General features: G+C 39.7%; 51 protein-coding genes and 2 tRNA genes. 22 read left to right on the forward strand and 31 right to left on the reverse strand.

Annotated elements, in window-relative coordinates; all coding sequences use genetic code 11:
- Nucleotides 1–260 precede the first annotated feature (260 nt).
- The 4 genes from WD048_10805 to WD048_10820 all read right to left on the reverse strand — a co-directional run bounded on the left by WD048_10805 (nucleotide 261) and on the right by WD048_10820 (nucleotide 2,419).
- Nucleotides 261–334 (reverse strand) — tRNA-Arg (locus WD048_10805).
- Between the two features lie 141 nt (nucleotides 335–475).
- Nucleotides 476–1,489, reverse strand: a complete 1,014-nt coding sequence (gene floA, locus WD048_10810) for a flotillin-like protein FloA (GenBank protein ID MEX0812695.1) — start codon at nucleotides 1,487–1,489, stop codon at nucleotides 476–478.
- A gap of 3 nt (nucleotides 1,490–1,492) precedes the next feature.
- Entirely contained in the window at nucleotides 1,493–1,969 is a 477-nt protein-coding gene (locus WD048_10815; GenBank protein ID MEX0812696.1) for an NfeD family protein, read from the reverse strand.
- A 3-nt stretch (nucleotides 1,970–1,972) separates the two neighbouring features.
- On the reverse strand, nucleotides 1,973–2,419 hold the full coding sequence (locus WD048_10820) for a hypothetical protein (protein MEX0812697.1): 447 nt from the start codon (nucleotides 2,417–2,419) through the stop codon (nucleotides 1,973–1,975).
- A 197-nt stretch (nucleotides 2,420–2,616) separates the two neighbouring features.
- Here WD048_10820 and WD048_10825 point away from each other — a divergent pair, with 197 nt between their 5' ends.
- From WD048_10825 to WD048_10850, 6 genes are all read left to right on the forward strand, one after another.
- The gene (locus WD048_10825; GenBank protein MEX0812698.1) at nucleotides 2,617–3,087 is read left to right on the forward strand and encodes a 23S rRNA (pseudouridine(1915)-N(3))-methyltransferase RlmH; all 471 of its coding nucleotides are present in this window, start codon (nucleotides 2,617–2,619) and stop codon (nucleotides 3,085–3,087) included.
- A 1-nt stretch (nucleotide 3,088) separates the two neighbouring features.
- On the forward strand, nucleotides 3,089–3,721 hold the full coding sequence (locus WD048_10830; protein MEX0812699.1) for a rhomboid family intramembrane serine protease: 633 nt from the start codon (nucleotides 3,089–3,091) through the stop codon (nucleotides 3,719–3,721).
- Nucleotides 3,718–4,749, forward strand: coding sequence for a GntG family PLP-dependent aldolase (locus WD048_10835; protein MEX0812700.1), 1,032 nt, complete (start codon nucleotides 3,718–3,720; stop codon nucleotides 4,747–4,749). Before WD048_10830 ends, WD048_10835 begins: the two co-directional genes overlap by 4 nt.
- 39 nt (nucleotides 4,750–4,788) lie before the next feature.
- The gene (locus tag WD048_10840) at nucleotides 4,789–5,688 is read left to right on the forward strand and encodes a cation diffusion facilitator family transporter (GenBank protein ID MEX0812701.1); all 900 of its coding nucleotides are present in this window, start codon (nucleotides 4,789–4,791) and stop codon (nucleotides 5,686–5,688) included.
- 134 nt (nucleotides 5,689–5,822) lie between these two features.
- Complete coding sequence (locus tag WD048_10845; protein MEX0812702.1) at nucleotides 5,823–6,068, forward strand: AbrB/MazE/SpoVT family DNA-binding domain-containing protein; 246 nt, start codon at nucleotides 5,823–5,825, stop codon at nucleotides 6,066–6,068.
- Between the two features lie 310 nt (nucleotides 6,069–6,378).
- The gene (locus WD048_10850) at nucleotides 6,379–8,487 is read left to right on the forward strand and encodes a T9SS type A sorting domain-containing protein (GenBank protein ID MEX0812703.1); all 2,109 of its coding nucleotides are present in this window, start codon (nucleotides 6,379–6,381) and stop codon (nucleotides 8,485–8,487) included.
- 12 nt (nucleotides 8,488–8,499) lie between these two features.
- Here the strand turns inward: WD048_10850 and WD048_10855 are convergent, their stop codons facing one another.
- The 3 genes from WD048_10855 to WD048_10865 form a co-directional block, all read right to left on the reverse strand.
- Complete coding sequence (locus WD048_10855; protein ID MEX0812704.1) at nucleotides 8,500–9,081, reverse strand: tRNA-(ms[2]io[6]A)-hydroxylase; 582 nt, start codon at nucleotides 9,079–9,081, stop codon at nucleotides 8,500–8,502.
- A gap of 86 nt (nucleotides 9,082–9,167) precedes the next feature.
- On the reverse strand, nucleotides 9,168–10,337 hold the full coding sequence (locus tag WD048_10860; GenBank protein MEX0812705.1) for a galactokinase: 1,170 nt from the start codon (nucleotides 10,335–10,337) through the stop codon (nucleotides 9,168–9,170).
- A 96-nt stretch (nucleotides 10,338–10,433) separates the two neighbouring features.
- Complete coding sequence (locus WD048_10865) at nucleotides 10,434–10,802, reverse strand: hypothetical protein (GenBank protein ID MEX0812706.1); 369 nt, start codon at nucleotides 10,800–10,802, stop codon at nucleotides 10,434–10,436.
- Nucleotides 10,803–10,902: 100 nt separating this feature from the next.
- Here WD048_10865 and WD048_10870 point away from each other — a divergent pair, with 100 nt between their 5' ends.
- Genes WD048_10870 through WD048_10880 form a run of 3 tightly spaced genes read left to right on the forward strand, consistent with a single transcriptional unit; the run spans nucleotide 10,903 to nucleotide 13,520 of the window.
- Nucleotides 10,903–12,039, forward strand: coding sequence for a PQQ-dependent sugar dehydrogenase (locus tag WD048_10870; protein ID MEX0812707.1), 1,137 nt, complete (start codon nucleotides 10,903–10,905; stop codon nucleotides 12,037–12,039).
- Entirely contained in the window at nucleotides 12,029–12,541 is a 513-nt protein-coding gene (locus tag WD048_10875) for a gamma carbonic anhydrase family protein (protein MEX0812708.1), read from the forward strand. Before WD048_10870 ends, WD048_10875 begins: the two co-directional genes overlap by 11 nt.
- Nucleotides 12,542–12,551: 10 nt before the next feature.
- A complete protein-coding gene (locus WD048_10880; protein MEX0812709.1) occupies nucleotides 12,552–13,520 on the forward strand; it encodes a glycosyltransferase family 9 protein in 969 nt (322 codons plus the stop codon).
- Nucleotides 13,521–13,685: 165 nt separating this feature from the next.
- Here the strand turns inward: WD048_10880 and WD048_10885 are convergent, their stop codons facing one another.
- The 14 genes from WD048_10885 to WD048_10950 form a co-directional block, all read right to left on the reverse strand.
- Nucleotides 13,686–14,648 carry an HmuY family protein gene (locus WD048_10885; GenBank protein ID MEX0812710.1) on the reverse strand — a complete coding sequence of 321 codons (963 nt, stop codon included), beginning with the start codon at nucleotides 14,646–14,648 and terminating at the stop codon, nucleotides 13,686–13,688.
- 5 nt (nucleotides 14,649–14,653) lie between these two features.
- A complete protein-coding gene (locus WD048_10890) occupies nucleotides 14,654–16,936 on the reverse strand; it encodes a TonB-dependent receptor (GenBank protein ID MEX0812711.1) in 2,283 nt (760 codons plus the stop codon).
- A complete protein-coding gene (locus WD048_10895) occupies nucleotides 16,923–17,249 on the reverse strand; it encodes a DUF6686 family protein (GenBank protein MEX0812712.1) in 327 nt (108 codons plus the stop codon). Before WD048_10895 ends, WD048_10890 begins: the two co-directional genes overlap by 14 nt.
- A 5-nt stretch (nucleotides 17,250–17,254) precedes the next feature.
- The gene (locus WD048_10900) at nucleotides 17,255–18,313 is read right to left on the reverse strand and encodes a ChuX/HutX family heme-like substrate-binding protein (protein ID MEX0812713.1); all 1,059 of its coding nucleotides are present in this window, start codon (nucleotides 18,311–18,313) and stop codon (nucleotides 17,255–17,257) included.
- A 12-nt stretch (nucleotides 18,314–18,325) separates the two neighbouring features.
- A complete protein-coding gene (locus WD048_10905) occupies nucleotides 18,326–19,189 on the reverse strand; it encodes a heme ABC transporter ATP-binding protein (GenBank protein MEX0812714.1) in 864 nt (287 codons plus the stop codon).
- Nucleotides 19,186–20,232, reverse strand: coding sequence for an iron ABC transporter permease (locus WD048_10910; protein ID MEX0812715.1), 1,047 nt, complete (start codon nucleotides 20,230–20,232; stop codon nucleotides 19,186–19,188). Before WD048_10910 ends, WD048_10905 begins: the two co-directional genes overlap by 4 nt.
- Nucleotides 20,232–21,134, reverse strand: a complete 903-nt coding sequence (locus tag WD048_10915) for an ABC transporter substrate-binding protein (GenBank protein MEX0812716.1) — start codon at nucleotides 21,132–21,134, stop codon at nucleotides 20,232–20,234. The genes WD048_10910 and WD048_10915 overlap by 1 nt, the downstream gene beginning before the upstream one ends.
- A 15-nt stretch (nucleotides 21,135–21,149) precedes the next feature.
- Nucleotides 21,150–22,439: a T9SS type A sorting domain-containing protein gene (locus WD048_10920; protein MEX0812717.1), complete on the reverse strand. Its 1,290-nt coding sequence runs from the start codon at nucleotides 22,437–22,439 to the stop codon at nucleotides 21,150–21,152.
- A gap of 187 nt (nucleotides 22,440–22,626) precedes the next feature.
- Entirely contained in the window at nucleotides 22,627–23,400 is a 774-nt protein-coding gene (locus tag WD048_10925) for a hypothetical protein (GenBank protein MEX0812718.1), read from the reverse strand.
- Between the two features lie 110 nt (nucleotides 23,401–23,510).
- The gene (gene lepB, locus WD048_10930; protein ID MEX0812719.1) at nucleotides 23,511–24,950 is read right to left on the reverse strand and encodes a signal peptidase I; all 1,440 of its coding nucleotides are present in this window, start codon (nucleotides 24,948–24,950) and stop codon (nucleotides 23,511–23,513) included.
- Nucleotides 24,951–24,960: 10 nt separating this feature from the next.
- A complete protein-coding gene (dapB, locus tag WD048_10935) occupies nucleotides 24,961–25,689 on the reverse strand; it encodes a 4-hydroxy-tetrahydrodipicolinate reductase (GenBank protein MEX0812720.1) in 729 nt (242 codons plus the stop codon).
- Nucleotides 25,686–26,279: a DUF5683 domain-containing protein gene (locus tag WD048_10940; GenBank protein ID MEX0812721.1), complete on the reverse strand. Its 594-nt coding sequence runs from the start codon at nucleotides 26,277–26,279 to the stop codon at nucleotides 25,686–25,688. Before WD048_10940 ends, dapB begins: the two co-directional genes overlap by 4 nt.
- A 10-nt stretch (nucleotides 26,280–26,289) precedes the next feature.
- Nucleotides 26,290–27,186 (reverse strand): ParB/RepB/Spo0J family partition protein, encoded by an 897-nt coding sequence (locus WD048_10945; GenBank protein ID MEX0812722.1) that lies wholly within the window; start codon nucleotides 27,184–27,186, stop codon nucleotides 26,290–26,292.
- A complete protein-coding gene (locus WD048_10950; GenBank protein MEX0812723.1) occupies nucleotides 27,183–27,992 on the reverse strand; it encodes an AAA family ATPase in 810 nt (269 codons plus the stop codon). Before WD048_10950 ends, WD048_10945 begins: the two co-directional genes overlap by 4 nt.
- A 303-nt stretch (nucleotides 27,993–28,295) precedes the next feature.
- Here WD048_10950 and WD048_10955 point away from each other — a divergent pair, with 303 nt between their 5' ends.
- The 4 genes from WD048_10955 to WD048_10970 are packed head-to-tail and all read left to right on the forward strand — an operon-like array spanning nucleotide 28,296 to nucleotide 30,959.
- Entirely contained in the window at nucleotides 28,296–28,820 is a 525-nt protein-coding gene (locus tag WD048_10955; protein MEX0812724.1) for an NAD(P)H-dependent oxidoreductase, read from the forward strand.
- Nucleotides 28,796–30,397, forward strand: coding sequence for an ABC transporter substrate-binding protein (locus tag WD048_10960; GenBank protein ID MEX0812725.1), 1,602 nt, complete (start codon nucleotides 28,796–28,798; stop codon nucleotides 30,395–30,397). The genes WD048_10955 and WD048_10960 overlap by 25 nt, the downstream gene beginning before the upstream one ends.
- The gene (locus WD048_10965; protein MEX0812726.1) at nucleotides 30,394–30,711 is read left to right on the forward strand and encodes a thioredoxin family protein; all 318 of its coding nucleotides are present in this window, start codon (nucleotides 30,394–30,396) and stop codon (nucleotides 30,709–30,711) included. The genes WD048_10960 and WD048_10965 overlap by 4 nt, the downstream gene beginning before the upstream one ends.
- 5 nt (nucleotides 30,712–30,716) lie before the next feature.
- Complete coding sequence (locus WD048_10970; GenBank protein MEX0812727.1) at nucleotides 30,717–30,959, forward strand: hypothetical protein; 243 nt, start codon at nucleotides 30,717–30,719, stop codon at nucleotides 30,957–30,959.
- A gap of 259 nt (nucleotides 30,960–31,218) precedes the next feature.
- Here WD048_10970 and WD048_10975 read toward each other — a convergent pair whose 3' ends face one another.
- The 4 genes from WD048_10975 to WD048_10990 form a co-directional block, all read right to left on the reverse strand.
- A complete protein-coding gene (locus WD048_10975) occupies nucleotides 31,219–31,608 on the reverse strand; it encodes a hypothetical protein (protein ID MEX0812728.1) in 390 nt (129 codons plus the stop codon).
- A gap of 19 nt (nucleotides 31,609–31,627) precedes the next feature.
- Complete coding sequence (locus tag WD048_10980) at nucleotides 31,628–33,271, reverse strand: ELWxxDGT repeat protein (protein ID MEX0812729.1); 1,644 nt, start codon at nucleotides 33,269–33,271, stop codon at nucleotides 31,628–31,630.
- Between the two features lie 302 nt (nucleotides 33,272–33,573).
- A complete protein-coding gene (locus WD048_10985) occupies nucleotides 33,574–33,891 on the reverse strand; it encodes a helix-turn-helix transcriptional regulator (protein ID MEX0812730.1) in 318 nt (105 codons plus the stop codon).
- A 349-nt stretch (nucleotides 33,892–34,240) separates the two neighbouring features.
- Nucleotides 34,241–34,315, reverse strand: a tRNA-Val gene (locus tag WD048_10990).
- A 219-nt stretch (nucleotides 34,316–34,534) separates the two neighbouring features.
- Here WD048_10990 and WD048_10995 point away from each other — a divergent pair.
- The 3 genes from WD048_10995 (at nucleotide 34,535) to WD048_11005 (ending at nucleotide 39,142) form a co-directional block, all read left to right on the forward strand.
- Nucleotides 34,535–36,931, forward strand: coding sequence for an AsmA-like C-terminal region-containing protein (locus WD048_10995; protein ID MEX0812731.1), 2,397 nt, complete (start codon nucleotides 34,535–34,537; stop codon nucleotides 36,929–36,931).
- A gap of 169 nt (nucleotides 36,932–37,100) precedes the next feature.
- On the forward strand, nucleotides 37,101–38,288 hold the full coding sequence (locus WD048_11000; GenBank protein MEX0812732.1) for a HAMP domain-containing sensor histidine kinase: 1,188 nt from the start codon (nucleotides 37,101–37,103) through the stop codon (nucleotides 38,286–38,288).
- Nucleotides 38,289–38,437: 149 nt separating this feature from the next.
- A complete protein-coding gene (locus WD048_11005) occupies nucleotides 38,438–39,142 on the forward strand; it encodes an SDR family oxidoreductase (GenBank protein ID MEX0812733.1) in 705 nt (234 codons plus the stop codon).
- Between the two features lie 133 nt (nucleotides 39,143–39,275).
- On the opposite strand, the gene WD048_11010 is transcribed toward WD048_11005, so the two are convergent.
- From WD048_11010 to WD048_11030, 5 genes are all read right to left on the reverse strand, one after another.
- Complete coding sequence (locus WD048_11010; GenBank protein ID MEX0812734.1) at nucleotides 39,276–39,794, reverse strand: hypothetical protein; 519 nt, start codon at nucleotides 39,792–39,794, stop codon at nucleotides 39,276–39,278.
- A 52-nt stretch (nucleotides 39,795–39,846) separates the two neighbouring features.
- A complete protein-coding gene (locus tag WD048_11015; GenBank protein MEX0812735.1) occupies nucleotides 39,847–40,605 on the reverse strand; it encodes a hypothetical protein in 759 nt (252 codons plus the stop codon).
- A gap of 25 nt (nucleotides 40,606–40,630) precedes the next feature.
- Nucleotides 40,631–41,773: a 4-hydroxyphenylpyruvate dioxygenase gene (hppD, locus tag WD048_11020; GenBank protein ID MEX0812736.1), complete on the reverse strand. Its 1,143-nt coding sequence runs from the start codon at nucleotides 41,771–41,773 to the stop codon at nucleotides 40,631–40,633.
- A 12-nt stretch (nucleotides 41,774–41,785) separates the two neighbouring features.
- A complete protein-coding gene (locus tag WD048_11025; GenBank protein MEX0812737.1) occupies nucleotides 41,786–42,370 on the reverse strand; it encodes a hypothetical protein in 585 nt (194 codons plus the stop codon).
- A gap of 244 nt (nucleotides 42,371–42,614) precedes the next feature.
- Nucleotides 42,615–43,772 (reverse strand): homogentisate 1,2-dioxygenase, encoded by a 1,158-nt coding sequence (locus WD048_11030; GenBank protein ID MEX0812738.1) that lies wholly within the window; start codon nucleotides 43,770–43,772, stop codon nucleotides 42,615–42,617.
- Here WD048_11030 and WD048_11035 point away from each other — a divergent pair.
- Nucleotides 43,767–44,726, forward strand: coding sequence for a hypothetical protein (locus tag WD048_11035; GenBank protein ID MEX0812739.1), 960 nt, complete (start codon nucleotides 43,767–43,769; stop codon nucleotides 44,724–44,726). The two genes, WD048_11030 and WD048_11035, sit on opposite strands and share 6 nt — an antisense overlap.
- Nucleotides 44,727–44,804: 78 nt before the next feature.
- Here the strand turns inward: WD048_11035 and WD048_11040 are convergent, their stop codons facing one another.
- Nucleotides 44,805–45,932 carry a Fic family protein gene (locus WD048_11040; GenBank protein ID MEX0812740.1) on the reverse strand — a complete coding sequence of 376 codons (1,128 nt, stop codon included), beginning with the start codon at nucleotides 45,930–45,932 and terminating at the stop codon, nucleotides 44,805–44,807.
- Between the two features lie 482 nt (nucleotides 45,933–46,414).
- Between WD048_11040 and WD048_11045 the strand changes: the two genes are divergently transcribed.
- The 5 genes from WD048_11045 to WD048_11065 form a co-directional block, all read left to right on the forward strand.
- The gene (locus tag WD048_11045) at nucleotides 46,415–47,335 is read left to right on the forward strand and encodes a hypothetical protein (protein MEX0812741.1); all 921 of its coding nucleotides are present in this window, start codon (nucleotides 46,415–46,417) and stop codon (nucleotides 47,333–47,335) included.
- 282 nt (nucleotides 47,336–47,617) lie between these two features.
- Nucleotides 47,618–48,205 (forward strand): hypothetical protein, encoded by a 588-nt coding sequence (locus WD048_11050; GenBank protein MEX0812742.1) that lies wholly within the window; start codon nucleotides 47,618–47,620, stop codon nucleotides 48,203–48,205.
- A 45-nt stretch (nucleotides 48,206–48,250) separates the two neighbouring features.
- Nucleotides 48,251–48,838: a hypothetical protein gene (locus WD048_11055; GenBank protein MEX0812743.1), complete on the forward strand. Its 588-nt coding sequence runs from the start codon at nucleotides 48,251–48,253 to the stop codon at nucleotides 48,836–48,838.
- 262 nt (nucleotides 48,839–49,100) lie between these two features.
- Nucleotides 49,101–49,661 (forward strand): hypothetical protein, encoded by a 561-nt coding sequence (locus tag WD048_11060; protein ID MEX0812744.1) that lies wholly within the window; start codon nucleotides 49,101–49,103, stop codon nucleotides 49,659–49,661.
- Nucleotides 49,661–49,865: hypothetical protein (locus WD048_11065; GenBank protein ID MEX0812745.1), on the forward strand; the 205-nt coding region annotated here is incomplete at its 3' end. The genes WD048_11060 and WD048_11065, both read left to right, overlap by 1 nt.

The raw sequence follows: 49,865 nt of genomic DNA on the forward strand, positions 1-49,865 counted from the left end.
ATTTCATGATCCCTTTGACTCCATTGTCAAAGCAAAAGTCCAATCTGCTGGCGCACATTCACTTTTTCATTTTAAATACACTTTATAAACAAGTTTAGCAGGGATTATTTCATGATCCCTTTGACTCCATTGTCAAAGCAAAAGTCCAATCTGCTGGCGCAGATTAATTTTTTCATTTTAAATACACTTTATAAACAAGTTTATAGTGTATTTTAAATGAAAAAAGTCCAGACCTTTCGATCTGGACTTTTGCTCATCTGTGACTCTGCAGGGATTCGAACCCCGAACCTTCGCATCCGTAGTGCGATGCTCTATCCAGTTAAGCTACAGAGCCAAAGCGGCTGCAAATTTATGAAATTAAATTGAAAACACACCTCTATACTCTTATTAAAAGCGATCCATAAAATCAGATCAAAAAAATAAAGGTGGCTGAGCATAAGCCCAGCCACCTTTGAATATTTAAAATCAGAAAGGACTATTTATCCTCGTCCTCATCGATATTATCCCTGTCCTGCTGTTTTCTTTCGCTGTCTTCACCTTTGGCAAAAGAATCCCTCATTCCAGTATCTGCTTCTACATTCTTCATTTTATAATAATCCATTACACCGAGATTACCGCTTCTAAAAGCTTCTGCCATTGCTTTAGGCACTTCGGCTTCGGCCTGAATTACATTGGCACGTGCTTCCTGTGCTTTGGCTTTCATTTCCTGTTCTTCGGCTACGGCCATTGCCCTGCGCTCTTCAGCTTTGGCTTGTGCAATCTTCTTATCGGCCTGTGCCTGATCTGTTTGCAGCACGGCTCCAATATTTTTCCCTATGTCCACATCCGCAATATCAATGGAGAGGATTTCAAATGCAGTTCCTGAATCCAAACCTTTGGCCAATACCACCTTGGAAATGGAATCGGGGTTTTCCAACACCGCCTTGTGCGAGGCAGCAGAACCAATAGAGGAAACTACGCCCTCTCCTACCCTGGCAAGCACCGTTTCTTCACCGGCACCACCTACCAATTGGCGGATATTGGCGCGAACCGTTACCCTGGCCTTGGCAATCAACTGAATACCATCCTTGGCTACAGCCGTTACGGGCGGAGTATCTATCACTTTGGGATTCACCGACATTTGCACCGCCTCAAACACATCACGTCCTGCCAAATCAATTGCTGTGGCCGCTTTAAAGTCCAAATCAATATTGGCCTTATCGGCAGAAACCAATGCATTTACGACAGGAACAATGCGTCCTCCAGCAAGATAATGCGCCTCCAGATCATCGCGGGAAAGATCTAGCCCTGCTTTTTTGGATGTGATCATTGCATTTACAATCACAGAAGGCGGAACACGTCTCCAACGCATTAAAATCAATTGAATAAGCGATACACTTACTCCCGACAAAGTGGCTGAAAACCACAATCCAAGCGGCACCAGCCAGAAAAAGGCCAAAACCCCTATTATTACACCCACAATTGTGAGAATCAATACCAAAGCTTCCATAATTTAACTTGTTTTACTTTTTACAAAAATTTTATGATCATAGACGGAGTCCACTTCTACAGCAGTTCCCGCCTTTATATATTCTCCCAAGGAATAAACTTGCAGCTTTTCCTTGTCAAATCGTGCCTTGCCATTTGGCCGCAGATCGGTAACAGTTACTCCCTCAGTTCCGGGCTTTATTGTTTCCTCCTGCAAATAGCTTTTACTGTCAATCGCTGAATTTACCGATAATTTATTAGAAGTATAAACTTTAAACCCACTGTAAACACTAATACCTGAAGCAATAAATGCAACAACTAAAAACAAAAGACCGATACGGGTACCCTGACTGTAAAATGCCAGTACCACTGCTGCAATCATTATCAGGCTGCCTATTATCCCTACGACTGTAGTTCCGGGGATCAGGAAAAATTCAATTAGAATCAACAGCAGCCCCAGCAGTAATAATGCCCCTAAAATACTGATACTCAATTCATCCATTGCTTATTTTTCTTCTTCAAGGGAACGCATTGTTAAAATAAGATCCTTTCCATTGGACTCTCCCTGTAACACGACCAATGAATCAGTCAGGCTTTTAATAGTCAAATATTCCTCTTCACCGGGATTGGAAAAAGTAGTAGTGACTAATGTATCTCCAATGAAATACCATTTGCCGGAATCCGCCATATTTTGAAAAGTCATTTTGTAAGTGCTGTCTTCTGAAAAGATCATTCTCGGACTGCCCATTTGCTCACCGGGAAAAACGGTGCCTTCTATATCAACCTTATCATAAACCCAGGCACGGCTCATTTGCTGCACTCGCGGGTCTGTCACTTTTTTCTTAGTGTTTTCACAAGCAACAAGAATCATGAAAATTCCAAATGCAAAAAACAGTAGTTTAATTTGATTGCTTATCATTTGATTAATTGCTCCGTTTAATTTTTTTTTCAAAATTGATATTGTATTGACTTTTTGAAGAAAGAATACAGTTCCTGAAACCACATTGTACAGAATTCGTGCTGCAAAGAATAGTATTCTTAAATTCGCGCTTTAAGTTAGCATTATTTCGCCAAAAAATGGCCAAATGCTTCCGTTTGCTGCAAAATCAAATTGCTGCATTTCTGTTTAAATTTTTCAATTCCGCTATCATGAAATTTTCACTTTGGGTGATTGGTAAAAGTGACAAAAACATTGAGTCGCTGCTGCAAAAATATGAGCAACGGATTGGGCATTATATTAATTTCAGCAGGGAAGAAAAAGAATTGAAAAAATCCAACAGCAAAATTCCTGCTGCACAATTGAAGCGTCTCGAAGCAGAAATAATATTGAGCAAACTCGAGCCTCAGGATCTTTTGGTTTTACTGGATGAATCGGGCAAAAATTACGATTCAAGAGCTTTTGCCACTCAAGTAGAAAAATGGATGCAAAGCAGTAAAAAACAAGTGGTCTTTCTGGTAGGCGGGGCATTTGGCTTTGCTCCGGAAATATATCAGCGGGCAGATGCCAGGCTTTCCCTTTCTAAAATGACCTTCTCGCATCAAATCATTAGAATACTTTTTTTAGAACAACTTTACCGCGCATTTAGCATTATAAACAAAGAACCTTACCACAACGATTGATATGAATATTAACCTTACGACTATTATTATTGCATTGACTGTAATCAGCTCTATTAGTGCCTTCAACAACAGAGGCACAATGCAAAAAATGATCTTTTCTCCCTACACCATAAAAAGGCGCGGAGAATACAGCCGTTTTCTCACCTCGGGATTGATACATGGCAACTGGATGCACCTGATATTCAATATGTTTGTACTCTATTCCTTTGGCACATCTACAGAGTATTATTTCGGGGAAATTTTTGGGATGGCCGGAAAATGGCTTTATCTCGCTATGTATATTATTGGCATTGCATTGTCAGAGGTATATTCCTATTTTCTGCATCAGGACAATCCGCATTACGCCAGTCTGGGTGCATCGGGAGCAGTATCCGCAGTGGTATTTGCCTCTATACTGATCAATCCCTGGGCAGGTATTGTTTTTATATTTTTCCCATTCTTCCCCATTCCCGGTTTTGTAATCGGTATTTTATATTTGGCCTATTCGGCCTATATGGCTAAAAAAGGCAGCGATAATATCGGGCACTATGCACATTTTTTTGGAGCTGTCTTTGGGTTTATATTTCCGGTACTGTTTAAACCGGCCTTGATCATTCATTTTTTTAATGAAATTCTTACAGGATTAACGCAATGAACCAAACAATTGACCTCAGAAGCGACACGGTAACCCGTCCAACGCCCGGGATGCTGAAAGCCATGCACAATGCAGAAGTAGGCGATGATGTTTTTGGCGAGGATCCTACCGTAAACAAGCTGGAAGCAAAAGCGGCTGAAATGTTTGGCGTTGAAGCAGGTTTATTCTGTCCCTCCGGCACCATGACCAATCAAATTGCGGTGAAAACCCATACCGAAGCACTCACTGAAGTAATCATCCACGAGTTGTCGCATATTTATGTGTATGAAGCCGGAGGTATGATGTTCAATTCGGGAGTATCGGTAAAATTGGTCAGGAACAACAGGGGAAAGATTTTCCCGCAGGATATTGCCAATCGCGTAAGCCCTGAGAATGTACATTTCCCCAGGACAAAATTAGTCTGTGTAGAAAACACGGTAAACAAGGCCGGTGGTGTAGTATATCATATTGATGAAATAAGGGAAATACGCAAAGCCTGTGGAAAAAATGGATTGAAACTACATATGGATGGTGCACGGCTCTTCAATGCCATAGTGGCCAATCATGAAAGACCTGAAGATTATGGCACTGCCGTGGATTCCATTTCCATTTGCCTTTCTAAGGGGCTTGGCGCTCCGGTAGGTTCATTGCTGTTGGGCAATAAGGATTTTATTCACGAAGCGCGCAGGTTCAGAAAAGTATTTGGTGGAGGAATGCGACAAGCCGGATACCTTGCTGCTGCTGGAATATATGCTTTAGACCACCATGTAAATCGTTTGGAAGAAGACCACCTGAAAGCCAAAGCTATTGAACGGGAATTGTTGCAAAAGGAATTTATCAAAGAAGTGATCCCGGTGGAGAGCAATATTGTGATTTTCAAAACCGAAACTGAAGCAGAAGGGACATTATTCCTTGAAAAAATGAAAGCCAAAAATATCTTGGGCATTCCTATGGGCGAGGGTTTTTTCCGCTTTGTGACACATTTGGATTTCACGGATGAGATGCTAATCCACTTTAAAAAGGCCATTAAAGAAGTGGACTTGAGTTAATTCAGGCTTTTGACTAAAAGATATTTATTTTAGATGCTTATGGGGCACCATCACCAGCATGATCTTAAGGAAGCATCCGGAAAGAATCTGAAAATCGCCTTTTTCCTCAATTTCGGATTTACTATCCTTGAAATAGTTGGCGGACTGTATGTCAATAGTATCGCCATTATCTCCGATGCGATTCACGACCTGGGCGATAGCCTTTCATTAGGAATAGCTTGGTATCTCAACAAAAAGTCAAAAAAAGGAGCCAGTGAAAAATTTTCATTTGGCTATGCGCGCTTTTCCCTTCTGGGAGCTGTGATCAACAGTTTGGTTTTAATCCTCGGTTCGGTGTTTGTCATCAATGAAGCCATCAGTCGCATACTTGAACCTGAGGCGAGCAATGCACAAGGCATGATCTTGTTTGCCATTTTTGGTATAGCTGTAAATGGCTATGCCGCCTGGAAACTCAGCGGTGGAAAATCCATGAATGAAAAAGTAGTATCCCTGCACCTGTTGGAAGATGTGTTGGGCTGGGTGGCTGTTTTGATTGTGGGTATTGTATTGTTGTTTAAAGAAATCAATTACCTGGATCCTGCACTTTCACTTTTGATCACTATTTATATTCTGTGGAATGTGATCAAACGACTGAAAGAAAGCGTGTATATATTTCTGCAGAAAAAGCCTGAGGACATCAATCAACAGGAAATAGAGGCTGAAATCATGAAAATTGAGAACATAGATTCGCTACACCACACCCATATTTGGTCCTTGGAAGGCGAAAACCATGTTTTTACTACCCATGTAAAACTCAAAAACATTTCCGATCCCAATCAAATCATCGATATTAAAAAGCAATTGAAAGAAATCCTGGGCAAATACCCTTTTCAGCATTATACCATTGAAACAGAGTTGGACAAAGAAACCTGTGATATGTTGGATGCCAATTCAAACTGAATTTGAACAGATTTTTTAGAAAAATTGTATTAAACTTGATTCTTGCAGACTATTCACCCCGGAAATTGCACAAGAAAATTAATGATAGCTAAAAAAATGTAATAACTTTGTAATTACACCTTAATTTATAATCAATGGAAATTTCAATCATACAAATTGGCAATTCAAAAGGGATCAGGTTCACAAAATCAATCCTTGAAAAATACAATATCAAGGATCAGGTTGAAATCATTTTTGAAAAAGGTCAAATAATTCTCAAACCTATTGATGAACCCCGTAAAGGATGGGATAAAGCTTTCAAGGAACAACATGAAAACAAGGACGATAAATTACTAATGGAGGATGTTTTTGATGATGAAGATTTTGAAGAATGGAATTGAAACAATACGATATTGTTTTGGTGAATCTAAACCCAACCAAGGGTAGTGAAATCAAGAAAACCAGGCCTTGATTAATAATAAAATGATAACTTGAGAACGATTACAATTGCACCAATGATCACCAGAGGCAGAAATTACCCAACAAGAGTTAGGGTTTTGCATAACAATCAGATTGGGTGGGTAGTTTTAGATCAAATAAGAAGTATTGACAAGACTCGGGTGATCAAAAAATTAGGAAAAATATCAAGCAAAGAAATCAGGATGTGCAAATCAATTATTAAGGAAACATTTGTTGATTAAGAGCCATGCTATGAACAAGACATTTATACTTATTTTTTTTCTATTAATTCCTCTACTACTTACTTCAAAACACCAGCCTGAAGCACACGCAACCGGTCTGCCATTTTTTTATAAGCGCATTGTAAAACTGGAGTTTCCAAAAAATGAAAAGTTACCCAATCCTGAAAACGACAAATTTGTACTACAATATATCAGTGATGAATTAATCAATTTAGCTGAGGGTGAAACACTGACAATGCTTGCCAAAAGAAGCAATGCACACAGCATTCACATACTCACACAGCAAAGCTACAAGGGATATCCTGTTTACGGGGCGCAATTCAAAATCAATTATCAGAAAAACGGCAAAATACTTTCCTACAGCAACGGTTTTTTTTCAATCCCGAATGAACTAAAAGCAATAGCCACAGAACCCGGAAACCTGGATGAAAGAGCAATTGTGCAACAATGGCTTTCCGATAAAAACTGGACAATTGAACAATTGGATATTACTCCAACCTGGCTTTTTTGGAATGGACAATTACAGGCTGTACTAAAGATCAATGTTAATGATCCTGAAGAAGCATACTTCAGTGAATGGCTTGTTAATGCCCAGGGTCAAAGCATCTCAGAAAAAGACCTCAACAGTTATCAAGGCAGCAGGGCTACGGCAAATGCCACTGTATTTTTTCCCGACCCAGTTAGCTCGGCAGAAACCTATTATGGTGGAGATTATATAGATAGCAACGATTGGGACAACCCTGCATTGACGAATGAACTTAAAAATGTCACAATAGATGTATTTCATAACAGCTTAACCGGGACTTATCACTTACAAAGTAATTTTCTTAAAATAGAAGACTTGGGCTCACCAAACATTGCCCCTCCTGCTCCTAACAATCCAAATTTCAATTTTACCAGGGGACAAAATTCATTTGAAGCAGTAAATACTTATTATCATATTCAGCGATTTGCAAAGCATATTGAATCTCTTGGTTTTAATAACTTGCTCATTGATCAAGTTGAAGTAGATGCCAATGGAAAAACTGATGACCAAAGCATTTTTTCACCCATGAATCCTCCTAAAATTTATTTTGGTGAAGGTGGCATAGATGATGCGGAGGATGCAAACGTAGTAGTGCATGAATACGGGCATTACCTCTCGCACGCGGCTGCACCATTCACGAATTCCGGCTTTGATCGCACAGGAATAGATGAGGGGCTGTGCGATTATTTTGCGGTTTCTTATTCCAAAGCAGACAATGTTTTCCGATGGTTTGATGTCTTTACCTGGGACGGCCACAATGAATTTTGGTCGGGGCGCAGCGCTCAAAGCACAAAAAAATATCCCGATGATATGGTCAGTAGCTATCACCTGAATGGAGAAATACTTTCTTCAGCTATGATGCGTATCCAAAATGAAATTGGCAAGAATGCTGCCGATGCTATAATGGTTCAGGTTATTTATTCTTTATACGAAAACATGAAAATGATAAATGCTGGAAACCTTATTTTACAGGCAGATACAATATTATTCAGCGGAGCCCATTATTGTAGCATTTTCAATATTCTGAATGAATACGGATTGACGGATTCTGAATTTTTGATAAATGCCTGCCTTCGCAAAGACAATTCAATAGCATTGCCTAAACTGGATGACAAAAAAATATGTGCAGGAGAGTCTGTGTCGCTTATGGATGAATCTAAAATAGATTCAACATACAGTTACTTATGGAGTGAAAATTCCACTAAACTGATCTATCAAAACCAGACAGTACCAGTTGTCTCTCCTATTAAGAATAGCATTTATGAGTTAGAAGTACGTGCGTCTGACGGGCGTTTCAATACTGTCGAAATGATGGTTTTAATTGAAAAATGTGATTTTGATTACATCAACACACTTGGATTTGCTGAAGGAAGTGCTCCAATGAAGATTGCTCTTCCAGAAAGAATTTCACTGCGCCCGGAATGGATCAGGCTGATAGACTTCAACGGCAGGGTAATCGGAAAGTGGAATATCGACAACAGTTCGGAAAACTGGGAGCTCAGCCCTGATATCGTGCCTTCGGGTGTTTATATTTTGCAATTGCGCATAAATAATGGCGATTACAAGACTAAAAAGGTTTTGCGATTGAATTAATCCGTAAAAACATCAATGCACCCGATCACCGCGCATTTCCAGGGCGTTGATTATTTCCGCTTCCTTTTCCAGGTATTCTTTCCAGCGCTGATTGACTTTTTCCGTGCCACAATACATCCTTGCCAAATCAATAAACAAGCGATAGTGTCCGGCTTCAGCCACCATAAATTCGTGATAAAACTGTCGCAGTTCGGCATCTTCTAATTGGGTACTCAAGGCTCTGAAACGCTCGCAACTCCTGGCTTCTATCAATGCTGCTGTCAGGAGCTTTTCCATCAGCTTATCATCACGCGAACCTCCTTTTTTCTGAGAAGCGAGCAATTGCTGCACATATTCATCTTTGCGTTGAAAGCCCAGTTGCAGCCCCCGTTTTTTCAATTCGTGCAAAACCATTCTGAAATGCCCCCACTCTTCTGTGACAAGGGGTGCCACTTTTTCTACCAATGCTGTTTTTTCAGGAAAGAGTTGAATAAGCGAAATACAGGTAGATGCTGCTTTCTGTTCGCAATAGGCATGATCGGTAAATATTTCAGTAAGGCTTTTTTCCGCCAGATTCACCCAGCGCGGATCAGTAGGCAATTTCAATCCCAGCATATTCTCAGTTTTTGGGCAAATTTAAGGAGATTAAAGCTTTTTAGTTTGGTTAAGAAAAAACCAAGCATTGAATACCTTAACCCGCATTACTCACAAAGCTCACGAACCCCTTCATCAATAGTGGTAACAAATGCTTTCCCTTGCAGGCCGGTTTGGACATAATAGGCTTTTTCTATATGCTGCATAAATTGTGGCACTTGCTTTTGGGCAATCAGCGCAATAGCACAACCGCCAAACCCTGCCCCGGTCATTTTTGCGCCCATACAGCCCGCCTCTTTTATAGCACTTTCTACAAAAAAATCCAGTTCAGGACAGGACACTTCAAAATCATCTTTCAACGAGCGATGAGATTGTGTCATTAATTGTCCAAAGGCTTTTAGCTCCCCTTTTTTCAGTAATTCTTCAGCTTCTGATACGCGTTGTATTTCAGTCAGCAAATGTCTTCCTCTCTTTTTAAGTGTAGGATCTTCGAGTAAATTCAATGCATCCTGCCCAATGTCTCTCCATTGCAAAAGCTCCCCTTTTTTATTCGAAATCTGTTCTAAAGCATTTTGGCATTCTTCCACACGTTCATTAAAAGCACTGGCAGCAAGTTCCCTGCTTTTATTGGTATTAAAAACCACAAGTGCACAGGAATGGGCGGCCAAATCCAGTGGAATATATTCGAAATCTTCTGTAGCGCAATCGAGCGATATCAAGTAATCCTTTTTACCCAGGGCAATGGCCAGTGGATCCATCAATCCACAATTGACTCCAATAAAGTCGTTTTCTACTTTCCTGCAAATTTCCGCCAGCTTCTTTTTAGTGTAATCAGCTTTAAGTACAGTATTGAGAATAAAAGCTGTGAGCACAGTAAGTGCTGCTGAAGATGAAAGCCCTGCTCCCACAGGCAAATCACTGTGAAACAAAATTTCAGCACCGCTCAATTTCCATCCCTTTTCAGCAAATGACCTGTACACACCCAGCACATAATTCCCCCATTCATTGCCTTGCTGATACACAATCGGTGATTCCAGATCAATAATCATTTCTTTTTCCTGCTGTAATGAGGATATGCAAAGCACATGATTAAGTGTTGGGCGATAAACAGCTGAAATTCCCAGGGCTATAGAAGCAGGCAATACCACTGCATTGTTGTAATCTAAATGTTCCCCTAATAGACAAACTCTTCCCGGTGCAAAAAAACACCTTTTACCTAAAGCTGCATCCCGGCCATAAACCGCCTCAAATGCATTAAAGAGCTTTGTCTCATTCATTATCAGAAAACTTGAACTTCATTGATAAATATATAAACCACAAACAAAAAAAGCGGGCAAAAGCCCGCTTACAAATTTATACTTATTCCAAATTAATTATTCTACCCTGGTGAATATCACTTTTTCGCTGTCGTCAATACGCATAATCACTTCATCCGGTGTCATGCGTACAACAGTTAATCGGTTGAAAGTACTTTGTGTTAAATTTTCAACATTTATCTTATTGCAATGCTCAATGCTGTATTTCAACTCATCATCAGAGCCTTTTATTTGCATTGTACTATTTCTCCTAAACATGACTACCGGCATTGATTCAACCAGTTGATCATTGCTTTTCCACCACTTGTCAACCAAATCCGGTTCAGACAATTGACAATTCGGTTTTATAATGTCATTCTCAAGGGAACATGCGTGTAACAAAGCAAAGAAGAATGCTCCAAGAGAAAAGAGTAGGAATTTTTTCATAGCCTAAGGTTTTGTTTTAAAATGCAATTGATAGCTGATTCTACGGATTACAAGACAAAGGGTTACAAATAAAAGTGTTCGATTGATTAAATTTGAAAAAATGAAAGCTTTACAAATACGAAACATATTACTGTGTCTGCTTTCCCTGCAAATTTTACTTTTTGCTTTTTGCGGAAATAAAAATATGGAGCAATTCTCCTCTGATCTATCATTCATAAAGCTTCCGGAAGGATTTAACATAAGCATTTATGCCGATGATGTTAAAAATGCAAGGGGCATGTGCCTGGGAGATGAAGGGACTATATTTGTAGGAAGTAGGCACGAAGGCAAAGTTTATGCACTAAAAGACAATAACGGAGATTTTAAAGTCGATAAAAAATGGGGGCTGGCAGAAAACATAAATATGCCTGTGGGTGTGGCTTTCAAAAATGGTGATCTGTACATTTCTGCTGTGGGAGAAATTCTGGTATTGCGGAATATTGAATCCAATCTGGATAATCCGGGTAAGCCTGAACTGTATTCGGATGTTTTTCCCGACAATAACAGTCACGGTTGGCGGTATATAGCATTTGGCCCGGACGAAAAGCTCTATGTTCCCGTAGGATCGCCCTGCAACAATTGCCTGAAAGAAGACTCGATTTTCGCCAGTATCACCAGGATTGAAAACGAAAATTCCGAACCGGAAATAATTGCTCATGGTGTGCGCAATACGGTTGGTTTTGACTGGCATCCACAAAGCGGGGAACTTTGGTTTACCGACAATGGACGCGACTGGATGGGCGATGACCTACCTCCTTGTGAACTCAATCGTTTGTCTGAAGAAGCTGCGCATTTTGGTTTTCCATTTTGCCATGGTGAAGCAATCTCTGATCCTGAAAATGGAGATCAGACAGCTTGCGAAAATTTCACTGCCCCTGTTCAGGAACTTGGTCCACATGTAGCACCTCTGGGTATGAAATTCTATACCGGAGATCAATTTCCCGCAGAATACAAAAACCAGGTTTTTATAGCCGAGCATGGCAGTTGGAACCGAAGCACAAAAATCGGTTACCGGATCACGCTGGTAAAATTAGATGCTGCCGGAAATTCACTGGGCTATACTACCTTTGCTGAAGGTTGGGAACAAGGTGGAGAAGTATATGGCCGTCCCGTAGATTTATTAGAATTGAAAGACGGCTCTTTGCTGGTTTCCGATGATTATGGAGATAAAATTTATAGAATCACTTATGGAAAATAAATATTACAATCAATTAAAAGCACAGGTACAGAAAAAGGATACGGTATTCATTGCCCCCGGTGCACATGTTTTGGGCAATATAGAATTGGGAGAACAAGTATCCATTTGGTACAATGCCGTTTTGAGGGCGGATTTCGATCAAATTAAAATTGGTGCCCGCAGCAATGTGCAGGAAAATGTAATAATGCACGTTGACCCGGGCTATCCTATCAGTATCGGCACTGATAATATTATCGGACACGGAGCTGTTTTGCACGGCTGCAGTATTGGAAACAATAATCTTATTGGCATCAGAGCTACCGTGTTGAACGGTGCCAAAATCGGAAACAATTGTATTATAGGGGCACATGCGCTGGTCACAGAAGGCATGGAAGTACCTGATTACTCAATGGTTTTGGGTGTACCGGGAAAAATTGTAAAAACACTGCCCGAGGGCGTAAAAGATATGATTCAACTCGGAGTGCACGAATACCTGGAAGAATCGAAGAAATACCTTCAATAAAGCTCTGAAATTGAAAATACTACTGATACGGCTCAGCTCTATTGGCGATATTGTGCTTTGCAGCCCGGTAATCCGCTGCCTGAAGACTCAAATCCCCGATCTTGAATTGCATTTTTTGTGCAAGGATAGTTTTAAAGCAGTTGTTGAGCACAATCCATTCATCGATAGGATTCACTATTTTGAAAATTACAAGAAAATCAAAAGTGAGCTAAAACCCCTGCAATTTGATCAGGTTATTGATCTGCACAACAACCAGCGCACGTATATTATCAAGAAAATTCTTAGAGTGCCCTCCTACTCTTTTGACAAGCAAAATATTCAAAAATGGATTTATTGCAATTTCAAAATCAACCTGATGCGCAAAGTGCATATTGTGGAGCGCTATATGGAAACAATAAAACATTTGCGTGTAAAAAATGACAATAAGGGGCTGGACTATTTTATTGCCGAATCGGATAAAGTTGATTTAAATAAAATTGATCCCGAAATAAAAACGGACAATTATATTGTCTGGGTAATTGGCGGGCAGCACAAAGGCAAAATTTATCCGTCTGAAAAAATCATTTCCATCACTAAGCAATTAAAACAAAAAATCCTGTTGCTGGGTGGCCCAGATGATGTTACTATGGGAAAAGATATTGCAGAAAAAAGCGGCCATCGTGTTTTTAATACTTGTGGTCAATTCAGTTTGAATCAGTCAGCATCCATAATACAACAAAGCAGATTGCTTATTACAAATGACACTGGTTTGATGCACATTGCTGCTGCATTTAAAAAGAAGCTCATTTCGCTTTGGGGTGGTACTGTTCCTGAATTTGGAATGTATCCCTATATGCCACATCCTGACAGTAAAATATTGGTGGGGCGCTCCTTTCTTTCACCTTCTTCCAAGCTTGGCAAACCCACGCTGTTCAATCCCAGTCCAATGGACAAAATCCCTGAATCAGAAGTATTAAAGGCTGTTGAGGAATTGTGGTGATTTGTATTCAATTAAACTCGGGTTATTCAATAGAGAAAATGATTAATGACGAAAAATGCTTTTTAATGCGTTTTTGTCAGGTCGTCCAAACCAGGCTTTTGAAAATCACCAAAGAGGTTTCCTTTACGGGAAATATTAAGTATGTAGTGGCTTGAACCGCTCTTTTCACAATCTCTGATACTCAAAAACAAAATTCCCTTTTTCGCCTTTGCTTGTGTAGAAATCGATAAAATGCAGCTTGAAGAGAAAGGCACTTCGGGTTTTTAGAATATAGTTTTTGCTCATGTCCGTAATGAAAACGGCATTGGCACTGGTAAAATCAATTTCCTTCCAATCGTAGCCTATTGCATCCTTTTGATTGGCAAACAGTGTTTCATTTACATTCTCGATTGTAATTGCTCCAAACTCATTGACCGAATCGCAGTAGGCCATTGTGTTATTGGTATTCAACAATACGCCCGTAACCAAATAGGGCGTATATGGCTCGTAAAATACGTGAGTATATTGTGAAAACAGCAGATCAAACTGATCCTTGGGCGGCTCAAACAAAATTTCCGAATCGTTCTCAATGGAAAAACCTACCCGATTGTAGGTCGTGTTTTTTGAAACCTTTGCCTCCCTTGCACTTTCACCGTCTTTGGCGTATTTAAAAGTATAAGTCCCATTGTTTTCTCCAAGAAATTGAATTTTCACAAAACCCCGTTCATTTCCCTCGGGCGTATAGCCCAAATCCAGCAAATAAACATTTCCCGAGTTCCAGTTTTTCAGTGCCAAACTATCTCGAATGCCACTGTTGTGGTCGCCCCGAAAATTGAGCGTGTTTTTATCAAATGAATTTTCAAAATCCTTAGATCCTGTATTGGCAGCGCGCATGGCCAAGCTGCTGTTTAGGTAAATCGCATTTTCGCCAGAACAGTCAAAAGCAATGTCCCAATCGGTTTTCAGCGATTTCTTCACCGTTTTGTTTTCCTCCAAATCATACCAAATTTGGTACTGATAATTGCTATTGATAAATACCTCAGAACTAATCACACCGCCCCTATCCGTCTTTTCAATCGGCAATTCTTCTTTTTCGCAGGAAGCCAAAATCAAAACTGCCAAAAACAGAAAAATCGATTTACTCAGCATGGTGTTCATTTTAGTTTTGAGGGTGAAAAATTGATATTCAAGCGGGCAAACAACATCCTGCCCGTAGCCACGGCCACAGAACCCGCTCCTGAACTGTGCGCTCCACCAGCACTCAGATTGGCATTTACATTCTGCACATCCAGCAAGTTTTTCATGCCTATCGTAATGCCCAATATTTCCCTGAAAAAACTTTTACTCAAATTGACATCCAGCGTATGGTAATCATCAATGAAATTCTCGGAAACAGACCCATTCACCAGTACAAAATTTGGCAATCGGCCCTGATACTTGTAAAATACAGCCGCTTGCAATCCGGTCTTTTGCCATTTGTAAACCAAATTGGAAGTAAGCTCTGGCGAAAAATTGAATTTTCTAGAAACTTCATCCGCCTCTATTTGATTGGATCGGCCAATGTACCCGGCAGCCAAATTAAAATCCAAATTTTTCCAATTGAGCTTAAAATCGGCATTGGCTCCCACGGTTTGGAATTGACCAATATTGGTATAAGTAAATTCTTGTCCGTCAATCTGTGCAAGGGTTATAAGGTTGTTGATGTCATTGTAAAAACCAGAAATTCCTGATTTTACAAACACGTTTTTCCCCAGTGATTTACGATGCTGCAAATTGAGTGAATAGTTGTGTCCGTATTCGGCCTTTAAATCTTGATTGCCCACAATATTGTGGTTGATATCTACAAAATAGAAATACAATTCCTTGATGCCGGGAGCCCTAAATCCACGGGCATAGGAAGCGCGCAAAGTGAAATCCTTTAAGACATAGCGCAAATTCAGGGAAGGTACCAAGGGCGCTCTGTAGCCAGAATTATAGCCATAGCGCAGTCCCGGGCGAACAACAAAACCCTCGAAAGCCTCCATTTCGGCAGTGGCAAACAGGGCATAGTCGCCAATATATTGCTGCTGACCTTCTATGCGTGCACCCCTTGCGGTTTCAATATTGACATCATAGCCCAATTCATAATTGAACCAATCGTCCGAATTGGATTTTGAGAAATTCCCACGCGACATCCACTGCTGAAAAACACTGGTGTCTTGGTCGCTGGGGTTTTCCGTTAGCGATTCTTCTAGAGTGGTCAAATCCTTGCTAAAGGTATTTTTCTTTCGGTTGAAATAATTGTAGGCAGCCGTGATATTGATAAACTTGTTTTTGGCCACATTCCCATCCAAATAAACCGCTTGATCTATTCGTGTTGTGTAGTAATAATCGTCAAAGGCATTTTCAAAATAGGGTGCTCTTGGCCTTCCCCTGTTGGTGATTTTTTCCTTGAAAAATTCCGCTTTATAGCCCAGCTTTAGCTTTTTGAATTGATAATTGTATTGCGCTCTGCCAAAATATTGGGTTCTTGGTTTCCAATTTTTAAAACGAGTGGAATCTGCTCGGGGCTGTTTGAAATCGGGCCAAAAATTATCTGAAGGATTCCAGCCATCAAAAAAATTGCGCCCGCCCGATAGGCTTAAAAAATGTTTTTTGTGTGCAAATGAAATGCCCGCATCTGCATTGTAAGTGCCTATGTTTTCCGAGTATCCATTCAAATAAACCGAATATTTTTCCCTACTGGTTTTTTTGGTGATAATATTCAAAGTACCCGCCAAAGCATTGCTGCCGTAGTTTACGGCCAACGGTCCTTCCACCAGCTCTACCCGCTCAATATTGTTCAGGTTGATCTGCGAAAGATCGATGTTTCCATTTTGCCGACCGATGATCGGAACGCCATCTATCATTATTTTCACATTTTCGCCAGATAAGCCTTGCATGCTCATGCTACTGCCCAAAATATTGTCTTGCGAAAGGCGAATGTTCAGGTTATTGCTCAGCAAGTCGCGCAAATTCACGGCCGCCATATTGTTGATTTTTTCGGCATCAATCACCTCTACTTTGTGCACTGTTTTGGCCGTGCTTGTTGGCAAATATTGTGCACTCACCACCACTTCTTGCAGTGCCGCTTCATCGGCTTTCAATGCTATTTGATTGGGCAACATTTTCAGCGTAGCAAATGTATCTTGATAACTTTCGAAACCGAGATGGCTCAATTTTAATACAAATCTCGTTTTTGGATTTTCTTGCAAATATTTGGGAATGGACAATTCACCACTTTGATTGCTCAAGTAGCCCCATTCCTGGTTTTCGGAAGGCGGCAACAAATAAAAATGCGCATGTACATAAGGCAATACGGCTTTATCATCGTGAACAGTGATGGTCTTTTGAGCAAATAACCCAAAAGACCACATGAAAAACACTGTCAGAAAAAACCATTTATTATGCTGAAGCATCTATGAACATTTTTTTCAAGCTCCTCTGTAAGAGCGAAATCGAAACCAAATCCTGCAATTCAATTAATTCTGCTTTGGTAAATTTCAATTGAATGCTCTTTACGGGTGTGGCAAATTGAAAATTCACATCACTGCGATTGAGCAATTCTGCTTCCTCTAAATCTGCTTCAATTTTTTCCAAAAACTGGCTTAAATGAACAGACTGAAAAGAAAGCTGCACTATTTTGTAATCCAATTGCATGGAATCGCAGTGCGGACACCAAATAACTTTGCCATTTTTCGTGTGGTGTAATATTTTATCCTCATTGCACATTGGCCCTAGATTTTGCAGCTTTCTTCTACTTGCGAAACAATGTCTCTCCACTCCTGCAATTCGGGAATACCGGGCTTGCGCTTGCCAAAAAACTGTGCAATTTGTTCTCCCTCTGCATTGAAGCATTCCAGTGCTGTTACTGTTCCGTCCTCTGTAGGTTTGCGCACGACCCAGCATGAATCCAGCGCGCTTTCCTTGATGTGCAAATTGAAATCGGGATCCAAAACATTGTACCACTCTCCATATTCCATCAATTTCTTCACCGGTCCGGTATGGATTTGAATCATTCCGGGATTGCCCACAAAAACCATAATGGGCGTTTGGGTTTCCGCTGCTTTTTCCAAAATGGCACGAACCACTTTTGGATCGACCTTGATTGCATAATTTCCCTCAGGAGCCAATCGCAATGCCTGCGTCCTACTGACTTTGTATTTTTTCAACATGCCAAAGAAATGGTGCGTGTCTTTCAGGTTCAACCATTCCTGTTGAAAGCCCGAAATATCAATTTCCGAGTCCTGCAATTCAGGGGCTTTTTCAGGCGATGCTTGCACGCTTTCCTCTGTGCTTTGATCTTCGTTCCTGTATTTTTCTACCAAATTTTTATAGGCCTCCAAATCACTTTGGGGCGTGAGGTAAATTTTGTGCACTGCTGTTCCGTCTTTTGCAAAAAACTGTATGCTGTAGCGGGGTTTTTCATTGCTAATTTCGGTTACTGCAAATGCAGATTTCCAGCATTGGAAGAAAATTCTCAAGTCAATATCCTCGCCCACAAAAAGGCCTACATGCGCATTTTCCAGCGATGCATTTTTATAAATCCCCTTGCGCTCGTGCACCACATCATTGTTTCGGGTCAATGCCATCACTTTTCCAAGCGATTTGATTTCCGTCAAAATATTTTGGAATTCTGGCTTCAAGCGGCTTACGTTAGTTCCGCATTTGGTGGCCAATAATTCCACTTCGCTCACACCCAATTCCTGGGCGGCATTGCGAATGCGCAAATTGGGTTGCTTTTCCAAAAGCGCTTCCCATTTTTTCGATAAAGTGTTATTTGCTAGTGTTTCCATGAGTTTCAAAATTTAATTGATAAAAGTGCTTTGTTTTTCTGTTGAATAATTTTTGTGCTGTTTATGATTGTTTTTGCTTTCCAAAATTGTATTGCCAAAATAGGCCACCGGACATTTGCAAAAAGGATGCTGCTGCACGCATACAGGCATATCGTAGCAGATGCTGAGTTGCTCCTCGCCCAAGACTTCTGCTGGAGTGCCGTGGGCAAATATTTTTCCGTTTTTCAGCAGAATAATTTCATCGGCATACATGGCGGCAAGGTTTACATCGTGCAATACCGCTAGCACCACATTTTCCCGATGTGCAAAATCCCTGGAAAGCTGTAGGATTTCGTGCTGGTGCTTGATGTCCAAATTGTTGAGCGGTTCATCCAATAAAAGTAGTTTTTCGCTGTAGGCAATTTTATTTTCGTCCCACAATTGCGCCAAGACTCTTGCCAAATGCACTCTTTGCTGTTCTCCACCAGAAAGTGAAAGAAAATTGCGTGTTTTAAATTCGAGCATTTGAACAGCTTGCAGACTTTCCTCCACTGCTGTGTAGTCCCCTTTTTGAGGATGATTTTTGAAATGCGGATATCGTCCCATCATTACCACCTCCTGCACGGGAAAGTCATAATTCATACTTGATTTTTGGGTCAAGACCGCTCTTTCCCTTGCCAAATCCGCTGCCTTGTATTTTTCAAGAGGCGCACCCCTCCATTTAATTTCACCCGAATGGGCATTCAATTCCTTGCTGATCAATTTTACCAAAGTGGATTTTCCTGCACCATTGGCTCCCAGAATTGCAGTAAAAGTATTTTTCTTCAACCGCCCATTGATGGCCGTTAAAATCTGTTTGTTGGCAATGCCCCAATTCAATTCGCTGAGCTGTATCATAGGAATACCTCCCTTTTTTTGCGAACCAATAGATATAGGAACAAGGGCGCTCCGGTGATGGCCGTAATGATGCCTACCGGAATTTCCGTGGGCATGGCAATGGTTCTTGCCAAAGTATCTCCCCAGCAGAGCAGGACTGCCCCGCCCAATGCGGATGCGGGCAATAAATATCGGTGGTCGGCACCGCCCAATAACCTCAGAACATGGGGCGCTACCAAGCCGATAAAGCCAATCATTCCGCAAAATGCTACGGAGCAGCCTACTGCCAGGGATGTGAATAAAATCACCTCAATTTTTAATCGCTCAATGGGAATGCCCAAGTGCGTGGCTTCTGTTTCGCCCAAAGCCAGGGCATTGAAGGCTTTGAAATGCCGGGATAAAAAAAGCAAACTGACAAAAGTGGCAAAAGCTACGATTCCGGTATTGAGCCAATTGGCACCGCCCAAACTACCCAAGGTCCAAAAGGTAAGCGTTCTGAGCGAAGCATCATCTGCAATAAAAGTTAGCAGTCCCGTAAACGCCATCGCCAATGCATTGATGGCAATTCCACCTAAAAGCATGGTGGCTACATTGGTGCGCTTGTTTTCCCTTGCCAATCGGAAAATAAGAATGGAAGCGAGCAGTGCACCGAGAAATGTCGCCAGGGATAAGACAGATAAGCCGGCAATGGCTGCGCTGGAAATGGCCAGTGTAGGAAATAAAACGATTACCGTTGCTGCCGCCAAGGATGCCCCCGCAGAAATGCCAATGATGGAAGGATCTGCCAGCGGATTTCTAAACAAACCCTGCATGGCTGCGCCCGAAATGGCCAAAGCAGTACCAACCAATGCGCTCATCAAAATACGGGGCGAGCGGATTTTTAAGAATACCGATTCCTGAACATTACTGAATTCCTTCCATTCCATTTCTGGACTGATATTATTTGCCAAAATAGAAACCACCTGTGCCGGAGAAATTGATACTGCGCCCAAGCCAGCCGACACGAGCATCGAAAGACTTAGACACAGCAACAGAAAAAGCACTATGGTTTTTTGCTTTAACATCAGTTGTTAGAAATTGCTTTTAGTTTTTGGTTCAATTCATAAGTTGCCTGTCCCAATCTTGGACCAAAGCCAGAAAGGAGCAGTCCGTTCATGTTGATGAAATTTTTGTTTTTTCCCGCATTGGTTTCTGCTACACCCGGCACGGCCAAAAGCCCTATGCTTTGCTCCAGGCTTTCCTTTCCGCTGGAAAAAAGCAAGATTGCATCGGGGTTGCTGCCCACCAAAGCTTCGGAAGTCAGTGGTTTGAAATCCTCAAAATAGGCAGAAATGTTTTTGCCGCCAGCTAAATGGATGATGCTTTGCAAAGGGGTTTTTCTACCCGCCACCAATAAAGTGCCCGGGCCACGCGCATAGATGAAAAGCACTGTTGGAGCATTTTCCAATGGCTCTACCTTTGAAAGCTCGGCATTCATTTCCTTTATCAGGCTTTCCCCTTTTTCAGATTTACCCAAGATGCTGCTGACCTCCCGGATTAAATTTTGCGTTCCCTCAGCAGTAAACTCCTGTTCCAAAGCGATCAGCTCAATGCCCAATTCCTCAATTTGATTTTTCAAATCGGGCTTTAGCTCCTCTTTTCGCACAAAAACCATATCGGGATTCAATGCTGCCAAGCCCTCGGCTTTTATCCCCGTTACGTGTCCAAGTTTTTGAACGGAGGCAATTGACTCAGGGTAAGTGCTCGTTACATCTACCCCGACTATGTTTTCCTCAAAACCCAAAGCAGAGAGCAGCTCCGTGAAAGTTCCGTTTAGGGAAACAATTCGGGTGTCCGCATTAATTTGCGGCCCCGATTGTTCCGTTTTTTCATCATTGGAATTTTCGCTTTCTCCAGCAGATTGGCACGCATAAATGCCACCAATAAGGAGGAGCGCAAATAGCCTAATTGTGATTGAGTATTGCATTGTTTAGCTTGAATTTTACTGTATGATCAATTTCTGCTGAATGCGGAATGATTCATTGCCCAACTGCAAGACATAAGCCCCTGCCGCCAGATTTGAAATATTGATATTGTTTTGCTGAAAGCCACCATCCACAAATATTTGCTCTTGGTGCAGCATTGCCCCATTTAAGCTGTGAATGCTCAATACTGCATTTCCGCTGAAATCAGACCCATCCAGCAGGAGTGTGATATTGCTGCCAGAAGCAGGATTGGGATAGGTTTTGATTTTGGGTAATTTTTCGGAAAAATCCCTGATGCTAACCGTATTGGTATCGGCAGGTTCTTCTTCAAATGGACCTAGATTTTCCTTGGCGAAAATGAAGTTGCCTCCAGAAGAAGTCCCTTCAAATCCTGTGAACTGAATGCGCCAAACGCTGTCTGCTCTGGTTTTTACAAAAAATGCAAGGGAATCCTGTAATTCAAAGCTGAAAGTCGTTTGGTTAAAACTTTTCCAGTCCCAGCCAATGGTATTGATCATTTCAGAAAAAGTAAAATTCTCAAAATCAGAAATTTCATCGGGATTTGCCACAGGGTATGCTTTGGCAATTTCCACCCCGGCATTGGCCAAAACACCCGTTACGAGATAGGGCGAAGGAATAAATGTAATGTACTGCCCAAAGAACAATTCCCACTCGTCTGAAATTGGCTCCAAGTCTGCTTCATCCTCATCTACCAAGGAATAATAGCCGAAGTTTTTGCCAGCGAAATCACCTTTTACCAAGCTGGTATTTACATCATTTGTACCGTCCAAATTGGCAAATCGGAAAGTGTAGGAACCGCTGGCCAATTGGTCAATCCAAAGTTTTTTGTAAGTGCCATCTGCCGCTTTGATAACGTAAAGGCTGTCGCCCGTTACATAATGGGTGACCATGCTGTAAGTGCCCCAGCCCAGATCAAAATCATCATTGGGATCAGCGGTTTGTGAAAATGCACCGACTGCCCAAGTTTCCTCTGAATTGTAAAGTTGTTGCCAGGTGCTGATTCCGGCAGTGTCTGTCAAACTTGCCCAATCGGAAGTGCTGCCATTGGGAAAGCGCCACAGCTCTACATCAGCAGCGGAATTGATCCAGATGGTAGAAGACATGCCTCCGGTAGCAAAAGCAATGTCCCAAGTATTTTTCGCAACGGTGGTCGTATTGCCACTTTGCAGTTGGTACCATGCTTGGTTTGCATATCCATTGCCCAATGAAACGGTATCATAAGTAGCTTGGGCAAAAAGGGAATGCATTAAAAAAATTAGAATGGAATTAGTAATTAGCGTTTTCATAATCTTGTGTTTTGTTTTAGTTTATTTGGACTTAATCTAAATTAACACAAAGATATGCTCTGAAAATTTTGCTTTGCAATACCTACTTATGGTGATAAATAAAGCTTAGTTGATCTAATGTTGGACAATATTCACTAAGCAAAAGAGGTATAATGATATAATGAACTAATAGTGAGGTATTATGTAGCTAAAACCTATACCCAACAGAAATTTCAAAAAGCAGGGCATCAACTATGTTGAAATTGGTACTGGGACCAGTCTCGGCACTGAAATAATTATCTGATTTAATAGGAATTTGCGCCATATAATCTATGACCATAGTGCTGACCAATATCCACCTTTTGCTCAAGTGTACATTTACCCCAACTATTGGCGAAAAACCAACGACAAAATTCAGCACTTCTTCTGACCTATATGATGAATAAGTATTAAAACTAGTAAAATCAACAAAAGTAGTTAAAGTATCCAGTTTTTGAATACTCGTTGAGCTTTGCCAAACCTGATCTCTCTGGTATTGATTCAGTCCGAAAGCAAAATCCACTCCCAACAGAAACTTCACCCTTCTTGTACCAAAGCGATGGTCAATTCCAAAACGCAATGTGTGCCAATTGCTTTCGTAATAATTTGTTTCTTGAGTACGGGTAATCCTTATGGCATCAACAGCTATTTTTCTGGTGGACAAATAATCGCCTTCTTCGCGAATTCTATCCGTGAGGGTGGTTCTAAAACCAGTTCGAAAAGCAGTTTTATAGTTTTTAAAAAACCGCCTGTAAGTGATTGCGGCACTGAAAAGCTCTGCATTGGTGTACAAAAAAGCAAGTGTACCCCCATGATCAATCGAAAGTTCATGTCTGTGTTTTAACAACTCTGGCGAAAATTCACGAATTGCTTTCTCTTCTTCCTGGCTGAACAAAAAACCTGAAAAGAAGAGGGATAATAGAATTAAAATTGCATGTTTCATAATGTGCTGAATTGAAAATTCTAAAAATAATCAGGCACACTAATTTAAATATTTTTATTACGGCAATCTAAGCTATTGTTTAGTATTTATAGCACAGGTTCTATAACAGCTTACTCGGCCTTCCCATCCCATCCATGTATAGGCATAAAGAGGCGATTCCAGCGGATATTGAACGGGAAAGATTCTCCTTTGTCTAAAGACAGCCAAACAAGCCAGGCTTTACCCACAATATGATTTTCGGGAACAAATCCCCAAAAACGCGAATCTTCAGAATTGTGGCGATTGTCGCCCATCATAAAGTAATAGTCCATTTTAAAAGTATAGGAATCTGCCGGGGCTCCATTGATCTTGATCTGATCGCCCTCAATCAACAGCTCATTGCCTTCAAAAACTTCTATTATACGCTTATAAATCAAAATATTATCACCAGTGATCTCCACAGTCTCTCCTTTAGCAGGTACTTTTAAAGGCCCGAAATAATCCACATTCCAGGGGTATTTCTCAATATCCGGTGGATAGTAGTAGCGTTGTGGTTGTACTTTATTCTTTGTAGCCAAATGCTTTTTCACTTCCCTGATATTTTTAAAAGCTTCCAACTGTTTCACTTTATCATCGGTGAGACTGAATAAATAAAGTCCTTCGTGTGCTGAAACCATGCCCCCATCGGTAATCTGCATATCGCGAATCACTTTTCGGTTTAAGGGTTGTCCATCTGTTCTCACGCGATATTGGTATTGCATTTCTACCGGTTCATAGGCCTTTTCACCATTTACATACAAGACACTTTTATCTACATGGATTTCATCACCGGGAACAGCTACACAGCGCTTAATATAATTTTCCCGCTTATCTACCGGTCTGAAATCTTCCTGTGGCCAATTGAAAACCACAATATCATTCCGTTCCACTTCCTGAAAACCGGGAATTCTAAAATAAGGCAATTGAATGGCATCCGAATAAGACTTACCTCCCACTACCGGCATGGTGTGGTGGGCAAAAGGAAAAGATATGGGTGTCATAGGTGTACGTGGGCCATAGTGGAATTTGCTCACAAAAAGAAAATCACCAACGAGCAGGGTTTTCTCCATTGAAGAAGTAGGAATAGTATAGGCTTCAATAATAAACGAGCGAATTATTGTAGCTGCTACTACTGCAAATATCAATGCATCTATCCATTCGCGTGCCTGGCTTTTTTTTCTGCGATTTTTTACGCCCAAAAATTTAAATTCCTTCTTTTTATCCAAGTAAGGCAAATACACAAACCAGAAGAATATACCGAGAATCTGGTCTAAGAATGATGAGCGGTCGAAGTTTTTCAAAAATTCAGTCACCATCCAGATAATAAGAATAACATTCACATAGGGGATAAAAAATACAATGATCCAGGCTTTGTTCTTCTCAATAATTTCGAACCAAACAAGCACATTGCGCATAGGTTTTTTGGCCTCATCAGCACCTTTGCCTGCTGCCTCAAAAAAATTAGGAAGTAAAACCGTGATTCCGCTAAACAGCAAAAATGGTAGAAATATGAGTAGTAAATAAATGCCCATCTGTTCTTTGTTAAAATTTGAGTAAATCTTTCATTTCAAAATAGCCTTTCTCCTTCTTATTGTGCACCCATTTTGCAGCCATTACTGCCCCTTGCACAAATCCTCTGCGCGACTTAGCTTCATGACTGATGGTGATATAATCAATATCCGATTCGTAATGGATAATATGGGTACCGGGCACATCAGGCTCTCTTCTGGAAATAATGGGCAATACATACTCCTTTTCATCTTTCGGATTATTTTCCCATTTTGACTTTCGCTTTAAATTAGAAAGAATACCTTCAGCAAGTGTAATGGCCGTTCCACTTGGGCTGTCGAGTTTTTCTGTGTGGTGAATTTCTTCAATATCAGGTTCGTATTGTTCCTGGCCATTCATCAGCTTAGCCAATTGCCTGTTTACTTCAAAAAAAATATTGACCCCAATACTAAAATTTGAAGCATAAAAAAGTGTCTTGTCATTTTCCAGACAGTATTTTTTAATGCGCTCAAAATCATCAAGCCAGCCTGTAGTACCCACCACAACTGGAATATCTGCTTCAAAACATTTCTCAATATGCTTAACAGCCGTATCGGGAGTAGAAAATTCTATTGCTATATCCGCCTTTTGCAGATTTTCAACAGTGAGTTCATCTTTGTTGTCCTTATGGATTTTAAGCACTACTTCATCTTCTCCCTGTTGATCAATGAGTTGTGCAATAGAGCCTCCCATTCTTCCATATCCTAATAATGCTATGTTCATAACCTAAAAATTATTGAAACACCGGCAGTAGCAGAACCTCTCTGGGAATGAAATCCCATATCAGGTTGCACATGCATGCTTAAATCATCGCTAATATCATAATTGAAAAGATGCGCATCTACTGCTGCATCTACCAAATTTAAAGCATACAAAACCGCTGTAAATATCACACTTAAATCTATATTTCTTTTGTAATGATTTTTTAGTTCCAGCAGATTGTTCTCGCTCACACTGCCTTCAAATTCATCCACCGTATTGGGGTCGCCATCTACTCTTAATTTATAGGCATCGCGATACATACGCCAGTCTTGTGTATTGGTATAAATGGAATAACCCAGACCGCCAAATCCAGCATAAATAATCGGCAGTTTCCAATATTTTTTGTTGTAAATCTGCCCCAGTCCTGGCAGTACGGCACTGAAAATCACCGCCTTTTTGGGGCTGTGTTTTTTAGGTTGCCTGGAAACTTCTTTCACCTCCACCTGGCTGCTGAGCGTGTCCTTAGGTTCGGTATAGACTTCTGCCTGGGCCAAAAGCACTTTTGGAAAAACAAAAAACAAAAGCAGGGGGATAAAAAAGATGGATTTCAAAAAGTAAGTTTTAGCCATTACTCAGTTGATCTAATAGTCGGTCTAATTCTTCATCAGAGGAATAATTGATCACAATTTCGCCTTTATTGCCCTTTTTGGGTTTGAGCAATACTTTCGCAGAAAGCACCGAAGAAAGTTCATCCTGAATTTTGCGATAAGCCAAAGGCAAATCCTTGTTTTTTTCTGCGTTTCGTTTGGCTTTGGGCTTGTAATTCTTCGACAAATTTTCCACTTGCCGCACCGATAAGCCGCGCTTCATAATCTGATTAAAAATATCGATTTGCGCTATAGAATCATCCAGGGCAATCAAGGCACGGGCATGTCCCATGCTGAGTTTGCGGTCTCTAATACCGCTTTGTATTTCGGGGGGCAATTTCAAAAGGCGCAGATAATTGGTTACTGTACTGCGGTTTTTGCCCAGTCTTTTTCCCAGGGCATCCTGGGTCAATTCACATTCTTCGAGCAGGCGCTGATAATTGATTGAAATTTCTATGGCATTGAGGTCTTCGCGCTGAATATTTTCTATCAATGCAATTTCCAGCATCTCCTGGTCATCGGCTTCACGCACATAAGCGGGAATGTCTTTCAATCCTGCCAGTTTTGAAGCGCGCAGCCTTCTTTCTCCCGAAATCAACTGGTATTTATTTTTGCCCAATGCACGAAGCGTAATGGGCTGAATAACACCATGTGTTTCTATGGAATCTTTTAATTCATTGAGTTTTTCTTCATTAAACTCAGCTCTGGGTTGAAAAGGATTGATCTCAATCAGGTCGAGTGGTATGCGGCTAATGCCTGTTTTGGCAGCAATATCTTTTGAATTGAGATTTTCTGCTGCCCCCACATCATCCTCAATGCCACTTAAAAGGGCACGTATTCCTTTTCCCAATGCTTCTTTTTTAGCACTCATTTTTTAAAATCTAATATTTTATCGCCAGAATCCATTTTGGTATCATTGTTCTTTTGCAAAATCTCTCGGGCGAGATTTAAATAATTTACTGCACCGGTACTTTCCGCATCGTAAAGTATTGCAGGCTTTCCAAAACTCGGTGCTTCTCCCAATCTTGTATTTCTGTGCACAATGGTATCAAAAACCAGTTCGCCAAAGTGGCGCTTCACTTCAGATGCTACCTGATTGGACAAACGTAAACGTGTATCATACATGGTTAGTATAATGCCTTCAATTTCCAGATCCGGGTTTAATCGGCTTTGCACAATTTTAATTGTATTGAGCAATTTACCCAATCCTTCCAGTGCAAAATATTCGCATTGAACGGGAATGACAACACTATCTGCAGCTGAAAGTGCATTCACGGTAATCAAGCCCAGAGATGGAGAACAGTCTATTACGATATAGTCGTAATCGTCTTTCAGGGCTTCAATTGCCGTTTTCATAATCATTTCCCTGTTGGGCTGATTAATCAGCTCTATTTCCGCCCCTACCAAATCTAAATGAGCAGGCAGCAGATGCAGGTGCGGGGTTTCTGTTTCAAGTATTATATCTCTTGGATCTGATTCATTGACCAGTATATCATAAACACTGGCTTTAATGTTTTTGGGATCAAAGCCAATACCCGAAGTACTGTTTGCCTGCGGATCCGCATCAATCAAAAGTGTTTTGTATTCCAACACTGCAAAACTCGCTGCCAGATTTATGGCTGAAGTAGTTTTGCCCACTCCCCCTTTCTGATTTGCTAAAGTTATTATTCTTGCCATCACATATTATTCTGGAAATAAAAAAATAAGTGTCAATAAATCAGAACCTTTAATTTTCAATTTAAGGACAAAGGAATTATCGACCCTCCTGACTATTTAGTACTTAGCATTGCTACCTTTAAAATAAATATCCCGATAGATTTGCTTACTAAATTCGCAGGGAAGTATGAAGATACGGATAATGCTAAAAATCTGATAGGGAGCAGCAGGCTTTTATAAACAATGCGCTGTTAATAAGCACTTCAAATTGCCAACATAATAGGGTAATTTTGTTGAAAATCTAAAATAAATATTTTTGCACTAATGACCACTCTCATTTCTGCTACCAATCGTCCTGGAAGTATGACCCTTTTGGTAGCCCAAACATATAAAAAAATACTTGATAAAAAAGGCTACCCCGTAACGCTTTGCAATCTTGAGGATTTACCTGTAGATGCCTTACACAGTGCTATGTATGGCAACCCAAGCACCGCATTTGATGTTTTTCAAAACAAATACCTGATTCCTGCCGATAAATTCCTGATCATAGCACCCGAATACAATGGTGGTTTTCCCGGAATTTTAAAACTGATGATCGATGCCAGTGATATTCCCAATGCCTATCACGGTAAAAAAGTAGCCTTAACGGGCGTGTCTTCAGGAAGAGCGGGAAACTTGCGTGGAATGGAGCACCTTACCGGTATTTTCAATTACCTGCAAATGCAGGTGATGTATAATAAACTACCTATCTCAAAAATAGAAACCCTTATCGATAAAGAAGGATTTCTTGCAGATATGGAAACCTTAAAAGCCATAGACAAACAATGCGATCAATTTATAAAATTTTAAGCTTCTGCTTGCTCTTATTGCTGCTCTCTGCCTGCAATCCAAATGAAAAGAAAGAACTGGGCAGCGTTTTTCGTTTCAATATTTCTTCGGCAATAAACTCCCTTGATCCTGCATTTGCAAAAGACCAGGCTTCTATTTGGTTGGTCTATCAAATGTACAACGGGCTAATTACGCTCGATAATGAATTGAATGTAAAACCCGCCCTGGCTAAATCCTGGGAAATCAGTGAAGATGGACTGCACTATACTTTTCACCTGAGAACGGATGTGCATTTCCACAAAAATGATCTCATTGCCAAAGAACGCACATTAAAAGCTTCAGATGTAGTTTATAGTTTTCAGCGCATTATTGATCCAAAAGTAGCTTCTCCAGGCTCATGGATTTTTAATGATAAACTTGCTGAAAACAAACCTTTTAAAGCTCTGAACGACAGCACTTTTCAGCTTAGCTTAAACAGCCCTTTCGGGCCAATGCTCTCCCTGCTATCAATGCCTTATTGCTTTGTGCTGCCTGAAGAAGTGGTGGCGCATTACAAAAGTGATTTCAGGAAAAATCCGGTGGGGACAGGTCCTTTTCAATTAAAAGTATGGAAGGAAGGGCAGGTCATTATCCTGGAAAAAAATCAGGATTATTTCGAAGAAGGATTGCCAAAATTAGATGCCGTAAGGGTAAGTTTTATTGAAAGCAAAGAAACCGAATACCTCAAATTTATCCAGGGAGATATTGATTTTATGAGCGGTATTGACCCCGCTTATATTGATGAATTGCTGGATAAAGAAGGTAAATTAAAAGCCGAATGGAACGGTAAAATTGAATTGCTAAAGGCACCATATCTCAATACGGAATACCTTGGCATTTTACAAAGTACAGACAATACGGCACTCAATAAGAAAGCCATTCGACAGGCCATCAATTACGGTTTTGATCGCAGGCAAATGATCCGTTTTCTGCGCAATAATATCGGTATTCCGGCAGAACAAGGTTTTATCCCATTTGGCTTGCCCGGTTTCAATCCGCAAGCAGATTATGGCTATTCCTATAATCCGGATAAAGCAAGACAATTGATCAAACAATCGGGCTACAGCGGGGAAAAAATAAAACTGCTGACCAACTCGAGCTATGAAGATATCGGCACCTATATCGTGCGCCAGTTGAATGAAATTGGGCTGAACATTGAAATGGATATTGTTCCCCCGGCTTTTCAGCGGGAAATGATGGCCAAAGGGGATGCAGATTTTTTCCGTGGCTCCTGGATTGCCGATTATCCCGATGCTGAAAATTACCTGGCACTATTTTATGGCCCGCTTGGAGCACCACCCAATTACACCAATTATTCCAATCCTGTTTATGACAAACTGTACGAAGCTGCTTTGAAAGAAAACAATGAAGCCGAACGCTTAAAACTCTATCGCAATATGGACAGCCTTATAATGAAAGATGCGGTAGTTGTTCCTCTTTATTATGACCAGGTTTTGCGTTTTGTGCAAAAAAATATCAGTGGATTAAATCCCAATCCCATTAATCTTTTAGTTTTGAAAAATGTTAGTATTCAGAAACCAATAAAAACAGACGAATGAGTTTGATAAAAGCAGATGATGCTCAATTTAGCGAAGCATTAAAATCCAATGAAAAAGTAATTGTGAAATTCTATGCTGACTGGTGCGGCTCATGCCGGCTGATGGCTCCCAAATACAAAAGACTTGCCGAAAATGAAGCTTATAGCGATGTGGCTTTTCTGGATGTAAATGCTGAACACAGCCCTGGAGCCAGGAAAGCTGCCGGAGTGGATAACCTGCCCTTTTTTGCAGCATTTAAAAATGGTGAACTGGTGGAAGGTTCCTCTGCCGGAAAAATTGATTTTGTAGAAAAACTGATTGAAAAAGTAAGCTGATAATTATGAAGATCCCTGTAATAAAAAAGCTGGTAGAACAATACGATGTCAACACCCTGATGGCTGCTGAAGAAGCCATTATAGAAGAAGATACCCCCGCAATACAAATTGAAGGCAATGATGAAGGAGAGCAATTGACCCACGTGCTGGCCGCCATTTGGATATTAGAGGATATGAAAAATAAGGGCCATGATTTTAAAACTGCGCTGCGCGCCTATTCACAAAAGGTCAGGAATTCTATTTCTTAGAGTTTTTTAGACATCAAGCTTGAGTTGTCTTCCGGAGATGCCTGAAAAAATACACAACGATCCCCCAGGAACTCAGAACACAAGCCTTGCAAATGGGGGCGATATTTTAAGTTATGTTTTACCTAATAGTGGGTAGTCTATTGCATTCAGCATGAGTTATTGAAATAACAGTACTGTCCGATAAAAATCTAAAATAGCAAAAAAGCACTGTCAGGCCTTCGGCTTCAAGGATCAGGTTTCCTATGCAAATTCAGAAAATTTAATTTTTTCTATTGGGTTTGTATATGGGTATAGCCTGTAAAATACAAACGGCTGAATCTTTTAAGTAACCCGGAGTCCATTTGGGCATTTTTGCAAATTGATTTTCAATGGCTTCTGCACATAAATCTTTGAAACCTACAGCTTCTATAGCTGTTGCTTTACCTTCTTTATTGATGATAAATTTTACATATTCCAGATCATGAACCGTACAATTCTCCGGATATTCCAGGTCTCTGATAAAGTGGGAAAAGGCAATATCCCCACCGGGAAATTGTGGCATGGAATCAACTATATTGTAAATTTTCCCGCAGTCATTATCTGATGTGATTTGGGACTGCAATTGAAGACCAAAAAACAATATTACAATAATTGAAAAGAGCCTGATCATAGGAAATTAATGGTTGAACTCAGTGTATTTTAACAAAATGCTCAACCGCTGAGCCATAGTCATTTGAAAGGTGTAACAAATAGGAGCCTGTTTGAAGTGCCCTGGTGTTGACCTGGCATGAATTAGCACCCTCTGAAATTTCGTCTTCAAATATTATGCGTCCCATTAGGTCATAAACCTGAAGGTGCATTTCTTGCTTAAGTTCTTGTTCAAACTCAATTTGCAATTGTTCATTAACAGGATTGGGGAATGCTACAAAACCAATGTCTCCAGATTCAAGTAATTCAACTGAAGTCGTGTCATTATCTGTTGCAGTGGTATCTTCATAAGTCCACAACTGCTCCCCGGCAAAATTAAAATCAGCATCGAAAAACAACTTGCCCTGAAATTCAACAAACCCCGAAGGATTGTCGAATGGATCATTATTAGGGGCTATGGGAGGCATTATGATTTCAGTACCCGCTTCTGTCCCATCTGAAACCCACATTTTGCGGCCATTTCCATCATTGGCCTGGAAATACAATTTGTCCTTGTAAACAATTGGCCAGGCAGGGAATGCATCACCGGAAGGATTCAGGTCTTTGAGCATTTGTGTTCCTGCTGTGGTACCATCGCTAAACCAATACTCCTGTTCGTGGGTGCCGTCATCTGCTCTGAAATAGAGCTTATCCCCGTATTCAACAAACCAACCCTGGATTGTTGAAGAACCCGAGGTATTGATGTTTTTAAGCATTTGGGTACCACTTGATGTGCCATCACTTATCCAGAGCTCATCTCCATTTGTACCGTCATTGGCAGAAAAGTAAAGTTTATCCTTAAATACAAACGGATAATTAAAATCACATGACCCTGCACCTGGGTTAATATCTTTGAACAATTGGGTGCCCGCTGTTGTACCATCACTTACCCAAAGCTCTTTACCATTCACACCATCATCTGCGTTGAAATATAATTTATTGTCATAAACAATAAAATCAGCAGGACTACTGTTGCCTGCACCCGGGTTGATGTCTTTGATCATTTGCGTTCCGGCAGAAGTGCCGTCTGTTGACCAAAATTCATCACCACTGGAGCTAATGGCAGAAAAATAAACCTTGCCATTGAATTCAGTAAAGTTAAAAGGAAGAGAGCTGCCTATACCCGGGGATATGTCTTTGATCATTTTAGTGCCGACAGTAGTGCCGTCAGATCCCCACAATTCTTTACCATTGGTGCCTTCATTTGCAGCAAACAACAACAGATCCAATGCAGGTGCAAAATGACTGATTTCCCCGGCTATAGCACCGGGATTGATATCTTTCAACAATTGTGTACCCGCTTCAGTACCATCACTGATCCACAGCTCTGCTCCAATACTTCCGTTGTTGGCTGAAAAGAACAAAGTATTGTTAACAGATGCTATATTACTTATAGATGAACCAAACATACCGGGATTGATATCCTTGAGCATCATGGTTCCCGATTCGGTACCGTCCGTTACCCATAATTCATTTCCATGGGAAGTATCGGTTGCTGTAAAGAAAAGCTTGCCTGATGACAAGGTGAAATTTTCAATACCGGCACTGCCGTTCTGGTTGATTACTTTTAAAAGATTGAAATGTTGAGCTCTTAAACTGCTGCAGCAGCAAATCATCAAAATAAATAAGCTGTATTTTGCGGTCATGTCAGAAGATTTTGTATTACAATTTAAAAAATTATAACTGAACTACACAAAATCTTGATGTGAAAGGGTTTTTCTGTTCTGTGTGGGTGCTGCTGGATTAAAAATTTTGAAAGGCCCGGGCTTTTAGCTCGATCTCCCTTTTTGACAAGCCGTAATTTTTAGCAACAACTTTCCATTCAGACACCGCATTTTTCACTTCTTTTATTATTGAAAGGGCTTTTTTCTCTGGTAAGCGAAAATATTCATGTACTTGCATGGCAAGCTCCAGACTTAAGGCATTGTCATTTTCGGAAATGTTAATATTAATTGATTTTTTTTGGAGCCCTTTTCCTTGTAATCAAATCTATATCCTGCAATTTCCTGCCCAACTCATCGTCTTTTGCCAAAAGCAAAAAATCTTTCTCAAGACCAAGAACTTTTAGCACGCTCAGGTAATACCCGATACTCACTCCGCGATTTCCCTTTTCTATTTTCACAAGTGTAGAGCGCCCCATACCGGCACGTTCAGCAACTTGAGCACTACTGAGCCTTCTCCTCAACCTTGCCAGCTTAATATTTTCGCCAAGCTCGGTTAGTATCCTTTGTGTTTTAGGTAATAATATTGGACTTTTATTTGCCATAATGTCTCTTTATAAATACAAATATACCCATTTTGTATCAATAATGACACATTAATTTCTAAAATCACAATCAACAATCCAATAGATCATGACCCATTGAAAACCAAAAAGCCCTCCAGTTTCCTGAAAGGCTTTTCTATTGTGTGTGGGCACTTGCTGGATTCCCTGCTCCAATGGGTCATGACCCATTGGATTAACAAAAAAAGGCTCCAGAAATAAATCTGAAGCCTTTATCCGTGGGCCCTGCTGGATTCCCCGCCCGAACGCCTTCAGGCGGGCGGGGAACCTGCGACCTCCCGCTTGTCAATAAAAAAGCCCTCCAAAATCTGAAAGGCTTTTCCATTCTATGTGGGCACTGCTGGATTCGAACCAGCGACCCCCTGCTTGTAAGGCAGGTGCTCTAAACCAACTGAGCTAAGCGCCCTGCTTAATTGCGACTGCAAATCTAAATGAGTTCGACTTATTTACCAACAAAAAAATGAAATTACTGGCATTTATTTTTTAAAATCGCATAAGCGCATTCAAATTATAGCGTTATTAGCCCTTGTATATGATCCTGCGCATCTTCAAATATTTTCTCTGGCTCCTCTCCTTTCTTTTGATCGCTGGCTTTGCTATCTATCTGCTTTTCAACAGTTTTTTTATGGATACGCTCAAAACACAGGTCATCAACACGCTGAATGAAGAGTTGCAAACACCGATATCGGTTGAGGGGCGTGTTAACCTCAACTGGTGGACTCATTTTCCTCGCTTGAGTATAGAACTGAATCAATTGCAAGCTCTGGAAAGTATTGAGAATAGTGAAGCAGTTTTGCTCAAAGCAGACAAGGTGTTTTTGATGCTCAATCTTCAAAAGCTTTGGCGACAGGAATGGGAAATTGAGCAGCTCGCCATTGCACACGGTCAACTTTCAATGCACAAAGACAAAACCGGGCTGATCAATTACCGCTTTTTAAAAGAGAAAAGCGACACCATACAGGGTGAAGCAAAAGGCATTAGCCTGAAAATTGCTGCCGCTCAGCTCAAAGACATACAGTTCACCTACATTGATGACAAAAGCAATGTCAATCTGAATTGTCATGTTCAAAATCTTAAACTCTCGGGAGACTTCAGTGCCGATTCCATTGCGCTAAAGTTGGAAACGCAGTTCCATGCGGGACAAATCGACATCAAAGAAACGCGCTATATTGATGACCAACAAATCAGGCTCAGCGGTACTTTTACACTTTTCCCAAAGGAAGAACGCTACAACTTTTATGAAATGCAACTGAGCATTGGCGATAATCCCTTTCTGCTCAATGGGGAAATAGATCAGCGCAAATACAGCACTTACTACAATCTTAAGATTTTAGGCCAGGATTTACAAGTCAATGATTTTCTTAAAATTCTACCAGAACGATTTGCAGAATGGGCTCCAAAATTCGAAGCAGAGGGAAAGTTCTTGTTTGAAACCAAAATTCGCGGTTATCTAAATGCACAAAACAATCCCTACATCAAGATCAACTACACACTGGATGATGCAACACTTTTGGCAAAAAGCGAAAATATCAAACTGGAAAATCTGAGTACAAAAGGCAGTTTCAACAATGGCGAAAGCCACACCTTAGAAGACGCAGCACTTTCAATGGACCATATTAAATTTCGCAATCAGGGCAGTGAACTCATTGCGCAATTGTTCTACAAAAATTTCAACAACCCCTATCTTATTCTAAAGCTGAATGGAGCACTTGAAACAGCACATTTTGGCCTGTGGGACAGTACATGGCCTGTTCAGAATTTTAACGGGGTTTTAAATTTTGAACAATTTGACCTGCGCGGAAGATTTATCAATACTGCTCAGCGCAACAATATTGCCCTGAAAGGAAAAGTCAGCGGTTCAATGCTGCAATTTGACTGGGAAGCACGTCCACTTTCTTTAGAAAATTTCAATATTGATTTTCAGGAAGATCAGATTTTGATTCCAAAAGCAATAGCCATGATTTCGGGGCAAAAAATAGAGCTCAACGGAACACTTTCCACCATTGACAAATGGCTGAAATATACCCCCCAAATCAAAATTGAAGCTGCAATTAAAGCAGAGAATGTAAATCTGCTGGCACTTGAAAAATGGTGGGCCAAGAGCAGGCCGCTTGACAATTCAGAAGATAAAACAGCTGCAGCGATTACGGGAACCATAAAATTTGATTTGGCACAAATATCATATAAAAAACTATATGCCAAAAACATCAATGCAAATGTAGAATTGCTGAACAAAGAAAATCAAAAGTTTGCCTTGCGATTTGAAAGCATGGAAGGCAGTGGAAAATTGCTTGCCGAAAAATCAGGGAATTGCAGCACTTGTCTGGAAATCAAATACCAGCTCGACAGCATCAATATCAAGAACCTGTTCAATCAAATGGATAATTTCGGGCAAAAGGAACTTACTGCAGAAAACCTGGAAGGACAACTCAACAGCAATGGCACTTTGAATTTCCCCGACTGGAACAGTATTACAGAAGCTAAACAAATGCAGGGCAATATTTACATGAATATCAAAAACGGTGCTTTACGGGGATTCAAACCACTGGAAAGTCTTTCAAAATTTATCAAACTGGACGATTTGCGCAATATTCAATTTCACACCCTGGAAAATGAATTTATTATAAAAAACGGAACAATCGATATTCCCGAAATGCTGATCTTGTCCAATGCTTTTACCCTGGCACTTTCAGGGCAGCATCACTTCGATTCCCGCATTGATTATCTGATCAAGCTCAATATCTACAATGTGCTGGGCAATAAATTCCGCTTGCGCAAAAGCGAAGTCCCCGATGCGGAAATGGTGGATACGGACGATTTCAATTTTTACCTGAAAATGCAGGGCACTACGGACAACCCCATTGTTTCATTTGACAAGCAGGGTGTTAAACACCGCTTTCAGCAACAGAGAAAAGACTGGGAGAAGTTGCGCAATCCTGAAGAAAGAAAATACAGCACAAGGCAAGAAAGACTACACTGGGATACTGAAGAAGAACTGGAAACGATTGAGTGGGAGAAATGATGCACAACAAATGACGAGTTATGAATAAAGGTTCTAAGCTCTAACTTCCAATTTCTAACTTCTAACTCCCAACTTCTATCTTCCAGTTTCTAACCTCTAACTCCCAATTTCTTATTTCTATCTTCTAACTAAACAGAGAAGAGCAGCAGACTTTTCCTAAATTTGGCGAATGAATTTATACAGGCAACAATCTACCTGGCGGCTAATGCTGATTATTGGGGCACTATTAATAGTATCAGCTTCGCTATGGTACACCAATCACCTGGCCAAAGATATTGCGCGCAGCGAGCAGAAAAAAGTAGAGCTATGGGCCAATGCCAATAAAAACCTCTACCAGGCTGATGACAATACAGATTTAAATTTTCTATTTGATGTCATTAAAAACAACCAAAGCGTACCCGTTATTCTCACCAATGAAGAAAATGAAATATTGGCCTGGCGTAATCTGGATTCTGTCAAAGTAAAAAACAACGACACCTACCTGGCCGAGCGACTGCGGGAAATGAAAAAGAACAAAGCACCACTTCAAATTGAATATTACGAAGGCAGCTACATATATATTTATTACGAAGATTCGATATTACTGAAGCAATTGCGCTATTATCCCTTCGTTCAACTGGGTATTATCGGGCTCTTTCTCTTTGTCGCCTACCTGAGTTTTTCAACCGTAAAATCTGCCGAACAAAACCAGGTATGGGTGGGAATGGCCAAAGAAACTGCACATCAATTGGGCACCCCCATTTCCTCATTGGTAGCCTGGGTGGAATACCTGAAAGATCATTTACCTGAAGATACAAGCAAAGAGGAAATCATCACGGAACTGGGCAAAGATGTAGATCGCCTGGAACTGATAGCCGACCGTTTTTCTAAAATCGGCTCCAAACCGAAGCTCGAAGAAATCCAATTGGTTCAGCCTTTAGAAAAGACTTTCCATTATATCAAGCGCAGATCATCCGACCGGGTGCATTTTAAAATGGATGTGCCCGAAAATCTTAAAGTGCAGATCAATGCGCCTCTGTTTGAATGGGTTTTGGAAAATTTATTGAAAAATGCACTGGATGCCATGGATGGAAGCGGAAGCATTGAAATGATTGCCTTTGAAGAAAACAATAAAACAATTGTAGAAATTAAAGACAGTGGAAAAGGCATTGCTTCTTCAAAATTCAAAACCGTATTTCAGCCGGGCTACAGCACTAAAAAACGCGGCTGGGGACTGGGGCTAACCCTTACCAAAAGAATTATTGAACAATATCATGGTGGCAAAATATTCGTAAAAAATTCAGAAATTGATAAGGGCACAACTTTTAGAATTGAATTGCCTAAAAAGAAAAAAACCAATAAAATCAGAATCTCCTAAACCCTCATTTTGCAATTGAAAATCAATTGCATAATTTGACGAATGAAAATCAATAACTTATCATGAAATGGAGAATACCAAAATGGTGATTTTCATTGTCAGGGTTAAACGATTCAATAAATTGCTTGTTCATTGTAAAAAAATACAGCATGGATTTAAAAGGAAAGAAAATACTTATTACAGGAGGAAGTCTCGGAATTGGGAAAGCCACAGCTAAATTGCTGGTAGAAAAAGGTGCACAGGTAGCCATAACAGGAAGAACCGGTATCCGGCTTTCTGAAGCTGCCAAAGAAACAGGAGCCTTCCCGATAGTAGCAGATGTATCTGAAGAAGCCGATGTTAAACGCAGCTTTGATTTATTTTTAGATGAATTTGGGAAAATAGATGTGCTAATCAACAATGCGGGAATTGGCATTCGCAAAAATGTGGATGAACTGAAACCTGATCATTTCCAAAAAATCTTTGATGTAAACGTTGTCGGTGCATCAATGATGGCTGCAGTAGCCGCCAAACATTTCAAACAACAAAAAAGCGGCAGCCTGATCAATATTGGCTCTACAGCCGGACTAAAAGGATATCCTGGCGGCAGTGTATATGTGGCTTCTAAATTTGCCCTGCGCGGGCTCACAGAATGCTGGCGTGCTGAATTAAGACCTTTTAATGTGCGGGTGATGCTGATCAACCCAAGTGAGGTAACTACTGCTTTTGGCAATCCCGAACGCAAAGAAAGAGCTGAGATCAAAAACAAATTGCGTCCCCTGGAAATTGCCCATGCCATTGTTTCGGGACTGGAAATGGACGAGCGGGGCTTTGTTCCAGAATTGTCAGTCTGGGCTACCAATCCTTTTGATTAATCGCATAGTTGCATAACTGCGACCTGATCAATCCGGCATACAAATTAAGGATCTACGACTTTTTAAGACTTAAAACGCCTCACTAAACTTTAGGCACTTTAGTACACTTTAAATACTTAAGGCACTCTTGAAATTATTCCCCGGCACGGATATAGTAGGAAATTTCCAAATCCATATAACCGTAATCCATGACCAAAGTATCATTTTTGAGATGCGCAATAGCTGTTCGGTATCCCCCGATTCTCACTGTAATTCTATGATCATTCAGGGCATTGCCCACTTCATACTCCTCCTGATAAACCTGTTTTCCATTTTCATATTTGGTAGCAGTACTGTCTTCAGAAAAATATATGCTTTTGGATTGTTCTGAATCTTTGGCTAAAGTAGTTTGGGGTGTACGTGCACAGCAAATGGTTTTGTGCCAGTTCCACTTGCCGTAGAGTTCTTCCCTAAATTTATTGAGCGAAAATTCATTGAGTTTAACTTTATTCAGCTCCATTTTTTTTGTCTGCACACTCACTTCCATAGTTTTCAATTTCTCTTCCCTGGTCAGTTCCCTGGTCTGGGTTTCAGCTTCTTTGCTCGATTTACAAGCGGCCATAGTTCCAGCCAATATAAAAAGCATAAGTAAGCCAGCTAAAATTTTTGTCATTGTGTGTTTTTTTAAATAAAAAGATATGTAAGCCGAAAAACAGCTCAAGTGATTAAAATTTTAAAGTAAAAGATGCTCCGGGTCCTGCTGCCGCTCCGGGACTGATATCCCAAATCAACTGTCGCGAAGCACTGCCATCTTTGGATTCACGGTCTATTTTACGGTTTCTTACTGCGGCTACTACCGGTGCATCAATCACAGACCATAAAAAAGATCCAAAGGCTGCACCTGCGCCAATGCCCATAGCTACTTTTTGTCTTTGGGTAAATCGATCACCGGTACCGGGACAGTTGGAATTGCCAAAGCGGTCTATTGTGCATGGTTCGTTATCGTTCCTGCTGGATGCGATCAATGTGCCGATCACAGTGCTGCCACCAGCTACCCACAATCCGGACATAACAACGCCTTTGGCAACATCCCCATTGTAGTACTGACCCGCACCGGGCAAAAACCAGGACATTGTAAAAGCAAGAATAGGAAGGCGCTTGCCCTTCTCATGATAATCTGACCTTTCCTGCGCTGCATCGGCCATTGTTTCGCGATCAACTGTTCTTCCGGGAACCCTGGGGCGTTGTGTTGCAGTAATTACTTTTGATTGACCATCGGCAAATTGAATCATGAAAACCTGGGAACGGGGCACCGTAAAAATGGCCGGCTCTTCTCCTTCTGAAATACGGTACTTGATTTCCCTGTCATTCACTTCCAGCACTTTAGCCGATTCTTCTGTGCCATCAACATAAATAATATTGTCTTGTGCTAAAAGCATACAAGAAAAAAATACCATAAATACATTCAGAATTAGCGTTTTCATAATGAATTGATTTTGATTTACAATATTACAAAGTGCCTCTCAGTTCCTGCTCTCTTTCAATGGATTCAAACAATGCTTTGAAATTTCCTTTCCCAAAAGAACGTGCACCTTTTCTTTGAATAATTTCATAAAATACTGTTGGTCTGTCCTGTACCGGTTTGGTAAATATTTGAAGCAAATAGCCTTCGTCATCACGGTCAACAAGTATATTCAGTTTTTTCAATTCGGCAATTTTTTCATCAATCTCGCCACAGCGATCCAATACTGTATCGTAATAAGTATCGGGCACATTCAGAAATTCCACACCGCGCCTGCGCAATTCAGCCACAGTCTTCAAAATATCATCAGTTGCAATGGCAATATGCTGCACTCCGGAGCCTTTGTAAAAATCTATGTATTCTTCAATCTGTGATTTTTTCTTGCCTTTTGCCGGCTCATTAATGGGGAATTTAATTCTGCCGTTTCCATTGGACATTACCTTACTCATAAGGGCGGTGTATTCAGTGGAAATATCTTTGTCATCAAATGATACCAATTGGGAAAAACCCATTACCTCTTTGTAGAATTTACACCATTTGTTCATTTCGCCCCAACCTACATTTCCTACCATATGGTCTACATATTTAAAGCCCAGTGTTTCGGTTTTGTAGGTTGCTTTCCATTTTACAAAGCCGGGCAAAAAGACGCCATTGTAGGCTTTGCGCTCTACAAACAAATGAGCGGTATCGCCATAGGTGCGAATTCCTGAAAACACAACTTTTCCCGATTCATCTTTTGCCTCAGTAGGTTCCAGGTATGCCTCAGCTCCTCGCCTGGTACATTCTTCAAAAGACTTTTTGGCATCTTCTACCCATAAAGCAATATGCTTTACACCATCTCCGTGTAGTTTTTGATGCTCGGCAATTTCACTATCGGGTTCAAGCGCAGTGCTGAGCATTATGGTCACTTTTCCCTGCCGCAATACATAGGAGGTTTTTTCTTTGTCTCCTGTTTCAAGACCACTATAGGCCAATGGCTGGAAACCAAAGGCATGCGCATAGTAAAAAGCCGATTGCTTGGCATTGCCCACGTAAAACTCTATATAATCCGTGCCCATAATGGGCAAAAAATCCTCACCCTGAAGTGCTTCGGGCGAAAGTTTTTGATTGGCTGTATTTGTATTTTCCATTTCAATAAAAATTTAAAAGTTCTGAATTGTGCTTATCACCAAATTACTAATTGGATAAGCAATTACCAACAAAATTAGGTTCAATATCTTTTGCTCTGCCGGAATCAATGCCTTATCTATTTCTGTTTTGATTTTAATTGTGGCGATCAGTCCGAGCAGTATATAATATAAGTTTGTGCCCAGTGCCATCCATTTCTCATTGGCAAAAAGCAATATCACTACATGCAATAACAAAACAACTGCTGTAACGGACACATAAATTGAATCTCCACCTATTTTCTTGTGCAATACACGAGAGGTCCAAAACAGTAAAATACCAAACAAGGCATGTGCAGCAATAAATAAATTGATTACCAAAGGGAAATGATATGCGCTATAAAATCCGGCAATCTGCGCCAGAAAACTAATGGCATACAAACCCATCACAAGTGTATAGATCGAAACTTGACTAATTCTCATGTAGTGGAGGTTCAGCAAAAAAGCGCAGGCAAAAAACAAACCCAAAAGAATTTCATTCCCCGGATAATCAAATACAGGCAATAATATCGCAAACACTATCAGCAAACTACAGGCACGGCCCAGTATTCTTTCTATCATTTAGTTTTATTTATAGGAGGTTCTGTTTTTATTTAACCCGCATTATTCATTATAAAAAATTATTAATGACAAAAAACGCCTTTTAATACGTTTTTGTCTGGGTTTAACCCAGACATTTGAAAATCACCAAAGAGGTTTCCTCTATAACATAATAAGTTGTTGATTTTCAAATCGTCTGACTTGTGCTGACCAAAAGCGTCAGTATTATGCAATAGTTTCCTATTGCATAATTCCGGTTTAATCTTTATTCTTCCTGCCAACTCAAATAATAATCTGCATCCTGGATATCCATTGCTTGTTTTGTCAATTTCAGTGGTTTAAATGTATCGATCATCACGGCCAGTTCTTTGGTTTCTTTTGCCCCTATGCTTTTCTCAACCGTGCCCGGATGCGGCCCGTGGGGAATACCCATAGGGTGCAGCGTAATCATTCCTTTTTCCACATGTTTTCTGCTCATAAAATCTCCATCGACATAATAGAGCAATTCATCAGAATCTATATTGCTGTGATTGTAGGGCGCAGGAATAGATTCGGGATGGTAATCAAACAAACGCGGTACAAAAGAACAGATCACAAAATTATGTGCCTCAAAAGTCTGGTGCACCGGTGGCGGCTGATGAACACGGCCTGTAATGGGCTCAAAATCTTGGATTGAAAAGGCATACGGATAGAGATAGCCATCCCACCCCACAGCATCAAAAGGATGGGTGGCATAAGTATAAGGATATAAAAAGCCGTTTTTCTTGATCATTACTTTGAATTCCCCCTGCTCATCATTGGTTTCCAGGTTTTCAGGCTTGCGAATATCCCTTTCGCAAAAGGGCGAATGTTCCAGCAATTGCCCAAACTGGTTTCTATAGCGTTTTGGTGTACGTATTGGGCTGAAAGATTCGGTGATCAACAGCCTGTTCTCTGCATTGTTAAAATTCAACTGGTATATTGTTCCCCTCGGAATTACAAGATAATCTCCATAGGAAAACCTGATGGCACCGTACAAGGTACGCAAAGTGCCATTGCCCTTGTGAACAAACAGCACTTCATCAGCAGAAGCATTTTTAAAGAAGTAATCATTAAACGATTCCTGTGGGGCAGCTAAAGATATCTCCAGATCATTATTGAACAATACTGTTTTGCGACTTTCGAGATAATCCGATTCGGGTTTTACATTAAAGCCATTGAATGCCCTGTGCTGCATATTTTGTTCCAGAGCTGCTTCGGGACGAATGTCTTTGGCTGCTTCAACCGATTTGATTAGTGTTGGTGGATAGCAGTGATAAACCAAAGCATAAACATCTGAAAAGCCTTCGGCAGAAACCAGTTCTTCGGCATAAAGTGCGCCTCCCGGTTTTCTAAACTGCGTGTGTCTTTTATGTGGGATTTCCCCAAGTGTATGATAATGCATAGCTATGAAATTTTCTTGTTCAAAAATACTGAATTAATTGGGGGCTTTGAAATTGGGCTGATTTTTAGGTATAATCCCAAAGAAGATATTTATCAGGACATGCAGAACTGCCCTCACTCATCATATCTAATTAAACCCAAACAACAAACAGCCATTTTTTCTTATTTTTATTTTCATATGGAGGCGACTACAAGATGTAATATTGAAAGGGATTCCCACAAGTTGCAAGCTTTCGTGATGTGGAGGGAACTCATAGGAAAAATATTAGCAACAGGACTATCACTATTATCAAATACATACCAAGTAATTAAACTGTTTGTTTTTTTATTTTTAATAATTTCTTGTAATGACTGCAGAAAGGATGGACTTAATTCAGAAGAACAATCAAAATTAACTGATTCAGTAATAATTCACTACAAAGATTCAACCATTCACATAGTTTACCATGTAGAAGATTCTTTATTACATGGTAAATATTTATTTTACTACAAAAGCGGTCGACTTTTTACTGAAGGTTATTATAAAAAAGGCTGGCAATCAGGGGTATGGAAATATTACTATGAAAATGGAGAGGTTAGTGAAATAGGCAAATATGATCAAAACGAACTTGATACTTCATTAGTTAATAAAGTCCATCTTACAAAACAACAAAGTTCCGATTGTCATTTCATAAGTTCTTGGAATACGCATCAAGCATATAAAAAAGAAGGAGAAGCTCCAAGAGTAGGGATTTGGTCTGAATATTTTAAAAATGGGGCAATAAAAGCTAAAGGTAAATATTTACCTATTACGTTTTGTGAATTTGAAATTGATCCAGATACATTTAGAGAAATTGAATGGGTTCATTATCCAAAAGATAGTATTTGGAATTACTGGGATTCAACTGGCAAATTGATTAGACAGGAGTTTTACAAAAATGGTATGATGGTTGATTCTACAATATTTAATAAGTGATAAATACCCTCCATAACTGCCCCCATCCTGCCGCAACGCACCTTGCGGCAAGTAAAAACTTTCAAATTCTCAAAAACTTTATTTTCTAAAAAGATCAATGTATTCGTGCAGCATGTATCTGCGATTTCTGGACTGACCTGAAATTTCAAGCAATATTTTTGCCTTTTCCATTTCCTTCAATAAAGCATTTGCAGTGGCAGGAACTACACCCAGCATTTCTTCAGCCCTTCTTGGCGATACAATTGGTTCAGAATACAACTTGTTAATGAGTTGTCTTGCCAATTGGCTTCTTCTTCCAAAATCCCTGGTCAATTCATGGTATTTTGAGCGTAAAGATTCAATAGCAGACAATGTCCTTTTGCTATCTTCTGCTGTTTCTATAACCACAGATAAAAAGAATTTGAGCCATTGGTCCATATCAGCGGATTTGGTAACTCTAAGCAGGGCATCGTAATATTCACCCCTGTATTTTTCAATAAAGGCAGAGATATAGAAAATAGGCTTGTTCAGAATACCGTATTCAAGCATCTGTAATATTATAAGCAGCCTTCCAATGCGTCCATTTCCATCGAGGAAAGGATGTATTGCTTCAAATTGATAATGGGATATAGCAATTCTGATAAGCGGTGGTAATTGCCAGTCCGTATTGTGCCAGAATTTTTCAAGATCACCCAGCAATTCAGGGAGCAATGAGTCATGAGGAGGAATATACATCGCATTTTCAAGATTTGTACCCCCGATCCAGTTTTGCGAAGAACGGATCTCGCCCGGTCTTTTTCGCTCGCCCCTTACACCTGATAAAAGTATTTCATGAGCTTCTCTCAATAGCCTCATCGACAGTGGGAGTTTGTCTGCTCTTTCTATCGCATAGTTGAGCGCATCGATATAATTGCGCACCTCTTGCCAATCGTCTTTTTTTTCCGGGGCAATGTCCTTTTCACTCAACACAGCCTCGTCAATATTTGTACGTGTACCTTCAATTCGGCTGGAAGTAGTGGCCTCTTTAATCTTGTGCATTTCGATAAAGAAACTGACATCAGGAAGCAATTCCGCATAAACATTCAATGCCCCCAATGCTTCCGAGGCCTTGGAAACCAATGAAAGCACAGCATCGCTCCTCCATTCAAATGGCTGGTCCAAAAGCGGGGGGACAAAGCATTTGTATTGATACTGTTGCCTATAAGTGCCTTTTTTATACGATTCCATTCTATCTCAAACTTAAAATAAAAATTTCGTTATTTTAAGTTTATGGCTCAACTTAAAATAAAAAAGTCGTTGTTTTAAGTTACCAAGCTAAAGTTTCAGAGCAAAATTGAGTAGCGTTTATACTGAGGCATTTTCCACGATATTCAATAGTTACGGAATCAGTAAACCCAATAGAAAACGGAATCCGGGAGAGAATGGCATTGAGCAATTGAGCCATAAAACAAGCATAAACGTAGTGGTCATTGCGACTTTGTCCGAAGCACAGCAATCGGGAAATTTTTTTAAAATTTCCCGCTAATTGCGTAGCTAGTTTAGTCGCAATAACGCAGTGTTGCGTAGCTTTTATGAGTTCAATTGGTCGCAGCCTTGAATTTTTTGGTACTTTTTTTTCAAGAAAAAAGTACGAATAAAATGTAAAATATTAATGACATCCCACCAAGCCCAACCAACAAACAGCCATTTTTTCTTATTTTTATTTTCATATGGAGGCGACTACAAGACAGATTTTTCTACAAATTTTCAAAAGCATTAAAAAAACATGGTTTTTAGGCACTTTGTTTTTTATGTCTTGCTTTAATACCTATGAAAATGAAAATCGTGATTTTCAAGCTGATATAGATTCTTTTGTAAGTATTCTAAATGACACTATCCTAGGAAAAAGAGATTTTGTAATTGAAAAAACTTCACAGCTAATAAAGAAAAATAGTTCATGTGGTGAATGTTATTTGTTTAGAGCTTTTGCTAAAGAGGATCTTTCTTTAGAAAATGAAGCAATACAAGATTACTCTTATATCATAAACAATAAAGACAGCTTATCATTTGAATACACTTCATTAAGTGTAGACACAATATTATCAATAGCTCATAAAAATAGAAGTACCCTTTATTTTAAAAATGAAGAGTATATAAAATCAATTTATGATTCAGAAACTCACTTAAAATTTAAAGGAGACAACATACACGACCTAAATAATATCGGTGCTCTTCAAATGAAATTAGGAAGACCATCTATAGCATTAGCTTATTTAAAACTAGCCTACAAAATAGATAGCTTACATTTTAATGTGTTATTAAATATTTCGCAGGTCTACTTAAATATTGACTCACTAGTTTTAGCCAAGAAATATATTAATTCTGCTTTGAAGCAAAAATATGATTACGAAGCCTTTTATACCCGTGCTTTAATAAATAGCGAACAAAGAAACATTGATGAAGCAGAAGAAGATTTTCAAAGATGTTTTAAGCTAAACAACACTGATCCAGAAATATATAAAGCATATGCACTGCTGAAACTTTCGCTAAAAGATACTTCAGCATTTTGTAAAAACATAAAAACTGCATTGGAGCTAAATGGTCGTTTTGATGAAAAGCAGATTTCTGAAATTTGTTACAAATACCCATAGCTGATGCAATGACACCTAAGCAGTGAGCATAGTCTTCTTCTACCAAACACAACCTTGCCCAAACAACAAACAGCCATTTTTTCATAATTTTATTTTCATATGGAGGCGACTACAAGATGTAATATTGAAAGGGATTCACAGAAGTTGCAAGCTTTGCAAACTTTGGGATGGAGGCACAAGAACCGCTTTGCTAATTCTTGCGCCAGCGGGAAAAAAAGCAGTTAATAAAACAATAATTAAATAATTTGATTTACAATAATGTTTAGTTTTAAAAGGCAATTTATGATTCCCAAACTAATATTTTATTTTATTTTGATTATTTTTTTTATTAAATGTTCATCAAATGACAAAAGTAATGAAAGCTCACATAGTTACTCAAATAATTGGTTTAACTATTGTAATAAAAGTGGCGGATATTCTATACAATTTCCAAACGAGCCAACTGATTATGATACAGTAATAACAGGACACTTTAGTAAATACAACCTAAACAGTTATTTTATATCATACAACCCCTATAAAAATGAATACAATAACTTCTATCTTATTGAGCACAAAATATATTCTGACTCAATTTTGAAACTTATTGGTTTAAAAGATTTTGAACTCATTAATTCTCAAATCGACACAATACAAAAATTATTTGAATCAGAAATTGTTAGATCAGAAATTGAAAAGTCAGACATTGGTTATTGTAAAGCCAAAAGAGTTAAAATGTTTAACGCGGATAAAAGTACTATACTTTCTGTTAAAGTGATATTTTGCAATAATACACTGTACACTTTGATGGTTTCCTCAACACCTAAAGAACAAAGAAACATTTATATAAATAAGTATATGAACTCATTCGCTATTAAAAACTGTAAATAATCTAATAAGAAGAAGGCTATTGAATAAAAATTATTAATATTCAAGATGAATTATTGTGCATTAATATTTAGCATTATCTTATTGCTATTAGCAATTATTTTTGGTTGTAATAATGCTAATAATAAAAACGATAGTATTAAAAACAAATGGTTTAGACATATAGATCTTAATGGAAATTACATTTCTTACTTTCCAGAACCACCCAATCATTTTGATACTATCATAGATATTTATTCAAGTGGTAATGCGTACAAGTATACCACAGTTTACAAACCTGAACAAAAAGATCCAAATCATTTATATCAAGTATCATTCGAAAAAATCTCAAGCTTAGCAATAAATAAGTTTGAACAAAATAAATATGCATTTATAGATTCATCTATAAAATCAATAAAAAATAATCTTGATGCACAATTAATTGAAAGTAAAAAAATATCCGAATCTAATAGTTGTTACATCAAAAGGATCAAAATGCTTTCTAAGCCGATAAATGCTATAATAAACACTAAGTTATATTTGTGTGACACCATACTTTATACAGCTTCAGTGATTTCACCTGCTAAAAATCAAGATAATACTAATATTGACTTATTTTTAAACTCTTTTGAACCCTTTAATAACTCTGAAAAGTAAATTTATGTGAAGGGTAATAATAGTGAGAAAGGCTCCATAGTTGGCAAGAATGGCACTCTGGCCCGCCCGAATGCCTTCTTCCACCAAACCCAATCAAACCCAAACAAACAGCCATTTTTTCTTATTTTTATTTTCATATGGAGGCGACTACAAAATGTAATATTGAAAGGGATTCCCACAAGTTGCAAACTTGCTTTGGAGGCACAAGAACCGCTTTGCTAATTCTTGCGCCAGCAGGGGAATAACAATTTAAATAATATATATGCAAAATATTGACAGAGTTAAAAGAAATGGCAGAATAAAACCTTCGATCTTTGATTACATTATATCATTTGGGGTGTTGTTTTTTTTTATAATGTTTTGGCTAGTTGCTTCATCATTGTTTTTATCTCATTTTCTTGATTATTTACTAGGAAATGAATTAATAATAAGCAATCTAATTATTTTCTCTGTGACATTTTTTTTAAGCACATTAGTATTGATTCGTTCTATATCAATGATACCTGGAAGGCTCAGACTGCATACAATAGTAGAAAACCTGAATGATAATATAAACAAAGAGGCTGTTGTAGAAAATGCTCTTAAAAGACTTCAATGGACCTATTATAAAGTTTCAGATCATGAATATCATGCTACTACAGGTTATACAATCTACTCCTTTGGACAAGAAATTACCATACTCTACTTTGAGGACAAAATATTAGCTAATAGTGTTGATTACAAACATGCTTTAATATTTAATAGTAATAAAAAAAATATCGCCATTTTAAAGAAAGTAGTCCATGATATTTTAAGAAATCCACCTTTGGAAATAAAAAAGTAATGGGTTCATATCCCACCTTCTTCCACCAAACCCAAACAATCCCAACCAACAAACAGCCATTTTTTCTTATTTTTATTTCCATATGGAGGCGACTACAAGATGTATTGAAAGGAATTCCCACAAGTTGCAAACTTGCGGGAGGTGGGGCGGGGTATGCTGGACAAGGAGCTGAAAAAGGATTTGAAGGGGATGATCAGGCACCTT

The organism is Chitinophagales bacterium (assembly GCA_040877935.1).
In the GTDB taxonomy this organism is placed as follows: Bacteria; Bacteroidota; Bacteroidia; order Chitinophagales; family CAIOSU01; genus JBBDNB01.

Excerpts from the sequence above, each read along its gene's own strand:
- floA (MEX0812695.1), bottom strand. The coding sequence starts at position 1,489 with ATGGAAGCTTTGGTATTGATTCTCACAATTGTGGGTGTAATAATAGGG.
- WD048_10815 (MEX0812696.1), bottom strand. The coding sequence starts at position 1,969 with ATGGATGAATTGAGTATCAGTATTTTAGGGGCATTATTACTGCTGGGG.
- WD048_10825 (MEX0812698.1), top strand. The coding sequence starts at position 2,617 with ATGAAATTTTCACTTTGGGTGATTGGTAAAAGTGACAAAAACATTGAG.
- WD048_10830 (MEX0812699.1), top strand. The coding sequence starts at position 3,089 with ATGAATATTAACCTTACGACTATTATTATTGCATTGACTGTAATCAGC.
- WD048_10835 (MEX0812700.1), top strand. The coding sequence starts at position 3,718 with ATGAACCAAACAATTGACCTCAGAAGCGACACGGTAACCCGTCCAACG.
- WD048_10840 (MEX0812701.1), top strand. The coding sequence starts at position 4,789 with ATGGGGCACCATCACCAGCATGATCTTAAGGAAGCATCCGGAAAGAAT.
- WD048_10845 (MEX0812702.1), top strand. The coding sequence starts at position 5,823 with ATGGAAATTTCAATCATACAAATTGGCAATTCAAAAGGGATCAGGTTC.
- WD048_10850 (MEX0812703.1), top strand. The coding sequence starts at position 6,379 with ATGAACAAGACATTTATACTTATTTTTTTTCTATTAATTCCTCTACTA.
- WD048_10855 (MEX0812704.1), bottom strand. The coding sequence starts at position 9,081 with ATGCTGGGATTGAAATTGCCTACTGATCCGCGCTGGGTGAATCTGGCG.
- WD048_10860 (MEX0812705.1), bottom strand. The coding sequence starts at position 10,337 with ATGAATGAGACAAAGCTCTTTAATGCATTTGAGGCGGTTTATGGCCGG.
- WD048_10865 (MEX0812706.1), bottom strand. The coding sequence starts at position 10,802 with ATGAAAAAATTCCTACTCTTTTCTCTTGGAGCATTCTTCTTTGCTTTG.
- WD048_10870 (MEX0812707.1), top strand. The coding sequence starts at position 10,903 with ATGAAAGCTTTACAAATACGAAACATATTACTGTGTCTGCTTTCCCTG.
- WD048_10875 (MEX0812708.1), top strand. The coding sequence starts at position 12,029 with ATGGAAAATAAATATTACAATCAATTAAAAGCACAGGTACAGAAAAAG.
- WD048_10885 (MEX0812710.1), bottom strand. The coding sequence starts at position 14,648 with ATGCTGAGTAAATCGATTTTTCTGTTTTTGGCAGTTTTGATTTTGGCT.
- WD048_10890 (MEX0812711.1), bottom strand. The coding sequence starts at position 16,936 with ATGCTTCAGCATAATAAATGGTTTTTTCTGACAGTGTTTTTCATGTGG.
- WD048_10895 (MEX0812712.1), bottom strand. The coding sequence starts at position 17,249 with ATGTGCAATGAGGATAAAATATTACACCACACGAAAAATGGCAAAGTT.
- WD048_10900 (MEX0812713.1), bottom strand. The coding sequence starts at position 18,313 with ATGGAAACACTAGCAAATAACACTTTATCGAAAAAATGGGAAGCGCTT.
- WD048_10905 (MEX0812714.1), bottom strand. The coding sequence starts at position 19,189 with ATGATACAGCTCAGCGAATTGAATTGGGGCATTGCCAACAAACAGATT.
- WD048_10910 (MEX0812715.1), bottom strand. The coding sequence starts at position 20,232 with ATGTTAAAGCAAAAAACCATAGTGCTTTTTCTGTTGCTGTGTCTAAGT.
- WD048_10915 (MEX0812716.1), bottom strand. The coding sequence starts at position 21,134 with ATGCAATACTCAATCACAATTAGGCTATTTGCGCTCCTCCTTATTGGT.
- WD048_10920 (MEX0812717.1), bottom strand. The coding sequence starts at position 22,439 with ATGAAAACGCTAATTACTAATTCCATTCTAATTTTTTTAATGCATTCC.
- WD048_10925 (MEX0812718.1), bottom strand. The coding sequence starts at position 23,400 with ATGAAACATGCAATTTTAATTCTATTATCCCTCTTCTTTTCAGGTTTT.
- lepB (MEX0812719.1), bottom strand. The coding sequence starts at position 24,950 with ATGGGCATTTATTTACTACTCATATTTCTACCATTTTTGCTGTTTAGC.
- dapB (MEX0812720.1), bottom strand. The coding sequence starts at position 25,689 with ATGAACATAGCATTATTAGGATATGGAAGAATGGGAGGCTCTATTGCA.
- WD048_10945 (MEX0812722.1), bottom strand. The coding sequence starts at position 27,186 with ATGAGTGCTAAAAAAGAAGCATTGGGAAAAGGAATACGTGCCCTTTTA.
- WD048_10950 (MEX0812723.1), bottom strand. The coding sequence starts at position 27,992 with ATGGCAAGAATAATAACTTTAGCAAATCAGAAAGGGGGAGTGGGCAAA.
- WD048_10955 (MEX0812724.1), top strand. The coding sequence starts at position 28,296 with ATGACCACTCTCATTTCTGCTACCAATCGTCCTGGAAGTATGACCCTT.
- WD048_10960 (MEX0812725.1), top strand. The coding sequence starts at position 28,796 with ATGCGATCAATTTATAAAATTTTAAGCTTCTGCTTGCTCTTATTGCTG.
- WD048_10965 (MEX0812726.1), top strand. The coding sequence starts at position 30,394 with ATGAGTTTGATAAAAGCAGATGATGCTCAATTTAGCGAAGCATTAAAA.
- WD048_10970 (MEX0812727.1), top strand. The coding sequence starts at position 30,717 with ATGAAGATCCCTGTAATAAAAAAGCTGGTAGAACAATACGATGTCAAC.
- WD048_10975 (MEX0812728.1), bottom strand. The coding sequence starts at position 31,608 with ATGATCAGGCTCTTTTCAATTATTGTAATATTGTTTTTTGGTCTTCAA.
- WD048_10980 (MEX0812729.1), bottom strand. The coding sequence starts at position 33,271 with ATGACCGCAAAATACAGCTTATTTATTTTGATGATTTGCTGCTGCAGC.
- WD048_10985 (MEX0812730.1), bottom strand. The coding sequence starts at position 33,891 with ATGGCAAATAAAAGTCCAATATTATTACCTAAAACACAAAGGATACTA.
- WD048_10995 (MEX0812731.1), top strand. The coding sequence starts at position 34,535 with ATGGATACGCTCAAAACACAGGTCATCAACACGCTGAATGAAGAGTTG.
- WD048_11000 (MEX0812732.1), top strand. The coding sequence starts at position 37,101 with ATGAATTTATACAGGCAACAATCTACCTGGCGGCTAATGCTGATTATT.
- WD048_11005 (MEX0812733.1), top strand. The coding sequence starts at position 38,438 with ATGGATTTAAAAGGAAAGAAAATACTTATTACAGGAGGAAGTCTCGGA.
- WD048_11010 (MEX0812734.1), bottom strand. The coding sequence starts at position 39,794 with ATGACAAAAATTTTAGCTGGCTTACTTATGCTTTTTATATTGGCTGGA.
- WD048_11015 (MEX0812735.1), bottom strand. The coding sequence starts at position 40,605 with ATGAAAACGCTAATTCTGAATGTATTTATGGTATTTTTTTCTTGTATG.
- hppD (MEX0812736.1), bottom strand. The coding sequence starts at position 41,773 with ATGGAAAATACAAATACAGCCAATCAAAAACTTTCGCCCGAAGCACTT.
- WD048_11025 (MEX0812737.1), bottom strand. The coding sequence starts at position 42,370 with ATGATAGAAAGAATACTGGGCCGTGCCTGTAGTTTGCTGATAGTGTTT.
- WD048_11035 (MEX0812739.1), top strand. The coding sequence starts at position 43,767 with ATGCATAGCTATGAAATTTTCTTGTTCAAAAATACTGAATTAATTGGG.
- WD048_11030 (MEX0812738.1), bottom strand. The coding sequence starts at position 43,772 with ATGCATTATCATACACTTGGGGAAATCCCACATAAAAGACACACGCAG.
- WD048_11040 (MEX0812740.1), bottom strand. The coding sequence starts at position 45,932 with ATGGAATCGTATAAAAAAGGCACTTATAGGCAACAGTATCAATACAAA.
- WD048_11045 (MEX0812741.1), top strand. The coding sequence starts at position 46,415 with ATGGAGGCGACTACAAGACAGATTTTTCTACAAATTTTCAAAAGCATT.
- WD048_11050 (MEX0812742.1), top strand. The coding sequence starts at position 47,618 with ATGATTCCCAAACTAATATTTTATTTTATTTTGATTATTTTTTTTATT.
- WD048_11055 (MEX0812743.1), top strand. The coding sequence starts at position 48,251 with ATGAATTATTGTGCATTAATATTTAGCATTATCTTATTGCTATTAGCA.
- WD048_11060 (MEX0812744.1), top strand. The coding sequence starts at position 49,101 with ATGCAAAATATTGACAGAGTTAAAAGAAATGGCAGAATAAAACCTTCG.